Annotated in this window: 54 protein-coding genes, 3 tRNA genes and 1 rRNA gene (1 of these 58 only partly in view); 22 read left to right on the top strand and 36 right to left on the bottom strand. The window is 69.3% G+C overall.

Translation table 11 applies throughout. The features are described 5' to 3' along the window. Positions 1-898, top strand: the final stretch of a protein-coding gene (locus tag ACFWQC_RS00290) for an FG-GAP-like repeat-containing protein (RefSeq protein ID WP_378671604.1). The gene continues 1892 nt to the left of window position 1, outside the view; only the last 898 of its 2790 coding nucleotides appear in the window; its start codon lies off the left edge, out of view; its stop codon occupies positions 896-898. Positions 899-949: 51 nt separating this feature from the next. Here ACFWQC_RS00290 and ACFWQC_RS00285 read toward each other — a convergent pair whose 3' ends face one another. Then, positions 950-2542 carry a cation:proton antiporter gene (locus ACFWQC_RS00285; protein ID WP_378671602.1) on the bottom strand — a complete coding sequence of 531 codons (1593 nt, stop codon included), beginning with the start codon at positions 2540-2542 and terminating at the stop codon, positions 950-952. Between the two features lie 82 nt (positions 2543-2624). Here ACFWQC_RS00285 and ACFWQC_RS00280 point away from each other — a divergent pair, with 82 nt between their 5' ends. Together ACFWQC_RS00280 and ACFWQC_RS00275 are read left to right on the top strand one after the other, a co-directional pair. Continuing rightward, on the top strand, positions 2625-2885 hold the full coding sequence (locus ACFWQC_RS00280) for a hypothetical protein (RefSeq protein WP_378671600.1): 261 nt from the start codon (positions 2625-2627) through the stop codon (positions 2883-2885). Beyond that, a complete protein-coding gene (locus ACFWQC_RS00275) occupies positions 2882-3133 on the top strand; it encodes a type II toxin-antitoxin system RelE/ParE family toxin (RefSeq protein ID WP_378671598.1) in 252 nt (83 codons plus the stop codon). The genes ACFWQC_RS00280 and ACFWQC_RS00275 overlap by 4 nt, the downstream gene beginning before the upstream one ends. Positions 3134-3246: 113 nt before the next feature. Here the strand turns inward: ACFWQC_RS00275 and ACFWQC_RS00270 are convergent, their stop codons facing one another. The 3 genes from ACFWQC_RS00270 to ACFWQC_RS00260 all read right to left on the bottom strand — a co-directional run bounded on the left by ACFWQC_RS00270 (position 3247) and on the right by ACFWQC_RS00260 (position 6207). After that, positions 3247-4461: an acetyl-CoA C-acetyltransferase gene (locus ACFWQC_RS00270; RefSeq protein WP_378671596.1), complete on the bottom strand. Its 1215-nt coding sequence runs from the start codon at positions 4459-4461 to the stop codon at positions 3247-3249. A 9-nt stretch (positions 4462-4470) separates the two neighbouring features. Further along, a complete protein-coding gene (locus ACFWQC_RS00265; RefSeq protein WP_378671594.1) occupies positions 4471-5238 on the bottom strand; it encodes an SDR family oxidoreductase in 768 nt (255 codons plus the stop codon). An 81-nt stretch (positions 5239-5319) separates the two neighbouring features. Next, on the bottom strand, positions 5320-6207 hold the full coding sequence (locus tag ACFWQC_RS00260) for a hypothetical protein (protein WP_378671593.1): 888 nt from the start codon (positions 6205-6207) through the stop codon (positions 5320-5322). A gap of 212 nt (positions 6208-6419) precedes the next feature. On the opposite strand from ACFWQC_RS00260, the gene ACFWQC_RS00255 reads away from it, so the two are divergent. After that, a complete protein-coding gene (locus ACFWQC_RS00255) occupies positions 6420-7112 on the top strand; it encodes a nitroreductase (protein WP_378671591.1) in 693 nt (230 codons plus the stop codon). Between the two features lie 103 nt (positions 7113-7215). Here ACFWQC_RS00255 and ACFWQC_RS00250 read toward each other — a convergent pair whose 3' ends face one another. Continuing rightward, on the bottom strand, positions 7216-9303 hold the full coding sequence (locus ACFWQC_RS00250) for a hypothetical protein (protein ID WP_378671589.1): 2088 nt from the start codon (positions 9301-9303) through the stop codon (positions 7216-7218). After that, the gene (locus tag ACFWQC_RS00245) at positions 9300-11999 is read right to left on the bottom strand and encodes an MMPL family transporter (RefSeq protein ID WP_378671587.1); all 2700 of its coding nucleotides are present in this window, start codon (positions 11997-11999) and stop codon (positions 9300-9302) included. The genes ACFWQC_RS00250 and ACFWQC_RS00245 overlap by 4 nt, the downstream gene beginning before the upstream one ends. 61 nt (positions 12000-12060) lie before the next feature. Here ACFWQC_RS00245 and ACFWQC_RS00240 point away from each other — a divergent pair, with 61 nt between their 5' ends. Both ACFWQC_RS00240 and ACFWQC_RS00235 read left to right on the top strand, forming a co-directional pair. Then, the gene (locus ACFWQC_RS00240) at positions 12061-12681 is read left to right on the top strand and encodes a TetR/AcrR family transcriptional regulator (protein ID WP_378671586.1); all 621 of its coding nucleotides are present in this window, start codon (positions 12061-12063) and stop codon (positions 12679-12681) included. Positions 12682-12730: 49 nt separating this feature from the next. Continuing rightward, complete coding sequence (locus ACFWQC_RS00235) at positions 12731-13957, top strand: TerC family protein (protein WP_378671584.1); 1227 nt, start codon at positions 12731-12733, stop codon at positions 13955-13957. A gap of 15 nt (positions 13958-13972) precedes the next feature. Here ACFWQC_RS00235 and ACFWQC_RS00230 read toward each other — a convergent pair whose 3' ends face one another. The 5 genes from ACFWQC_RS00230 to ACFWQC_RS00210 form a co-directional block, all read right to left on the bottom strand. Then, positions 13973-15304: a serine/threonine-protein kinase gene (locus tag ACFWQC_RS00230; RefSeq protein WP_378671582.1), complete on the bottom strand. Its 1332-nt coding sequence runs from the start codon at positions 15302-15304 to the stop codon at positions 13973-13975. A gap of 7 nt (positions 15305-15311) precedes the next feature. After that, complete coding sequence (locus tag ACFWQC_RS00225; protein WP_378671581.1) at positions 15312-15626, bottom strand: (4Fe-4S)-binding protein; 315 nt, start codon at positions 15624-15626, stop codon at positions 15312-15314. Between the two features lie 2 nt (positions 15627-15628). Then, positions 15629-15946 carry a GNAT family N-acetyltransferase gene (locus ACFWQC_RS00220; protein WP_378671579.1) on the bottom strand — a complete coding sequence of 106 codons (318 nt, stop codon included), beginning with the start codon at positions 15944-15946 and terminating at the stop codon, positions 15629-15631. A gap of 87 nt (positions 15947-16033) precedes the next feature. Next, complete coding sequence (locus ACFWQC_RS00215; protein WP_378671578.1) at positions 16034-16534, bottom strand: MarR family winged helix-turn-helix transcriptional regulator; 501 nt, start codon at positions 16532-16534, stop codon at positions 16034-16036. Between the two features lie 66 nt (positions 16535-16600). Next, positions 16601-17512, bottom strand: coding sequence for an AraC family transcriptional regulator (locus ACFWQC_RS00210; RefSeq protein WP_378671577.1), 912 nt, complete (start codon positions 17510-17512; stop codon positions 16601-16603). A gap of 73 nt (positions 17513-17585) precedes the next feature. Here ACFWQC_RS00210 and ACFWQC_RS00205 point away from each other — a divergent pair, with 73 nt between their 5' ends. Both ACFWQC_RS00205 and ACFWQC_RS00200 read left to right on the top strand, forming a co-directional pair. Continuing rightward, the gene (locus ACFWQC_RS00205) at positions 17586-18374 is read left to right on the top strand and encodes an NAD(P)H-binding protein (RefSeq protein ID WP_378671575.1); all 789 of its coding nucleotides are present in this window, start codon (positions 17586-17588) and stop codon (positions 18372-18374) included. Next, positions 18371-18805: an anthrone oxygenase family protein gene (locus ACFWQC_RS00200; protein ID WP_378671573.1), complete on the top strand. Its 435-nt coding sequence runs from the start codon at positions 18371-18373 to the stop codon at positions 18803-18805. Before ACFWQC_RS00205 ends, ACFWQC_RS00200 begins: the two co-directional genes overlap by 4 nt. Positions 18806-18905: 100 nt before the next feature. Here ACFWQC_RS00200 and ACFWQC_RS00195 read toward each other — a convergent pair. Beyond that, a tRNA-Arg gene (locus ACFWQC_RS00195) sits at positions 18906-18978 on the bottom strand. 108 nt (positions 18979-19086) lie between these two features. Here ACFWQC_RS00195 and ACFWQC_RS00190 point away from each other — a divergent pair. Next, positions 19087-20133, top strand: a complete 1047-nt coding sequence (locus tag ACFWQC_RS00190) for a LuxR family transcriptional regulator (protein WP_378671571.1) — start codon at positions 19087-19089, stop codon at positions 20131-20133. 41 nt (positions 20134-20174) lie between these two features. Here the strand turns inward: ACFWQC_RS00190 and ACFWQC_RS00185 are convergent, their stop codons facing one another. From ACFWQC_RS00185 to ACFWQC_RS00175, 3 genes are all read right to left on the bottom strand, one after another. Beyond that, positions 20175-20390 carry a hypothetical protein gene (locus ACFWQC_RS00185; RefSeq protein ID WP_378671569.1) on the bottom strand — a complete coding sequence of 72 codons (216 nt, stop codon included), beginning with the start codon at positions 20388-20390 and terminating at the stop codon, positions 20175-20177. A gap of 181 nt (positions 20391-20571) precedes the next feature. Next, positions 20572-20662, bottom strand: a tRNA-Ser gene (locus ACFWQC_RS00180). A 43-nt stretch (positions 20663-20705) separates the two neighbouring features. Continuing rightward, positions 20706-21200 (bottom strand): hypothetical protein, encoded by a 495-nt coding sequence (locus tag ACFWQC_RS00175; protein ID WP_378672275.1) that lies wholly within the window; start codon positions 21198-21200, stop codon positions 20706-20708. A gap of 90 nt (positions 21201-21290) precedes the next feature. Here ACFWQC_RS00175 and ACFWQC_RS00170 point away from each other — a divergent pair, with 90 nt between their 5' ends. Continuing rightward, entirely contained in the window at positions 21291-21596 is a 306-nt protein-coding gene (locus ACFWQC_RS00170) for a hypothetical protein (RefSeq protein ID WP_355021829.1), read from the top strand. 3 nt (positions 21597-21599) lie between these two features. Here ACFWQC_RS00170 and ACFWQC_RS00165 read toward each other — a convergent pair. From ACFWQC_RS00165 to ACFWQC_RS00150, 4 genes are all read right to left on the bottom strand, one after another. Then, a tRNA-Ser gene (locus ACFWQC_RS00165) sits at positions 21600-21687 on the bottom strand. 42 nt (positions 21688-21729) lie between these two features. After that, positions 21730-21960 (bottom strand): biotin/lipoyl-binding carrier protein, encoded by a 231-nt coding sequence (locus tag ACFWQC_RS00160; protein ID WP_355021828.1) that lies wholly within the window; start codon positions 21958-21960, stop codon positions 21730-21732. A gap of 53 nt (positions 21961-22013) precedes the next feature. Beyond that, positions 22014-23639 carry a hypothetical protein gene (locus tag ACFWQC_RS00155; RefSeq protein WP_378671567.1) on the bottom strand — a complete coding sequence of 542 codons (1626 nt, stop codon included), beginning with the start codon at positions 23637-23639 and terminating at the stop codon, positions 22014-22016. A 169-nt stretch (positions 23640-23808) separates the two neighbouring features. Further along, a complete protein-coding gene (locus ACFWQC_RS00150; protein WP_378671566.1) occupies positions 23809-24585 on the bottom strand; it encodes a carbon-nitrogen hydrolase family protein in 777 nt (258 codons plus the stop codon). Positions 24586-24772: 187 nt separating this feature from the next. On the opposite strand from ACFWQC_RS00150, the gene ACFWQC_RS00145 reads away from it, so the two are divergent. From ACFWQC_RS00145 to ACFWQC_RS00135, 3 genes are read left to right on the top strand one after another with little or no spacing between them, the layout of a single operon-like run. Beyond that, positions 24773-25342, top strand: coding sequence for a molybdenum cofactor guanylyltransferase (locus ACFWQC_RS00145; protein WP_378671564.1), 570 nt, complete (start codon positions 24773-24775; stop codon positions 25340-25342). 17 nt (positions 25343-25359) lie between these two features. Then, the gene (locus ACFWQC_RS00140) at positions 25360-26334 is read left to right on the top strand and encodes an NAD(P)H-quinone oxidoreductase (RefSeq protein ID WP_378671562.1); all 975 of its coding nucleotides are present in this window, start codon (positions 25360-25362) and stop codon (positions 26332-26334) included. A 14-nt stretch (positions 26335-26348) separates the two neighbouring features. Then, positions 26349-26939, top strand: coding sequence for a bacterial proteasome activator family protein (locus ACFWQC_RS00135; protein WP_378671560.1), 591 nt, complete (start codon positions 26349-26351; stop codon positions 26937-26939). Positions 26940-27096: 157 nt separating this feature from the next. On the opposite strand, the gene chrA is transcribed toward ACFWQC_RS00135, so the two are convergent. After that, positions 27097-28233 carry a chromate efflux transporter gene (chrA, locus tag ACFWQC_RS00130; protein ID WP_378671558.1) on the bottom strand — a complete coding sequence of 379 codons (1137 nt, stop codon included), beginning with the start codon at positions 28231-28233 and terminating at the stop codon, positions 27097-27099. A 164-nt stretch (positions 28234-28397) separates the two neighbouring features. Here chrA and ACFWQC_RS00125 point away from each other — a divergent pair, with 164 nt between their 5' ends. Beyond that, a complete protein-coding gene (locus tag ACFWQC_RS00125; RefSeq protein WP_350713821.1) occupies positions 28398-28613 on the top strand; it encodes a hypothetical protein in 216 nt (71 codons plus the stop codon). Positions 28614-28880: 267 nt separating this feature from the next. Here ACFWQC_RS00125 and ACFWQC_RS00120 read toward each other — a convergent pair whose 3' ends face one another. From ACFWQC_RS00120 to ACFWQC_RS00110, 3 genes are read right to left on the bottom strand one after another with little or no spacing between them, the layout of a single operon-like run. Further along, complete coding sequence (locus tag ACFWQC_RS00120; RefSeq protein ID WP_378671556.1) at positions 28881-29450, bottom strand: NUDIX hydrolase; 570 nt, start codon at positions 29448-29450, stop codon at positions 28881-28883. A 10-nt stretch (positions 29451-29460) separates the two neighbouring features. After that, a complete protein-coding gene (locus tag ACFWQC_RS00115; protein ID WP_357339356.1) occupies positions 29461-29790 on the bottom strand; it encodes a YnfA family protein in 330 nt (109 codons plus the stop codon). Further along, positions 29787-30422: a histidine phosphatase family protein gene (locus ACFWQC_RS00110; protein ID WP_378671554.1), complete on the bottom strand. Its 636-nt coding sequence runs from the start codon at positions 30420-30422 to the stop codon at positions 29787-29789. The genes ACFWQC_RS00115 and ACFWQC_RS00110 overlap by 4 nt, the downstream gene beginning before the upstream one ends. 84 nt (positions 30423-30506) lie before the next feature. Here ACFWQC_RS00110 and ACFWQC_RS00105 point away from each other — a divergent pair, with 84 nt between their 5' ends. Further along, positions 30507-31457, top strand: coding sequence for a helix-turn-helix transcriptional regulator (locus ACFWQC_RS00105; protein ID WP_378671553.1), 951 nt, complete (start codon positions 30507-30509; stop codon positions 31455-31457). A gap of 98 nt (positions 31458-31555) precedes the next feature. Here ACFWQC_RS00105 and ACFWQC_RS00100 read toward each other — a convergent pair whose 3' ends face one another. The 8 genes from ACFWQC_RS00100 to ACFWQC_RS00065 form a co-directional block, all read right to left on the bottom strand. Continuing rightward, complete coding sequence (locus tag ACFWQC_RS00100; RefSeq protein WP_378671551.1) at positions 31556-32947, bottom strand: cytochrome P450; 1392 nt, start codon at positions 32945-32947, stop codon at positions 31556-31558. Between the two features lie 116 nt (positions 32948-33063). After that, on the bottom strand, positions 33064-34332 hold the full coding sequence (locus ACFWQC_RS00095; RefSeq protein WP_378671549.1) for a hypothetical protein: 1269 nt from the start codon (positions 34330-34332) through the stop codon (positions 33064-33066). A gap of 152 nt (positions 34333-34484) precedes the next feature. Then, positions 34485-35171: a TetR/AcrR family transcriptional regulator gene (locus ACFWQC_RS00090; protein ID WP_378671547.1), complete on the bottom strand. Its 687-nt coding sequence runs from the start codon at positions 35169-35171 to the stop codon at positions 34485-34487. Between the two features lie 310 nt (positions 35172-35481). Further along, complete coding sequence (locus tag ACFWQC_RS00085; protein WP_378671545.1) at positions 35482-37179, bottom strand: allophanate hydrolase; 1698 nt, start codon at positions 37177-37179, stop codon at positions 35482-35484. Beyond that, entirely contained in the window at positions 37176-40880 is a 3705-nt protein-coding gene (uca, locus tag ACFWQC_RS00080; RefSeq protein ID WP_378671543.1) for an urea carboxylase, read from the bottom strand. The genes ACFWQC_RS00085 and uca overlap by 4 nt, the downstream gene beginning before the upstream one ends. Continuing rightward, positions 40877-41641 (bottom strand): urea amidolyase associated protein UAAP2, encoded by a 765-nt coding sequence (locus ACFWQC_RS00075; RefSeq protein ID WP_378672272.1) that lies wholly within the window; start codon positions 41639-41641, stop codon positions 40877-40879. Before ACFWQC_RS00075 ends, uca begins: the two co-directional genes overlap by 4 nt. A gap of 23 nt (positions 41642-41664) precedes the next feature. Beyond that, positions 41665-42519 carry an urea amidolyase associated protein UAAP1 gene (locus ACFWQC_RS00070; RefSeq protein WP_378671541.1) on the bottom strand — a complete coding sequence of 285 codons (855 nt, stop codon included), beginning with the start codon at positions 42517-42519 and terminating at the stop codon, positions 41665-41667. A 458-nt stretch (positions 42520-42977) separates the two neighbouring features. After that, positions 42978-43808, bottom strand: a complete 831-nt coding sequence (locus ACFWQC_RS00065; protein ID WP_378671540.1) for an HAD family hydrolase — start codon at positions 43806-43808, stop codon at positions 42978-42980. Positions 43809-44055: 247 nt separating this feature from the next. Between ACFWQC_RS00065 and ACFWQC_RS00060 the strand changes: the two genes are divergently transcribed. Beyond that, positions 44056-44670 carry a TMEM165/GDT1 family protein gene (locus tag ACFWQC_RS00060; RefSeq protein ID WP_378671538.1) on the top strand — a complete coding sequence of 205 codons (615 nt, stop codon included), beginning with the start codon at positions 44056-44058 and terminating at the stop codon, positions 44668-44670. Between the two features lie 4 nt (positions 44671-44674). Here ACFWQC_RS00060 and ACFWQC_RS00055 read toward each other — a convergent pair whose 3' ends face one another. Continuing rightward, positions 44675-45907 (bottom strand): RNA polymerase sigma factor, encoded by a 1233-nt coding sequence (locus tag ACFWQC_RS00055; RefSeq protein WP_378671536.1) that lies wholly within the window; start codon positions 45905-45907, stop codon positions 44675-44677. A gap of 1 nt (position 45908) precedes the next feature. After that, a complete protein-coding gene (locus ACFWQC_RS00050) occupies positions 45909-46286 on the bottom strand; it encodes a YciI family protein (RefSeq protein ID WP_091044421.1) in 378 nt (125 codons plus the stop codon). A 196-nt stretch (positions 46287-46482) separates the two neighbouring features. On the opposite strand from ACFWQC_RS00050, the gene ACFWQC_RS00045 reads away from it, so the two are divergent. Beyond that, positions 46483-47301: a nicotianamine synthase family protein gene (locus tag ACFWQC_RS00045; RefSeq protein ID WP_378671534.1), complete on the top strand. Its 819-nt coding sequence runs from the start codon at positions 46483-46485 to the stop codon at positions 47299-47301. On the opposite strand, the gene ACFWQC_RS00040 is transcribed toward ACFWQC_RS00045, so the two are convergent. Beyond that, positions 47298-48182: an LLM class flavin-dependent oxidoreductase gene (locus ACFWQC_RS00040; RefSeq protein WP_378671532.1), complete on the bottom strand. Its 885-nt coding sequence runs from the start codon at positions 48180-48182 to the stop codon at positions 47298-47300. The two genes, ACFWQC_RS00045 and ACFWQC_RS00040, sit on opposite strands and share 4 nt — an antisense overlap. A 153-nt stretch (positions 48183-48335) precedes the next feature. Here ACFWQC_RS00040 and ACFWQC_RS00035 point away from each other — a divergent pair, with 153 nt between their 5' ends. The 3 genes from ACFWQC_RS00035 to ACFWQC_RS00025 are packed head-to-tail and all read left to right on the top strand — an operon-like array spanning position 48336 to position 51333. Next, positions 48336-48764, top strand: a complete 429-nt coding sequence (locus ACFWQC_RS00035) for a YciI family protein (RefSeq protein ID WP_378671530.1) — start codon at positions 48336-48338, stop codon at positions 48762-48764. 52 nt (positions 48765-48816) lie between these two features. After that, a complete protein-coding gene (locus ACFWQC_RS00030; RefSeq protein WP_378671528.1) occupies positions 48817-50046 on the top strand; it encodes an RNA polymerase sigma factor in 1230 nt (409 codons plus the stop codon). Between the two features lie 21 nt (positions 50047-50067). Next, entirely contained in the window at positions 50068-51333 is a 1266-nt protein-coding gene (locus ACFWQC_RS00025) for an Nramp family divalent metal transporter (protein ID WP_378671526.1), read from the top strand. A 36-nt stretch (positions 51334-51369) separates the two neighbouring features. On the opposite strand, the gene ACFWQC_RS00020 is transcribed toward ACFWQC_RS00025, so the two are convergent. Then, positions 51370-52170: a siderophore-interacting protein gene (locus ACFWQC_RS00020; protein ID WP_378671524.1), complete on the bottom strand. Its 801-nt coding sequence runs from the start codon at positions 52168-52170 to the stop codon at positions 51370-51372. 75 nt (positions 52171-52245) lie between these two features. Between ACFWQC_RS00020 and ACFWQC_RS00015 the strand changes: the two genes are divergently transcribed. After that, positions 52246-53268: a DUF2332 domain-containing protein gene (locus tag ACFWQC_RS00015; protein WP_378671523.1), complete on the top strand. Its 1023-nt coding sequence runs from the start codon at positions 52246-52248 to the stop codon at positions 53266-53268. 56 nt (positions 53269-53324) lie between these two features. After that, positions 53325-54620, top strand: a complete 1296-nt coding sequence (locus ACFWQC_RS00010; protein WP_378671522.1) for an MFS transporter — start codon at positions 53325-53327, stop codon at positions 54618-54620. 344 nt (positions 54621-54964) lie between these two features. Here the strand turns inward: ACFWQC_RS00010 and rrf are convergent. Beyond that, positions 54965-55081, bottom strand: a 5S ribosomal RNA gene (rrf, locus tag ACFWQC_RS00005). Positions 55082-55257 lie beyond the last annotated feature (176 nt).

Raw genomic sequence — 55257 nt, 5'->3', positions numbered from 1 at the left:
GCTGCTGCAGATCACCGGTTACGGCGACTTCACCGGCGACGGCCGTGGCGACCTGATCGGCCGTGACAAGTCCGGCCGCGGCTGGATCTACCCCGCCAGCGGGTCCGGCTTCGGCAAGCCGCTGGGCCCGTATGCCGGGGTGACTCGCACGCTTGTCGGGGCCGCCAACCTCACCGGAAACAGCCTGCCCGACCTGATGATGAAGAGCGGCTCGACGCTCTACGTCAAGCCCAACAACGGCCGCCTGAACCTCGCCAAGCCGATCTACTCCGGCCTGACGCTCACCTCGGCCAAGGTGCTGATGAACGCCGGCGACTGGAACCGGGACGGCAAGGGCGACCTGCTCGCCAAGCTCTCCGACGGCACCCTGCGTCTCTACCGCGGCAACGGCAGCGGCGGCTTCTCCAGCGGCGTCGTGGTCGCCAGCGGGATGGGCTCGGTCGGTGTACTCGACGCCGTCGGTGACATCACCGGCGACGGTTATCCGGACGTGATGGGCCGCACCTCCGACGGGAGGATCAAGCTCTGGCCGGGCAAGGGCACCAGCAAGGTCGGTGCATCGATCGTGATGCGCTCCTCGGCCTCCGGAACCCGCCTGGTCGGGATCGGTCGCTGGAACTCCGGCAACACCCCGGACGCGCTCTTCGTCAACGGCTCCTCGCTGGCCGTCCACGACAGCAACGGCCCCGGCGGCCTGGTTTCCTACCGCAGCCTGTCGGTCGATCTCTCCAGCTACAACGCGGTCCTCGGCGTGCGAGATCTGCGTGGTGGCTCCGGCGGCGACCTGCTCGCCCGCTCCGGCGGATACCTCTACGCCTTCGAGCGCAACAGCACCGGCACCGGCGTGACCCGCACCTACCTCGGCGGGCTGTCGACAGGCTACGACCTGCTGGGCTGATCCGAGTTGTGAAGCTGAGAGTGGCCCATGGGTCACTCTCAGCTTCACAACTCACGCGGAGAGCTGGCGTTCCTGGTTGATCCGGAGCGCCTTCTCGGCGAGGTCGGAGCCGGCGGAGGCGTACAGGTTCAGGACGGCGTGGGCGCCGCGCTTCTTGAGCTCGTCGCGCTCCTCGGGGCGCAGGGCGATGGCGGCCACGGTGCCGGTGAAGCCGAGCTTCTGGAGCAGGTCCATGGCGAGCAGGTTGTCGCCGTGGAAGGGCATGGTGAGGACGACCAGCTCCATGCCGGTGCCCTTCTTGACTCGTTCCCAGAAGTCCTGGTCGGTGGCGTCGGCCTCGACCACGTCGAATCCCTCCTGCTTGAGCGAGTCGGCCCGCAGCGAGTCGTGCTCGACCGCCAGGACGCGGTAGCCCTGGGTGTCGCGCAGCTCCTCGTAGGTCGTACGCCCCACCCGGCCCATCCCGACCACGAGCGCCTTGGCGTCACCGAGGTTGATCGGCCGGTCCGCCTCCTGCAGCCGCTCAGGCCTCCGCTCCGGCAACACCCGGTTGAGCAGGTTGATGAGCTTCGCGGCGTACACGTTGAAGACCGCGGCCACAAGGAACGAGAGCGAGGTCGCGACCGCGAGCACGGTCTGCCACTGGGCCGACGCCAGCCCGGTCGCGGAGGCGATGACGATCACGATCAGCCCGAACTCGGAGTAGTTGGTCAGCGTGAACGAGGCCAGCGTCGCGGTGCGGTAGCGCAGCCCCATGAACGCGAAGATCACGACGTACGCAACGGCCTGGAGCGGCAGCAGGATCTGGAGCACGCTGGCCAGCGCCAGGTCCTCGAGCGAGGGCACCCCGGTCAGCCCGATGCTCAGGAAGAACGCGATGAGCAGGAGCTCCTTGGTGCTGAACAGCAGCTTGGCCAGAGCCGGCGCCTTGGCATGCGACCCGAGGAGTACGCCGACCACCAGCGCCCCGAGGTCGCCCTTGAGGCCCACCGCCTCGAAGAGCCAGTAGCCCGGCACGAGCGCGATCGTCAGGCCGAAGAGCGCGGTCAGCTCGGCGGAGGTGATCCGGTCCCAGATCCGGTGGGCGAGCCAGGCACCCGGGAGAAGCAGCACCAGCGCGAACACCCACGGCGAGGGCCAGTGGCCCTTGGAGATGGTCAGGAACACCACGGCGACGATGTCCTGCATGACCAGCACACCGATCGCGATCCGGCCGTAGAGGGTGTTGTTGTCGTGGCGCTCCTCGAGCACCTTGATCGCGAAGACGGTCGAGGAGAAGGAGAGCACGAAGGCGATCAACGCCATCTCGCCCAGGTCGGCGTCAGCGAGGAGCGCGAACCCGAGCGGCGCGATGCCGGCCAGCAGGCCGACCCCGATGATGACGCTGAAGCCGAGGTGGGCGAAGGTGCTCAGCCAGACGTCGGGCCGGAGCAGCGATCTCACGTCGAGCTTGAGGCCGATGCCGAACAGGAGCAGCGTGACGCCGAGATCGGCCAGCGTGTGCAGCCCCGCCATCTCACCGACGCCGGCGGCGTGCAACCCGAACCCGGCGGCCAGGAAGCCGACCAGCGGCGGGAGCTTGAGGAACATCGCGACCAGCCCCGCTCCGAGTGCGACGAGCAGATAGAGCGCGGTCAGCGTCATATTGGACTTCCCCCAGGGTGAAACTCGACGATCCGACACGCGTACGATACCGCGTGATACCACTTCGGGTTACAGTGGGTCCATGGCTATGACTCTGCGACTCAGCGAGGCCGACGACCGGCTGCTGACCGACCGTGCCAGGACGGAGAACCGGTCGAAGCAGGAGGTCGCCCGCGAGGCCATCCGCGCCTACCTCAACGATCACGAGCGGCGCATCGAGGATCTCGAGGACGATCTCGCCCTCGCGCGCTACTCCCTGCGCCGCGAGCTCGGCGAGGTCAGCTACACCCCGCACGCCGAGGCACGCCGCGCCCTCGGTCTCGACCGCCACACCGGCGAGTGACCTATCAGGTCGTCTGGGCCGACGAGGCGTTGCAGTCGGCCGAGGCGTACGTCGACGACGACCCCATCGGCCTGATCCAGGTCTTCGACACCGTCGACACCCTGACCGAGACCCCGCGCGACGTCGGCGCCTACGCCTGGGGCAAGGACCGCTACCGCCTCCGCGTCGGCCGCTACCGCATCGTCTACGTGGTCGAGGAGCGCCGCATCGCCGTCGCCGTCATCCACCTGGGGCGCCGCAGCGTCTGAGCCCGCTGCCCCGCTGGTCACCCCCGCTGACCGTCCCACCCCCGCTGGTCGAGCCGCCGGAGCCGCTAGGCGGCTCGACCGACGGGAAGGACTCGCGGCTCGACCAGCGTTCCTCAGAGCCGCTCGATGACCAGCGCCATGCCCTGGCCGCCGGCGGCACACATGGTCTCGAGGCCGTAGCGGCCGCCGGTCTCCTGCAGACCGTGAAGAAGCGTGGTGGTGAGGCGGGCGCCGGTGGAGCCGAAGGGGTGGCCGAGGGCGATCGCGCCGCCGTTGACGTTGACCCGCTCGGGGTCGAGGCCGATCTGGGCGATGCTGGGCAGCACCTGGGCGGCGAAGGCCTCGTTCATCTCCACCAGGTCGATGTCGTCGGGAGTGAGCCCGGCGCGAGCGAGCGCCTGGCGGGAGGCATCGACCGGCCCGAGCCCCATGATCTCGGGCGAGAGCCCGGAGACCCCGGTCGACACGATCCGGGCCAGCGGCCTGATCCCGAGCGCCTCGGCGCGTACGTCGCTCATGATCACCAGCGCGGCCGCGCCGTCGTTCAGCGGGCAGCAGTTGCCGGCGGTGATCGTGCCGTTCTCACGGAAGACCGGCTTGAGGCCGGCGACCTTCTCGAGCGTGACCCCGGCTCGCGGGCCGTCGTCGGTGGCGACGACCTCGCCGGACGGCAGCGTCACAGGGGTGATGTCCCGCTCCCAGAAACCCCGGGCGGCGGCGGCCTCGGCGCGGTTCTGGGAACGTACGCCCCACTCGTCCTGTGCCTCGCGCGTGATGCCGTACATCTCGGCGACGTTCTCGGCGGTCTCGCCCATCGCGAGGTGGTAGTCGGGCAGGTCGCCGGCCTCGCGAGGGTCGGTCCAGGGCTCGCCCGCGGCCACCCGCGCGGCACCGCGCTCGCCCGCCTTGAGGAACTCCTCGGCCTTGGTGTCCGGCATCCCGTCGGCCTTGCCGCGCTCGTAGCGGGACACGCACTCCACCCCGGCGGAGACGAACGCGTCGCCCTCTCCCGCGCGGATCGCATGGAAGGCCATCCGGGTAGTCTGCAGCGACGACGCACAGTAGCGGTGGACCGTGGTGCCGGGCACGGCGTCCAGGCCCAGCCGTACGCCGACGACCCGTCCGATGTTGTAGCCCTGCTCCCCCGCGGGCTGGGCACAGCCCATCATCAGGTCCTCGATCTGCGTCGGGTCCAGCTCCGGAACCGACGAGAGGGCGCTGCGTACGATCTGCTCGGCCAGCTCGTCGGGACGCAAATCCTTGAGCGATCCCTTGAAGGCGCGGCCGATGGGTGAGCGGGTGGCGGAGACGATGACGGCTTCAGGCATGGGGGCTCCTCAGGAGTTGGGGGTGTGCTGGAGGAAGGCGGGCCACTCGCCGCCGCCGTCGACGGCGAGGACGGCGCCGGTGATGTGCGCGGCGAGCGGGGAGGCGAGCAGGAGACAGGCGTCGCCGACCTCCTCGGGCGTCGCGAAGACGCCGCGCGGGATGGTCGCGGCCACCGCGGCCCGCTGCTCCGGGCTGCCGTAGTGGTCCTCGGACCCCGGCGTGGCGACGAGCCCGCAGGAGACGGCGTTGACGCGCACGTCCGGGGCCCACTCGACCGCGAGCGACCCGGTCAGGCTCTCGACGGCCGCCTTCGCGGCCCCGTAGACCGCAGTCCCGGGACTGGGCCGCCGTGCCGAGATCGAGCTGATGTTGATGATGGATCCGCGTGAGGCCGTCAACGCCTCGTACGCCGCCTGGCTGACGTAGGCGGTGGCCAGGAAGTTGAGCGCCGAGATCTTCTCGTGGAATCGCGGCGACGCGGTCGCGAAGTCGGCGTAGGGCGCGCCGCCGGCGTTGTTGACGACCACGTCGAGCCGTCCGAGCCGGGCAGTGATCGCGGCGATCCACGCCGAAACCTGGTCCGGATCCCGCACGTCCACCTCGGCGAAGACCGGCTTGCGCCCGTCGACCACGGGAAGCTCGTCCGGCGCGGTCCGGCCGCAGATCTCGACCTCCGCTCCCGCCGCCAGGAACCGCGCGACGATCCCGGCACCCACTCCGCGCGCGCCACCGGTCACCGCGACCACCTTGCCGCTGAAGTCGATCTCGACTGCCATGTGCGGCAGTCTAGAACGCCTACCAAGCAAATGCTAGGTTGATGATCGCGATGACCGGATCAGAGGGTCAGACGCAGCGCCTCAGACGCATTGCACGTCCACCCAGTAGGTGTGGTCTCCACTCATGTGCTTCTTGACCGTGATCGGAACGGTGACCGAGCCGTTGGCGTCGGGCAGGAAGGTCTGCCCGGCGTAGTGCACGTCGTCGATCTCGCAGCCGACCTGGTCGGTCACGGTGATCTTGTGCAGACCCGCCTCAGCTGCCTCGACATGCGCCTCGTGGAACGCGAGGACCGCCGGGTTGTACTCGGAGTACTTCACGTTGTGCGCGCCCAGGGTGTCGGTCCACTCGGCAGCCAGACCGTCGATGAACGGTCCACCGTGGCGTGAGAACCGGGTGTCGATCTCGACGATCGCCCGTGCCTTGACCTTGAAGTTGTCGGTCTTGCTGTCGGCCGGGACGAAACCGTGCCGGTTGCCCGGAGCGGGGGAGTCGAGCGTGTCGTACGGCGTCAGCCAGACCTTGTACTCGCCACCGTTGTTCGGGGTGTCGAGGTAGGGGAACAGCTGCACGGTGATGCCACCGTCCTCCGCGTCGGTTCCGGTCGCGTGAGCGCACGCACCGCTCGGCGCGATGCTGACGAAACGGCCGCTGGCGTCGACCTCGACCCGGCGGCATCCGACGGGATCGGTGGAGAGCAGCGTCTTGCCGGAGGGATCGGTCACCTGGAAGGCGTAGATCCCGGCAGGCAGGCCGGCCGCGTCATCGGGCGCATTGATGCCGGGACCGCCGTTGAGATAGACGTCCTGCTTCGCGGCGTAGTGGTTCAGGTTGACGGGCGCGCCGGTTACGTCGGTGGTGAAGATCGCGCCGGAAAGCTGCAGCAAGGGTGCAGACGAGGCCGGCATCGACCAGAGCGCCGCCGCGGCGACGCCCGCCGCGACCGCACAGACGAGCTTTCGGATCATGGATTCCCCCTCGGATAGATCGGATCTCGAGTCTTTGGCGCGCCGCGGCTAAGGCCGCTGTCCGACTCCCGCGTATCACCCGAACCGGATAGGACCCCGGACTGTGTGATCGGCCACCTTCGAACCGCCCCAGGAATACCGGAGAGTCCCTCCGTCTTGGGTCAGGAGTGGATCGAGGCCACCGGCCTCGGCAGACCTGAGAGGAACTTCTTGTGACCACCACCGCCGTCGACACCTTCACGGACGTGATCCGTTCGCGCCGATCCGCGCGAGCCTTCCTGCCCGACCCGGTGCCCGCCGACGACATCCGCGGTGTGCTCGAGGACGCCCAGCGCGCCCCGTCGCACAGCAACACCCAGCCGTGGGAGGTCCACGTCTTCTCCGGTAAGGCCCGCGAGCGCCTCAGCGAGGCGATGCTCAAGGCGTTCGAGGCCGGCCAGATGAGCCCCGACTTCACCACGACGTACGGTGATGGCGACAGCGTCCACGTCCAGCGGTCGCAGCAGACCGGGGCCGTCCTCTACGGCGCCCTCGGCATCGCCCGCGAGGACGTCGACGGCCGCACCAAGGCCGTCGCCGAGAACCTCCGCTTCTACGGCGCGCCCCACGTGGCCCTGCTCTTCGTGCCGGAGCTCGGCGATGTCGTACGCGCTGCCAACGACGTCGGCATGTACGCCCAGAACTTCCTGCTCTCCCTCACCGCCCGCGGCTACCACGGCGTACCCCAGGGCATGCACGGCCTCTTCGCCGACACCGTCCGCGCCCACCTCGGCCTGCCCGCCGACCTCAAGCTGCTCTACGGCATCTCGTTCGGCACCGCCGACCCCGACGCCGCCGTGAACCGCCTCGACGTCGGCCGCGCCGCGCTCGACGAGCACATCGTGCTGCACGACACCTTGCTCTGAGCCGCCGCGACGAGCTGTAACACGTCGTTCGTAGGACTTCTCGCCCTATTGCAGCGACCGGATAGTCCTACGAACGACGTGTTACATGGGCGGCGCGCCCCCGTCAGGCAGCCGCCGCTCCGCGGATCTCCGCGACAGACGTACGCTGCGCCCGACCCGCCGCGAAGAGGCTGACCGCCACCGCGAGCAGGAGCCAGAGGACCAGCCCACCCAACGGCGCAGCGACCGCAGCACCGCTCTGCGCGACGGCGACCCCGCGGAGCGCCTCGGCGGCGAGTGGGACGGGAAGGATGCCCGCGAGCGCACCGAACGGCGCGGAGGCCGTGGTGACCGGCAACAGCCCGCCGAGGGAGACCAGCTGCAGAGCGACGAACCCGAGCGAGATCAGCCAGCCACGGCGCTGGCCGGCGAGCGCGACGACGGCCTGGTGGACCGCGACGAACGCCGACGCGGCGAGCACCGCGATCCCGACCGCGGCGAACGGTCGGGCGAGATCGGCGCCGAGAAGCGCGGCCGCGACCACGAGGAGAACCGCCTGCGCCAGCCCGACGAGAGCGGCCGGCCACAGACCGGCCAAGGTGAGCCGCCGCGCCGTGAGCGCCTCCCGCAGCCGCCCCGTGGGGAAGGCCGGGCGGAGCAGGTAGATCGCCAGCGCACCGAGCCACAGCGCCAGCGCGATCACTGCCGGCGCCAGCCGGGTCACCCCGGAGGTGGAGGGGCCGGAGGCGACCGAGACCTGCACCGGGTCGGCGACGACCTCGGCCTGCTTCTCACCGGGAACCGCGATCTGCGAAGCCCCGTCGTCGAGCCCCGAGGCCAACGAGGACGCACCCTCGGTCAGCGAGGAGGTCCCGGCGGAGAGGTCGTCGGCCCCGGAGGCCAGCGAAGCCGACCCGCTCTCGATCTGCTTGGTCCCGGAGGCGAGCTGATCGGCCCCGGAGGCCAGCTCGGTGGCGCCGTCGTTGGTCTTCCCGAGGCCGGACTCGAGCTCACGCGCACCCTTGGCGAGGCGGGCGTTGGCGTCGGCGACCTGGGACGCCCCGGACGCGACCTTCCCGGCACCGTCGGCCGCCGACGAGATCCCTCCGGTCAGCTCTGGCGCCGCCTGCGACAGCGCGGAGGCACCCGAGGCGACCTGGTCCGCCCCGGCGGCGAGCTGGTCGGCCTGCCCGCCGCCGGAGCCGACCGCCGAGGCGGTGGCACCGCAGAGCTGCGGCTTGGAGGCCGCGAGCAGCGGGTCGCTCGCGCACGCCTGCGCCCAGCCCTTGGCGAGCTGGGTGTAGCCGGCCACTCCCTCCGACACCTGCGAGGCGCCGGCCGCGAGCGACGAGGTCTGCGACGGGAGCCCCGCGGTCGACCTCTCAAGCTGGTTCAGCCCGCCACTCAGGTTGCCGGCACCGGCGGCCAGCGAGGACGCGCCCTTCGACGCCTTGCCCGCGCCCCCGGCCAGCGATCCCGCGCCTGACTCCAGCCGCGCGGTCCCGCCGGCGAGCGTGTCGAGCCCGCCCGCGACCTGCGAGGCGCCGTCAGCGGCCCCGGACGCACCAGAGCTGAGCGACCGAGCACCCTCGGCGACCTTCCCTGCCCCCGAGTCGGCGGCAGCGGTGCCGTCGGCGAGCTGGTCGGCCCCGTCGGCGGCCGAGTCCAGGCTGGTCTTGAGCTTCCCGGTCTGGTCCCGGACCCCGTCGAGGTAGGTCGTCGTGACCGTACGCCCCAGGGTCGACGCCGACTGCCGCGCCACCTGACGAGCGATCTCGGCGGTCACCTCGCTGGAGGCGTCGGACGCCTCGACGCTGACCCGGCCGGCGCTCGGGTCGCTCCCCTGCACCCCGGACAGCGTCTTGGACAGGTCCTTGGGGATCGTGATCACGGCCGCGTACGTCCCGTCCGCATAGCCTTCCCGGGCATCCGCTGCATCGGTGAGCTCCCAGCCGAGCGTGGGGCTCGCGGACGAGTCCGAGGAGGAGACGAGGTCCGCGGCCAGTGCCCGGCCGGCGTAGATCGTCTGCTTAGTCTTCCCGCTCCCCGTCGTCACCGGCTCATCGAGGTTGACCACCGCGGCGGGCACCTTGTCGAGGTTCTCGGCGCGGTCGCTGAGCGCGACGAGCGCGAGCACCGTCACGACGACCGGCAGCAGGATCGCGGCCGCCACCAGGCGGCGGCCCGACCACCATGATTTCGTACGTTTCATCGGACTGTCTCCAGGTCGGCGACCGAAGCCGCAGGGTCGGTGAGCTCAGGATCGGGTGTGGTGCGTGCGGGCGTCGCATGAGCGATCGCGTCCGCGACCTGCGACACGGCGGGCAACGACGGCATCCCGAGCAGGACCGTCGTGCCACGCGAGGTCAGCGCGGACAGTGCCGCGAGCTGCCCGATATCGAGCGAGGTCGGGCTGTCGATGGCGACCAGCGCCGGCGTACGCCGCGCACCCACGACCCGGAGCGCCTCCGCTACGTCGCCGACGAGAGCTGCCCGGGCACGCACGGCGCCTGCCTCCTCCGGCAGCAGCCGGTCGAGCACGACCAGCTGCCCCGAGAAGCCGAGCCGCCCGGTGAGAACAGCGAGCGCGGCGGTCCGCGCGACAGGGTCGGACCCGTGGACGATCCCGAGCCCTCCCGGCCGCAGGTGGAGATCGAACGGCGCGAGCGCCTCCGACACCTCGACCTGCCGTGCGCGGACCGCGACCTCACCGTTCGAGGCGACGTAGTCGGCGTGCTCGAGGTGGTGGACGAGCGCCTCACCCTCGATGTCGAGGACCGGCATCCGCCGGTCCAGCCAGCTCGGTAGCCACCAGGCACCGCGCCCGAGCAGGGCGAGCACCGCCGGCACCAGCGTCATCCGCACCAGGAACGCGTCCACGAGCACCCCCACGGTGAGGCCCAGCGCCATCGGCTTCACGATCGGATCGCCGTTGGGCACGAAGGCCGCGAAGACGGCGATCATGATGATCGCCGCGGCGGTGACGACGCGGGCGCTGGCGGCGAAGCCGGTGTCCACGGAACGCCGGGCGTCGCCGGTGTGGACGAAGTCCTCCCGCATCCGGGAGACCAGGAACACCTCATAGTCCATCGCGAGCCCGAAGAGCACGCCCATCAGGATGATCGGGAAGAACGCGATCACCGGGCCGACCTTGGCGACGTTGAACAGGTCGGCGCCCCAGCCCCACTCGAAGACCGCGGCGACCACCCCGAACGAGGCCGCCACCGACAGCACGTAGCCCAGCGTGGCCTTCAGCGGGACCGCGATCGAGCGGAACACGATCGTCAGCAGGATCAGCGACAGCCCGACGACGACGGCCCCGAACGGCAGGATCGCACCGGACAGGCGAGCGCTGACGTCGATCGCGACCGCGGTCTGCCCGGTGACCATGACGTCCTCGATCCCGAACCGCTCCGCCAGGTCTGCCGAGTCCGCGCGGATCTCCTTGACCAGCGATGCGGTCGCCGGGTCGCTCTTCTCGGTGGTCGGGTAGATCACCACGAGCCCGAGGTCGGCGGTCCGGTTCGGTGTGGCCAGCGCGACCTTCTGCACCCCGTCGTACGTCCCGAGCGCCTTGCCGAAGTCGTCCATCACACCGACCGGATCGGTGGTGTCGATGATGTCCACGGTCACGAACAGCGGCGCATTGTAGCCCGGCCCGAAGTCGCGGCTGATCAGGTCGTACGTCTCCCGCGGAGCAGTCCCCGGATCGGCGCTGCCGTTGTCGTTGAGCCCCAGCGCGAGATCGCGGGCCGGGATCGCCAGGACGGCGATCACCAGCAGCGAGAGCACGATCGTGACGACCGGCACCTTGGTCACCAGCCGCACCCAACGCGCCCCGAGCGTGATGGCGTGAGGCCGCCCCTCCGCGACAGCCTCACGCCGGTGGGCCCGAGACCCGGGCTTGGGCCGCAGCCGCTCCCCCGCGATCGCGAGGAGCGCCGGCACGGCGGTGAGCGCGATGAGCACCGCGACCAGGACGGCCGAGGCTGCTGCGTACCCCATCACCGCGAGGAACGGGATGCCCGCGACCACGAGGCCGCACAGCGCGATGATGACCGTGACGCCCGCGAAGATGACCGCACTGCCGGCGGTGGCGACCGCCCGCGCGATCGACTCCTCCACCGCGAGACCGGTGGCGAGCTGGCTGCGGTGCCGGGCGATCACGAACAGTGCGTAGTCGATCCCGACCGCGAGCCCGATCATCAGCGCCAGAGTCGGGGTGGTGGCCGAGATCGTGGTGACCGCGGCTACCGAGAAGATCCCCGCCATGGCGATCGCCACCCCGAGCAGCGCGGTCAGGATCGGCAGGCCGGCGGCCAGCAGCGACCCGAACGTGATCGCCAGGACGAGCAGGGCGATGAGGATCCCGATCCCCTCCGTCGCGCTGACGTGCACCCCGGTGACGGAGTACGCATCCCCACCGACGTGGAGCTCGAGCGAAGACCCCGACGGCAGCTCCGCAGCTTCTTCCAGATCCGAGGTCACACCTTCGGGGAGCTCGTCGAGACCGAGGTCGAACTGCACCGTCGCCAGCGCGTCCCGGCCGTTGTCGCTGACGGTTCTGCTCTCCGCGGCCAGCGGGTCGGTGACCGTCGCGACGTGGTCCACCTCCTCGACCGCGTCGAGCACCGCCCGGATCTCCTTGCGGTGGTCGTCGATCTTCTCCCCCTCGGGAGCGACGAAGACCAGCTGGGCGGAGGTCCCGGAGACCTCGGGGAAGCGCTGCGTGAGCGCGTCCAGGCCCTGCTGGGACTCGGTGCCGGGGATCGTGAAGTCGTTCTGCAGCTTGCCGCCGAGCGAGACGGTCAGCGCACCCAGGAGCACGGCGAGCAGGAGCCAGAGCGCCAGCACGGTCTTGGCGTGGCGGGCGACCTGTCGGCCGAGTCGGTAGAGGTAGGAGGACACGTTCAATACACTAACGCATTCAATACAAAAGTGTATCGTCGGCATATGTGAGGATTGCTACATGACCGAGGTGAAGGCCCCCAGGCGACGTACGAACACCCGCGCCCGGCTGCTGTCCGCGGCCGTCGACGTCTTCGTCGAGCGCGGGGCACGCCGGGTCACCGTCGACGACCTGGTCAGCGCGGCCGGCTACACGCGCGGAGCGTTCTACTCCAACTTCGGCAGCGTCGAGGAGGTGCTGCTCGAGACCTTCAAGGAGGAGTCGGAGAGGCTGATCGAGGCCGTACGCACCGCCGTCGGCGAGCACAGCGACGCCGACTCGAGCGGATCACTGATCGGCGCGGCCTTCGACGCGATCCGCCCGCTCCAGGACCGCTGGTTCGTCCTGCAGAGCGAGGTGGTGCTGCAGAGCCTGCGCGACGCTGACGCGCGCGAGATCAGCTCGGCGACGTTCACGGCGCTCAGCGAGCAGCTCGTCGAGGTCGTCGATCTCGCTCTGGACCGCCTCGACCGCACCTCCACGATGCCGACCGACCTCCTCGCCCAGACGATGATGGGCGTGTTCCTCCACAGCGTCACGATGCGTACGATCCGCCCCGACGACCCCCGTGCCGACCGGCTCCTCGAAGACGCGCTGCCCCAGATCATCGATGGGCTGTCGATCCCGAGGACCTCCGCCTAGGCTGAGGCCGATCCCAAGTCTCGGGTCGACTCTCAGGGGGTTTGTCACTATGGGCGCACCAACATGGGTGTGGCTGGTCACCGTCGTCGCGATCGTCGGCCTGCTCGGTTTCGACTACATCTTTCACGTACGCAAGGCCCACACCCCCACCCTGAAGGAGGCGGCCACCTGGTCTGCGGTCTACGTCGCGATCGCGCTGCTGTTCGGCGTCGGTGTGCTGATCTTCGGCGGCGGCGCGATGGGCGGAGAGTACTTCGCCGGATACATCACCGAGAAGGCGCTCTCGGTCGACAACCTGTTCGTCTTCCTGATCATCATGACGAGCTTCCGGGTGCCCCGCGAAGACCAGCAGAAGGTGCTCCTCTTCGGGATCACGTTCTCGCTGATCGCCCGCACCGGGTTCATCTTCGTGGGCGCCGCGCTGATCAACACCTTCGCCTGGGTGTTCTACCTGTTCGGCCTGATCCTGCTGATGACGGCCGGCAACATGCTGAAGCCCGACAACGACTCCCACGGGGAGAACGTCGTCGTACGCCTCGCCCGACGGCTGTTCCACGTCAGTGAGCACTACGACGGCGACAAGCTCTTCACGGTGGAGAACGGCAAGCGCATCCTGACGCCGATGCTGCTGGTGATGGTGGCCATCGGCGGCACCGACATCCTCTTCGCCCTCGACTCGATCCCGGCGATCTTCGGCCTCACCCAGAACGTCTACCTCGTCTTCACCGCGACCGCGTTCTCGCTGCTGGGCCTGCGCCAGCTCTACTTCCTGCTCGACGGCCTGCTCGACCGGCTCATCTTCCTTTCCTACGGACTGGCCGCGATCCTCGCCTTCATCGGCGTGAAACTGATCCTGCACGCGCTCCACGAGAACAACGTCCCGTTCATCAACGACGGTGAGTCCGTGCACGTGGTCGAGATCAGCACCGGCCTCTCCCTGAGCGTCATCCTCGGGGTACTCGTCGTGACCGTCGTCGCCTCACTCTTCAGCAAGCGCGGCCGCGCGAAGAACGCGATCGGCAACGCCCGCCGGCACGCCGCCGCCTACCTCGACTCCGAATACACCGCCGACCCGGCCGAGCGCGAGCGCATCCACAACGCCCTCCTCGCCGAGCGCGACCTCATCGTCTCCCTCGGCCCGAAGTACCTGCAGATCGCCCGCGACGAGACTCCTCTCATGGAGCTCCTCGAACGCGCCCTCGCCAGCCACACCGCCGCCGTCGAGCGCGGCGAAGCCACTCCCGCAGGCCCCCCGAAGATCCTCCGCGAGGAGTGAGCCGCAGGTCGACTTCTAGCAGCAGACGACCTGCTGCACAGTGAACAGAGTGTCTTCCTGACGCTGCATGTTGACGTAGCCCTGGTCCACCCAGACCACCCGGAAGAGCCCGTCCCCGAGGTCCTCGACCCGCCGCTCGCCGCCGGCGTCGAGGTCCTCGAGGATGTGGTAGTAGAAGCCGTCGCCACCGTTGGCGTCATCGGTGCAGTCCCACGCGGCCGGATCGTCGAGGTCGGGGATGTAGAGGCCCGCAGCCTCGCAGTCGCCCGCCTGGAGCGCGTCGACGAATCGTACGGCCGCGGTCTCCGCGCCGCTGACCGGCTGCCCCGCGGCGGTCTCCGTACCGCTGGCCGGCTCCTCGGCCGGACCGCGCGCGACGAACCAGGTCGCGGCGCCGCCCAGCACGACGGCGGCGACGACGACGGCCGCGACGAGGACAGCGTTGCGCCGACTGCGCGCGGGCGGCTGCGGCTGCGGCGATGTTGGCGCCGGCGAACGGAGCACGGTCTGCGCGTCCGAAGCAGGAGGTACGTCGACCGCCCGCCCCGCGGCCGCGGCGGTGAGGGCTGCGGCGAAGCTCCCCGCGTCCGGCCAGCGGTCCTCGGCCCTCGGCTCCAGGGCCCGCATGATCACCGCGGACACGGTTGCAGGCACGGGCGCGACCGTGCCGAGCTCGGGAACTCGGGACACGACCGTCAACGCCGGCGCGGGCGAGCGCCCCGCGAACATCGCCCACGCGACCGCGCCCAGGCTGCGTACGTCGGCGCGATGGTCGATCGGCAGTGACTCGTCGAACTGCTCGGGGGCCATGTAGGCAGGCGTCCCGATCTGCCGGGTCACCTCCGTGTGCTGGTCGAGCGCACGCGCCACGCCCAGGTCGGCGACCATGGCCCGCAGCCTGCCGTCCGACCCACCGGCGAGCAGGATGTTGGCAGGCTTCAGATCGCGGTGGATGACGGAGCGTACGTGCAGTGCGTCGAGGCCGGACGCGGCCTGTGCCACCAGATCGGCGACCAACTGCGGCGGCATCCCGTGAGGGTGCTGGCTGATCAGCTCCGCGACGCTGCCCGCGTCGGCGTACGCCATCACGAAGTAGGGCGCACCCGTCGGAGTCTCGCCGATGTCGTGGACCGAGACGACGTGGGGCGAGTCGACCGAGCGGAGGAAGCGCGCCTCCTGCAGGAACCGCTCCCGGATGTCGGCCGCCTGTGTCCACTGGGCACTGAGCACCTTCACGGCTACGGGTGAGTCGAGGTCCGGGTCGTGGTAGAGCCACACCTCCGCGAAACCGCCGGAACCGAGTGGCTTGACCTGGCGCAGGCGCCCGAGGATCTGGGGAAGGGTCACCGGCACATTATGAGGCCGGGTCAGAGCTGTTCGGGCGGTGCCATGCGGTAGACGAACTCGCCGAGGCCTGACTGCGAGATCGCGAAGATCGTGCCGGCCAAGGGTGATCGACGACGCGAAGGGCGCCGGAAGGACAGCGCCCGATCACCTCTCGCAGGGTCTGGGCGGTCCCCTCCGAACCGGCTTGCGTGGGGTCGATCCACGGCCGCGCGGAAGGATCGAAGACGGTGGGCATGCCTCGTACGCACTCGGCCGCGTGCTGACACACCTCACCGTCGAAGGAGACGTCGACCACGGGCCCGGTGTAGGTCTTGCGCGCCATGGTCAGTCCTTCGCCGTCGACGGAGGCACACGCTTCACGAGTTCGACGTACTCGCGATGGTTCCCGATCCAGCCCTTGATGAACGGGCAGAGCGGCATCACCTTGCGCTCGCTGGTGTCGCGGACGTCGTCGAGCGCGAACCTGGCGATCGCCGAGCCGACGCCCTTCCCCTCGTAGGCGGGGTCGACCTCGGTGTGGGTGAACACGATCAGGTCGGTGGCGAGGATGTACTCCGCGAACCCCACCACGGCTCCGTCCACACGCGCTTCGTAGCGCAGACGCTCTGGGGCATGTGCGACCTCAATGTCGATGTCTGTCATCTCTCGTCCTTGCTTGGTCCGCATATTTGTTTGTGCGCACAAATAACTTACCCGAGCAGGCAAGGCTGTCGAGGGATCTGACGATGGTCAGCGACCTCGGCGGCGAACCGGCGGTCCGACCTCGGCCCGAGCGACCGCCTCGAGAGCATCAGCGAACGCGGCCAGATCGACATTCTGGAGATGATCCATCACGTGGCGCCGGACGCTCTCCAGGTGCACCGGCCAAGCCTTCTTCAGACACTTCAGTCCGGCCGGGGTCAAGCGCGCCAGCTGGCCGCGACCGTCCGCCGTCGAACGGACCCGCTCGACCAAGCCCGTCCGCTCCAACCGCTCCACGACACGGGTCAGCCCGCTGACCGAGATCGATACGTAGTTGGCGAGCTCGCTCATGCGCAACGAGCGCTCGGGAGCCTCGGACAGGTTCATCAGCACGGTGTACTCCGTGAGACTCAGGCCCTCCGACTGCATGAGATCGGAGTCGAGCACCCGCGGAATCACCACGACTGCCCGCCCCAACGCACGCCAGGCAGTCTCCTCCTCGGGCGACAGTGGGGCCACCTCCCCAGCTGCTGCACGCCGACCATCCATACCAACGAGGCTAGCGGGTAGTTGCTTGACGTAATAACGATCCCGCGCGGCCGTCGTCGCACAGGGTCAGGCGACGTGGCGGCTCCGGAAGGATGTCGGTGAGGTGCCGTGGAGACGCTTGAAGGCCGCGCTGAGGGCGAACGGGTTCGCGTAGCCGACGCGGGCGGCGATCGCCGACAGGGTCAGGTCCGTGCCGATCAGCAGGTCCGCGGCCAGAGCGAGCCGCCACCTTGTCAGGTACGCCAGTGGTGGCTCGCCGACCTGCTCGGTGAAGCGCCTGGCCAGAGCGGCACGCGAGAGACCGACCTGCTCACCGAGGCCGGCGACCGTCCAGGGCAGCTGCGGGTGCCGTTCCATGGCGCGCAGCACCGCGGCGACCGCGTCATCGGCGGGAAGTGCCGGGGAGGCCGAGAGCACCTCACGCACGGCCTTGACCACGAGTACGTCCAGCAGCCGGTCGAGCAGGGCCGCCTGGCCGGCCTCCTCGCGCACCAGCTCTGCGGACAGGAGGTCGACGACGGCGGTGTCGAAGCCGCGCAGCACCACACTGGTCGGCAGCCGGGACAACAGCAGCGCGCCGACCGAGGTCTCGCGCTCATAGGTACCGATGAGCATCACGGTCGCCTCCGGCGAGCGACTGTTTCCCCAGGTGCGTACGCCCAGCGCCAGTTCCTCGGCCAGCAGAGCCCCGCTCGGGTCGACACAGACCTGGCCGGGCAGGATCCGGATATCGGCGGGGCGACCGGCCGAGTCGGCGATGACGTAGGTCGCCGGCCCGCGGCACACGATCACGTCACCTGCCGCCACCTCCTGCGGTCCCTCGCAGCCGGTGAAGACCGCCTCGCCGCGGGCGATCGCGATGACCGTGAGCGGCACCTCGTCCTCGGCGGTGATCGACCACTCCCCGGCGAACACGGCCTTCAGCAGGAAGGCGGCCTGGGCCCGTGGACCATCTACGAGTAGATCCAGTGACGACATGGTGAGACGATAACGCATGCTCCATGGAGCCGGACGTATTCCTCCGTCGCTCCCGGCAGGCCAGATTAGAGGCATGACAACTCTCATCACCGGCGCCACCGGCAAGACCGGCCAGCGCGTCACCCGCCGCCTCCAGACCCTCGACCACGACGTACGGGCGGTCACCCGCCACTCAGCACCCCGGTTCGACTGGCACGACCGGACCACCTGGTCCGAGGCCCTCGACGGTTGCGAGTCGGCCTACCTGACCTTCCAGCCCGACCTCGGCCTGCCGGGCGCCGACGAGATCATCGGTGCGTTCGCCGCCCAGGCCGTCGCCGCCGGCTGCAGCCGGCTCGTACTGCTCTCCGGCCGCGGCGAGGAAGGTGCCCAGCGAGCCGAGCAGGCCATGATGGCCTCGGGCGCTGAATGGACGATCCTGCGTTCGGCCTTCTTCATGCAGAACTTCACCGAAGGCGCGTTCGCGGACGAGCTCGCGGCCGGATCGCTCACCATGGTCGAGCACACCGTCGCCGAGCCGTTCGTCGACGCCGACGACATCGCCGCCGTCGCCGTCGCCGCCCTCCTCGACAAGGGCTACGTCGGCCGGGTCCTGGAGCTCACCGGCCCACAGCTGCTCACCTTCGAGGAGGCCACGCACGCCATCGGCGGGCCCACCGTGACGTACCGCTCCATGCCCACCGAGGACTACGTCGCGGTCCTGACCGCGGCCGGGTTGCCGGCGGCCGACGCGGCCGGACTGGCGTACCTGTTCGAGGAGGTTCTCGACGGACGCAACGCGTACGTGACCAGCGATGTCGAGGCGGTCCTGGGCCGCGCAGCTCGAAGCATCGATGATCTCGGCCGGGGTGAGCAGTCATGAGCGAGGTCGTACTCACCGGCGCGAGGCTGCTCAACGGCGTCACCGCCGGCATCTACATCGCGTTCCTGGTCGCCTTCATGCCGGCGCTGCACGGCCAGCCCGACGAGGTCTACGCGCGGGTCATGAACCGGCTCAACGTGGTCATCGTCAACCCGGTGTTCCTGGCCTTCTTCCTCGGCGCCCCGCTCCTGGCGCTGATCCTCCTCGGATGGCACCGGGGCCCGCTCTCCATCACCGCCGCGTGCCTGGCCGTCGCCGCCGTCGTCATCACCTTCGCGGCGAACCTGCCGCTGAACGACGCCCTGGCCAACGACGGCGCCGTGTCCTCGTTCGAGAAGCCGTGGCTGATCTTTCACACCCTACGAACCCTCGCCGCCACCGGGGCCTTCATACTTCTCAGCCTGCCCGGGATGATCCCGGATCGGCCGTAGGCGCCCGAGAGACTGCCGAAGCACAGGATGCGGACATGAAGAAGACCCCCAACCGGGCGTTCTACCTGGTCAGGGGCCTTTCACTACCTTACATATTCTGCGCGCCTGTAGGGATTCGAACCCCAAACCTTCTGATCCGTAGTCAGATGCTCTATCCGTTGAGCTACAGGCGCAGTGTTACCGAAGCAACGTGTAGAAGATTAGCGGAAGATGGTCCGTGACCCGAAATCGCCACGTGTGAGAAGATCTGGCGCTAGTCCACAGCATCGGGGAGGTGGAGCGTGAGCAAGCGTCAACCCACGCCGTCCGGCGAGGAGAAGAACGTGACCGACGATGGACGCACGCCTGGGACGCGTGCACTGCTCGAGGCCAAGGGCATCGAGCTCTTCGAGCTCATCGCGGACCGGGGCGGGATCCCCACATCCGACCCGCGGATCGGCGAAGGCGGAGAGTTCGCTGGCGCACTGACCGCTCTCGAGGAGCTGGGCCTCGTCCGCAAACCCGACGACGCAGCGGACACCTGGGTGACCGTCGACCCAGCCACCGTCCAAGCTCAGATCGTCGCACCCATGACTCAGGAGGGCATCCGGCTTCTTCAGGAATCAGCCGAGTGGGCCAACGACTTCACAGCCCTGCGCAGTGCTTGGCGGCGTTCGGCGCCGGACGACCAACGCGGCCCGTTCACCTATGTCCACAGTCCGGCGATTCAGCCGTTCATCGACTCGCTCGTCGCAGAATGCGAGTTCGAGGCGCTGACCGCCCAGCCCCAGAACCGGCGCGGCGTGGGAAGCATTCTGGAGAACGCGATCATCCGAGACACGGCGTTGATCAAGCGCGGAGTCCACATGCGCACGCTCTACCAGCACGCCGCTAGACGAAGCAGTGAGACCAGGGAGTACGTCTCCGCCGTGTCCGCGGCAGGCGGAGAGGTTCGTACGCTTGACGAGTTCTTCAACCGGATCATGATCTTCGACCGAAGCATCGCGATCATCCCCAGTCCAGACGGCGTCGACACCGCCGTCGCTATCCGCGAGCCGTCGGTGGTCGCGTACCTCATCGATGTGTTTGAGCGCGCGTGGGAACGTGCCAGACCGTTCACGATGAGCGATTCATCGACCCTCAAGGACATCGCCAGCGAGCAGAGGTCGATGACCTTGCGGATGCTCATCGAGGGTCACTCCGATCCGGCGGCGTCGAAACGCCTCGGAGTGAGCCCACGAACCTACGCAGGGTATGTCGCCGATCTCAAGGACGAGTTCGACGCCGAGACCCGCTTTCAACTCGGATACGAGATCGGGCGAAGCGGGACCGGCGAGATCGACGACTGAAACGGTTCGATCGGAGCGCCGTCGTCGCTCCGACCCAACTCTCAGGTGCCCCAGCCGGTGTCAGCCTTCAGCGCCTTGACGGAATTCCCGCTGATACCCCAACCCGTGTCGCCACCCGAGGCCGAAGCGGCCTCCGTCGGTGCCACGATGGTCCCCCACCCGGTGTCAGCCTGGGCCGGAGCAGTGGCGAACATGCTTAGAACAACTGTGGCGGCCGAGGCCAGCGCAAGTGCCGTCGCGGTGCGTACGAACTTCATGTTCTTCCCTTCCTGGTCTCGAGGCCGACAGGTGCCGAGAGGCCTACGGACTGATTATTGTGCACGTCACGGCGTTACGGATAGTTCACGTTCCGTCGTACGGCCTGATGCAATGCATGAAATTGCAGGTCAGAATGCGGTTTGGCCCCCTCGGAAAGGGGGCCAAACTCAGTGAAACCTGCGGAGGCGGAGGGATTTGAACCCTCGATGGGGTTTAAGCCCCAAACTCGATTAGCAGTCGAGCGCCATAGACCGGACTAGGCGACGCCTCCATACCGCTCGAACAGGCTACAAGACCCGCACTCCCGGGGCCAATCAGGGCGCGTCGGACGAACCCGAGGTGGTGTCGAGAGGCTTGATGGTGGCCTTCAGGTAGCCCTGGAGCTCGCGTACGAACTGCTCGCGGTCGATGCTGAGGATGGTCACCGGAATCGTGGTGGCGCCGCCCTTCTTGAGCCGCAGCTCCAGGCACGGCGTGCCGCCAGGCACGGTGGTCACCGCCTCCTGGATGTCGACCCAGCGGGCCTCGCGCACACCGGCACCCCGCACGAACGCGATCCGGTAGCCCTGGGCGCTGGCGCGCAGGACGTACGCCTTGTTGCGAAGCCACCAACCGAACCCGATCACCGCGGCGACGCCGACGGCGAGCGGGATGAAGAGCCACGCGAAGTCGATCCGGGCCGCGATCACGACGGCCGTGCCGGCGAAGACCAGGAGCGCCAGGCCGACCATGGCGGCGCCGACGAGGCGGGCCTGCACGGATGGCGCGAGGCGGTAGTAGGTGAGCTCAGCAGATGACACGCTCTCCATTGTGGCCGACACGGGCGCCGAGAGCCGCATCGGCTTGCTCCTTTACGTGACCTAGGTCACAATCTGCTCATGACAGGTGTGCTTCCCAATATGTCGGATGCTCTTCGGGCCCTGGATACCGCAATCGCCGCTCCCCGTCCGGGGGCCAACGTCGGTCTCTGGCGGTGGTCGGTGCGCCAGCGCCTCGGAGGCGTACGTGATGCGTTGCTGGTCCTCGACACCGGGCAGGAGTGGCATGCCCTCAGCGATGTCAGCGCGCTCCGCGACCGCGGCACGCTGCTGAGCAGGCTCGCCGTCCTCGCGGACGACGTGCTCGACCGCACCGACCTCGAGGATCTGCTCCTCGAGCTGAGGCGGTTGATGATCGATGTGGATCGGCACCTGCAAGAGGTCTGAGTCTGGCAGAGAGGGCGGGATTCGAACCCGCGGTAGGTCTCCCTACGACCGCTTTCAAGGCGGTTCCGATCGGCCACTCCGGCACCTCTCCATGCGCCCGTGGGCGCGTGGCCGAGTCTAGTGCGCCTGAGCCTCAGGCGCTCAACTCGACGAGAACGTCGCCCTCCTGGACGACGTCTCCTGAGGCGACCTTGACCGCTACCACGGTGCCCGGGGCCTCGGCGAGGACGGGGATCTCCATCTTCATCGACTCCAAGAGCATGACGGTGTCCCCGACGGCCACCTTGTCCCCGGGTTGCACTCCAACGCTCATGACGTTCGCGACCATCTCGGCTGCGATCGTGGTGGGGGTTCTGCGGCTCATACCCCAGAACCTATGGGTTACCGCGTGGTAGCCCTAGCTAGCTGGAGAGCGCGTCAGAGCAGGGCGTGCGTACGCCCCGGCTCGGGGCGGACGGCGCTGGCCTCGTCGGCCTCACGCGCCGCCCTGCGACCGCTGCCGGCGGCGGTCGAGCCGGTGAGCGCGAGGTCGATCCGGATGATGACGAACGCGATCACCAGACCGATGAGGATGCTGTAGACGACCGAGAGAGCCGCCTCGGCGAGCCCGACATCGGGGTTGAGGAACGTGCTCGCGACCGGCGCGGTGAGCGTCACGCCGAAGAGGCAGACCCACCAGCCCTGGCGGCGCCGGGAGCGCATGTGGGTGCCCCAGACCAGCGCTGGGACCCCGAAGAGCGCCTGGATCGGGTGCGGGTAGCCACCGATGTGGATGCGGCACCAGCGCTGCATGTCGTCGACCGAGTCCATCAGGCCGGTGCTGCCGTAGCGGCGCAGCATCTCGGCGTAGATCAGGGTGAGCGCCAGCATCAGGCCACCGATGCCGACGATGATCGCGCCGCGCCGGCCGAGGCCGTGCAGGCCGGCACCGAGGCGGTAGACCGCGAAGAAGGCGATGGCGAGCGAGCAGGCCAGCGTCGCGTACTCGAATCGGGAGACCATCACCACCGGCTCGAAGCCGAGCGCGGCGAAGCTGCCCAGCGCGGCGATGCCGACAGCGATGAACGTCTCCCGGATCGTCTTCGGGAAGCGTCGCGACGGGACGGTGGCCATCACCGCGAGGACCGCCGCCACCGATGCAACGAGAACCGCCGCACCCGTACGCAGCGCCTCGTTGTCCATGAGCACCACGACGAGCCCGGCAACCCCTGCCAGGGAGCCGAAGATCAGCGGGCGGCCACCGGTGCGGTGAGCCAGCGCGAAGGTGTAAGCGGTGCCGACCACGACGGCGCCGAGGCCGCCGACGATCTCGGGGCCCAGGTCGAAGGCGCTGACCGCGAGGCCGAGCACGCCGACGGCGAGCGCGACCAGCCAGATCGCCCGGACGGTGCCGGCGGTCAGGCTCTCGATGATGCCGAGGCCCGCGCGGGCGGCGCCGGCTCCGGGGACCCGCGGCTGAGCCAGGAACGAGGTCACCTTGGCGGCGGTGGTGGGCCGACCGGACGTCTCGGTGTCGTAGGGCCCGACGGGATCGTGGACCGGCTCGAGATGGCCGGACTGGTAGGGGTCGGGCTGATACGCGGGCTGCGGGACGTGGGGTGGCGTCTGCGGCGCCTGCGCCAGGCCGGTCGTGCCGAGGTAGGGAGCAGGCGCGGAGTAGGCCGGGGCCTGCCAGGCACTCGGCGGCGGCGCGGTCGGCCCGCTCAGAGCGGGCTCGGGCTCGGTCCGGAACTCCGGCGCCGGGTAGCCGCCGTAGGAGGGCTCCTCCGGTGCCGTCCGCGCAGCACGCTTGCCCGTGTAGCCGTTCGGCTCGTCGAACTGCTCGGGCTCAGCGCGGCCGGCGATCCGGCGACCACCACCGGTTGAGGGAGGCTCCTGAGCCTGCTGCCGCTCGTCGTACCACGTGTCGTCGGCCCAGCCGTTCTCGCTCCAGCCCGGGCCGTTGCTCTGCCCGCCGAAGGTCTGGCCGGTGTCCTGATAGCCGTTCCAGTCGTCCTCCGCCCACTGGTCATAGGCCAGCGCCTCGCTCGAGGTCGGCTCCACGTAGGCGGGTGTGGGTTCGCTGCGACCGGCTGCACGACGGCCACGCTTGCTCTTGTCAGCGCGACGGCGGGGGGCTCGGTCCATAACAGGCGAGGATACCGGGGAAGGGGTGAACCTAACGAGTCATCGATATCCGTTTACCGCTGTGACGGGGAGTTGTTGACGAGGGTCACATTCTGCGGTTGACCAGGGAGGGGTTGGTGCGACGCGCCTCCTCGAGCACGGCTCGATCGATCGTCGCGGAGACGATCTCGTCGCCCTCACCGGCCTCGGCCAGCACGTCCCCGAGAGGGTCGACGACCATCGAGTGACCGCAGTAGCGAGGGGCCGACTGGGCGGCCGCCGCGATGAAGACGGTGTTCTCGATCGCACGTGCTCGCACGAGGGTGCGCCAGTGGTCGACCTTGCGCGGACCGGCCACCCAGGCGGCCGGCAGCACGATCAGCTCGGCTCCCTGGTCGACCAGACGCCGGGCGAGCTCGGGGAAGCGCAGGTCGTAGCAGGTCATCAGCCCCGTCGGCACCCCGTCGATGTCGACCACGACCGGCTCGATCGCGCCCGCGACCAGCGCATCCGACTCCTTGTAGCCGAAGGAGTCGTAGAGATGGATCTTCCGGTACGCCGCCTCCGCACCGCCCCGCACGAGCAAGGTGTTGAACGGCCGGCCGTCGGCATCGCCGCTGGTCTCGAGCATCCCGGCCACCACGGTGGCGCCGCGCTTCTCAGCCACCCGGGACAGCTCGGTCCCGAACGGCCCGTCCTGGGCCTCGGCGTACGGACTCAGGTCGGATCCCGGCTTGCCGAAGTCCCTGGCGAAGACCTCGGGGAAGACGACCAGGTCGCTGTCGCTCGGTGTCAGCTCGGCCAAGAGGGACCGGTTGGCGTCGGGGTCGAGACCCGAGGCCTGCTGCACGAGACTGATCCGGAGGCTGTTCCAGGTGGTCACCTCTCCAGACTAGGGTCTGCCGTGTGAACGAGCGCCAGCGAGTGAGCCGTCGAAACTGCACGCGACCGCGTCCGTACTCTCGCGCTTGCGCTACGGAGGTGGTCGCGAGCGAGCGTCAGCGAGCGACCATCGAGATCTTCACGCCGCCGCGTCCGTACTCTCGCGCTTGCGCTACGGAGGTGGCGGCGTGACTGCTTGGGACGAATGGGAGCCGTACGCAGCCGTGCTGCTCGCCGGAGGACGCAGCTCCCGCCTCGACGGGATCGACAAGTCCGGCATCGAGCTCGGCGGTCGCACCATGCTCGCGTGGGCGCTGGACGCCGTCGTCGATGCGATGGAGGTCGTCGTCGTGGGCGACCCGGTGCACACCGAGCGTCCGGTGACCTTCGTCCGCGAGGACCCCCGCTTCGGCGGCCCGGTCGCCGCCCTGCTGACCGGCGTGGACGCGTTGCTGACCCCGCGGGCGTACGTCGGGGTGGTCGCCGTCGACATGCCCTTCCTGCGGCCGCGGACGCTGTCGCGACTCAGGGAGGCGGCGTTCGGTCGCGACGGTGCCGTGCTCGTCGGGCCCGACGAGCGCAGGCAGCTGGCCCTGGTCCTCTCCGCCGAACGGCTCGCCGAGGTCCGCCCGGACCACGAGGGGCAGCACGGGATGCCGCTGCGCAAGCTGCTGGCCGACCTCGATCTCGTCGAGGTCCCCTCCGAGGGCGACGAGCACCGCGACATCGACACCTGGACGGACCTGAAGTCGCCCTAGGCTCCTAGTGTGGAGGCATGCGAGCCGTCGTAGCCGAGCAGCCCGGAGGACCCGAGGTCCTCACCGTCACCGACCGTCCCGACCCGGAGCCATCAGCCGGGGAGGTCGTGATCGACGTCGCCGCCGCGGGCCTCAACCGGGCCGACCTGCTGCAGCGCCAGGGCTTCTACCCGCCACCGGAGGGCGCCAGCGACATCATCGGCATGGAGTGCAGCGGCGTGATCTCCGCGGTCGGCGAGGGCGTCGAGGGGTGGCAGGAGGGCGATGAGGTGTGCGCGCTCCTGGCCGGCGGCGGCTACGCGACGAAGGTCGCCGTCCCGGCCGGACAGGTGATGCCGGTGCCCGAAGGTGTCGACCTGGTCACCGCAGCAGCGCTTCCCGAGGTCACCACCACCGTGTGGTCCAACGTGTTCATGGTCGGCGGACTGACTCCCGACGAGACGTTTCTGGTCCACGGCGGCGCCGGCGGGATCGGCACGATGGCGATCCAGCTCGCCAGCCAGATCGGCGCCCGGGTGATCACCACGGTCGGGTCGGCCGAGAAGGCCGAGCTCGCCAAGTCGCTCGGCGCCGAGGCAGCCATCAACTACAAGGACCAGGACTTCGTCGAGGTCGCCAAGGTCTACGGCGGCGCCGACGTCATCCTCGACAACATGGGCGCGAAGTACCTCGCCCGCAACATCGACGCCCTCAACCCCGAGGGCCGTCTGGTCATCATCGGCATGCAGGGCGGCACCAAGGCCGAGCTCGACATCAACGCCCTGCTCCGCAAGCGGGCCGCGGTGATCGCCACCAACCTCCGCGGCCGCCCGGTCGAGCAGAAGGCGAGGATCTGCGCCGAGGTCGTCGAGCGCATCTGGCCGATGGTCGAGGCCGGTGAGGTGAAGGCGGTCGTGCAGGACGTACTTCCTCTCGCGGACGCCGCCGAGGCGCACCGGCTCATGGAGTCCGGCACGCACACCGGCAAGATCCTGCTGACCACCGGACGCTAGGTAGGGTTGAGCGCATGACGCAGGAGCAGACCGGGGAAGTCGTGGTCATCGGACCCGACGGGCAGCCGATCGCGGTGCCCGCCGACGTACTCAAGGGCGCCACCGCGCCGGAGGCCGACGGGGACGAAGAGCGCGATGTGACCGACCTCGTGGAGCAGCCCGCGAAGGTGATGCGGATCGGTTCGATGATCCGCCAGCTGCTCGAGGAGGTGAAGGCCGCCCCGCTCGACGAGGCCTCCCGCAACCGGCTCCGTGAGATCCACCAGGCCTCGATAAAGGAGCTCGAGTCCGGGCTCGCGCCCGAGCTGGTCGAGGAGCTGGAGCGGCTCTCGCTGCCGTTCGCCGAGCAGCAGACGCCGTCCGAGGGTGAGCTGCGGATCGCGCAGGCGCAGCTGGTCGGCTGGCTCGAGGGTCTCTTCCACGGCATCCAGACCGCCATCTACGCCCAGCAGGTCGCCGCGCGCGCCCAGTTCGAGCAGATCCGCAAGGGCCTGCCGCCGGGGGTGAGCCTCTCCCCCGAGGGTCAGCCGACCCCCGGCCAGGGCGGGCAGCAGCAGGGCGGCCAGCACGACCACGGCGACTCCTCCGGCGGGCTCTACCTCTAAGCCCGGATCCACCGATGGCCGCCGTCGCGAGCGTCACCAGACGGGTGTGATGGCAAGGCGACGCCGCGAGGGCATACCGGGCGTCTGTTGAGCGGCGTCAACGCCGCCAGCGCGCCCGTATGGTGGCGCGTAGCAGGCGGAGATCGGTGGATCTGGGCTAAGGCAGCGGCCCACCGGCGAGAGCCACGACGACCCCGGCCGCTGCCGCGAGCAGCAGCGTGAGCACCACCCCACGCTTGAGCAGCAGCAGGAGTACGCCGGCGGCAGCCAGCACCACCCACTGCCACCATTCGCTCGTCGCCAGCGCCAGCGGGACCGCGGACCCGAGGATGGCACCGATCGCAGCCGGCCCGGCGCCGTCGAGGAAGGCACGGGCGAGCGGCGAGGAGCGCAGCGCCTCGAAATGCCGTCCGCCCGCGATGATCATCACGAACGACGGCCCGAAGGCGATCACGGCAGCGCCCAGCGCCCCGAGGAGTCCGGCGGCCGCGAAGCCGACGACCGCGACGGTGTGGACGACCGGGCCCGGCGTGATCTGCCCGAGCGCGACCGCGTTGAGGAACTCGGCGTCGCTCATCCAGCCGTAGCGGTCGACCGCATCGGACTGCATCAGCGGGATGATCACGAACCCGCCGCCGTACGACAGCGCGCCGACCTTGAAGGCCGTCCACGCCAGCGGTGCTGCCACCGCTGTGGTGAGCGCTCCTTGAGCCAAGAAGGGCAGGGTGAGGAGGGACTGGAAGGAGTTCGTACGCCACGGCCTCCGGATCGCCACCTCGACGAGCCCGGCGCCCACGAGCACGAGGACCACCCAGGCCCCAGTGGTCGCGGCGGCCACGGTGCCGACGGCGGCGTAGAGGATCCATCGCGGACGCGACGGGGTCCGCTCGTAGGAGGAGGGCACCAGCGCCCAGCCGGCCGCGACCGCGACCGCGGCGACCGCCGCACCGGCACCGGCGCCCGCGCCCAGCACCCACGCGGGTGGGTCGCCCAGGAACAGCGCTGCCAGGGCGACGATCAGCACCAGCCCCGGCAGGATGAACGCGAGCCCGCCGACCAACGCGCCGAGCGCTCCGCGTACCCGCCAGGCGGTGAAGATCGCCAGCTGGGTCGAGGAGGGTCCGGGGAGCAGGTTGCAGGTCGCGATCGCGTCCTCGAACTCCTCCGGCTCCACCCAGCCATGGCGCTCGACGACGGTCTCGCGCAGCAGGCGGATGTGAGCGGGCGGACCGCCGAACCCGATGAAACCGATCCGGCCCCACTCCCGAGTGATCTCCACCAGCGTCGTGGTCATGACGCGCAGCGTACGGGCTCGGCCTGATGTTTCTCAGTTGTGGATCTTATGTAACTCCAAAGTGGAGTAAAGCTGCGTCATGACCTGGTCGCGACCCCGTTTCTCTCACGTGAAGGCCGCCGGACAACGGACGGCCAGCGCCGTCCGCCGAGAAGAGGAACACCATGGCTACCACCACGATCACCGCACGTCACCGCAGTGACCTGACCGCCGTCGAGTCGCTCCGCAACAACGTCCTCGACGCCGTCCGCAGCCTCCGCAAGCCCGACCCGTCCGAGCACAAGCACCGCGGCGGGATGCCGCCGGCCGTCGGCACCACGATGTTCGGCGTCGCTGCCGTGGCAGCCACCGGCATCGTCGCGCTCGGCGCCTTCCGCTGACCATGCGCCTACATCTTCGGTCCGTCGTACACAGCCTGATGCTGTGGGTGGACGCCCTGGGCCTACTGAGGGGGAGGGCCAGGGCACGGTCGGGGAGCCGCACCACGGACTGAGTGTCGTCGCACGAGCGGGATCGGGGGATTCACGCTCGTGCGGACGGCACACGCGAGAGATCTCGTCGCACCGAGGGTCATCGACCAGATCTCGCAAGGCCGCAGCCGACCATCGAGGGGGATGGTCGGCTGCGGCGTTTCCAGAGCGCGGATGTCAGGCCGGGACCGACGACTCCTCCACCCATCCGCCATCGGCGGGGTCAGACGCGGCCGCGTCACGACGTACGTCGGCGTCCTTCCACAGGTCGAGCAGCACCGCCGGCCAGATCTCCTCGTCGGTCGCCGCGAGCTCCGCCCGCGTCCACCAGCGGTGCTCGGCCATGGTGAGCAGCTCCTCCTCGGTGTGGCCGGCGGTGGAGACCTCGAAGGCCGACACCCAGCACGCGTAGAAGACGTCGTCCTGGTCGATGACCACGTCGCTGTAGCCGTGCACCACGGTGCGCCGCATCGTCGGCCCGACCAGGTCGACCTCGGTGACCAGGAGGCCGGTCTCCTCCTCGAGCTCTCGCACCGCGGCGATTCGCTCGCTCTCGCCCGGATCGATGCCGCCGCCGGGGGTGATCCACCAGCGCGCCCCCGGGATGCCCGGGTCGGAGTCGGCGAAGAGCAGGATCCGGTCGCGGTCGTCGATCAGGAGCACCCGGACCGTGCTCCGCGTGCGGCGTGGCCGCTCCTCCGGAGGTACCGGGACGAAAGTGCGCGGGGAGTCTTCCTCGGAGGCCATGGCCCCATCCTCACCCACGCGGTGCGTACATGATCATGCCCATCCCGGCCAGGCACAGCGCCGCACCGGCGATGTCCCAGCGGTCGGGCCGGTAACCGTCCATCGCCATCCCCCAGGCGATCGAGCCGACGACGAAGACACCGCCGTACGCAGCCAGGATCCGCCCGAAGTGGGCGTCGGGCTGCAGCGTGGCGATGACGCCGTAGAGGCCGAGCGCGATGAATCCGGCGCCCACCCAGAGCCAGCCGCGATGCTCTCGGAGCCCCTGCCAGACCAACCAGGCGCCACCGATCTCGGCGATCGCGGCGAGCACGAAGAGCAGGAGCGAGCGGAGGATCAAAAGCCGTCGCCGATCAGGTGCGCACCGCCCAGCGGGTCGTTGTTCCAGGAGATCGTCGTCCAGCCCTCCTCCAGGCTGCCCTCGACGACCGCGAGGCCGGTGTTGCGGATCCGGTTGTCGTCGCCGAAGGCGGGTGACCGTCTGGTGCGCAGCCCGGTCCACATCCGGATCGCCGCACCGTGCGAGACGATCGCGACGGTGTCATCGGGCTCGTGCTGCTTGACCACGGCCTGCACCGCGGCGTCGTAGCGCGCCAAGAACTCGTGGCCCGCCTCACCGCCCGGCACCGGGGTCTCGAGCGTGCCGGCGATCCAGTCGCCGAGCGCCTCGAGATAGGCCGTCACGGACTCCGTATCGGTGGCCATCTCCAGGCGGCCGGCGCTGATCTCCTCGAACCCCTCCTGCACGACGACCGGCAACCCGAGCCGGTTCGCGAGCGGCTCGGCGGTCAGCTGCGTACGCACCAGCCGGGAGGCGTACAGCCCCGCGATCCTCTCCCCGACCAGGGCATCCGGGACCGCCGCGGCCTGGGACAGTCCGAGCTCGGTCAGGCCGGCCCCAGGAAAGGCGGTGTCGAGCGCCCCCGAGACGTTGTTCGGGGTCTGGCCGTGTCTGATCAGCAGAAGTCTCATATGCCGGTAAGGGTACGGGACCCACCGTGCTGGAAGTGACGGACTAATGTGAATCCGGACGACCTACTTCCGGGAGCCGCCACGATGGGACATGACGAGAGCCCGACCGCTCGGGCGCTGCTCACCCTCGAGCTGCTGCAGTCCTCCCCCGGCATCACCGCCGAGCGGCTGGGCGAGCGGCTGCGGGTCACCGAGCGGGCAGCCCGCCGCTATGTCGCGATCCTGCGGGAGGCGGGGATCCCGGTCGAGTCCGAGCGCGGTCCCTACGGCGGCTATCGGCTCGGCCGTGGGATGCGTACGCCGCTGATCTTCACCACCGCGGAGGCGCTCGGTCTGGTGATGGCCCTGCTCGACGGCCATCACGACATCGCCGACGCCACCGGGCCGGTCGGGAGCGCGGTCGGCAAGATCGGCCGGGTGCTGCCCGAGTCGCTGTCCCAGACGGTGGCCGCGGTGCGGCGTACGATCTCGGCCGTCCCCGACCAGAGCGCGGTCTCGCCCGACCCCGACGTCACCACCAGCCTGGTCCAGGCCTGCGACTCCCGGCGGCGCACCACCATCGCCTACACGACCGAGAACGGCAACGAGCGCAAGATGGTCGTCGACCCCTGGGCGGTCGTCGTACGCCACGCCCGCTGGTACCTGCTCTGCTGGTCGCACACCGCCGACGCACGCCGGGTTCTTCGGGTCGACCGGATGGGCGCCGTCGACATCGAGGAGACCACCTTCGTACGTCCCGAGATCGACCCCGTCACCGAGGTCGAGGAACATCTCGGCGAGGGCTGGGCCTATGCGGTCGAGGTCGTCTTCGACGCCCCGTTCGCGCAGGTCGACCGCTACCTTCCGCGCGTCCTGGGCCGCCTCGAACCGATCGACGACGGCCACTGCCTTCTCGTCGGGAGCACCAACAGCCCGGAGTGGTACGCCCAAGAGCTGGCCCGCCGCGCCGTCCCCTTCCGGGTCGTCGAGGGCGACGAGGTACGCCGCTGCGTAGCTCTGCTCGGCCAGCGACTCCTCGACGCCGCCGCGCGCTGAACGCCGAGACGTCACCGGCGTCGGCCGAGGTGGCACAGAGGTGCCGTCTCGGCCGACGGGAGTGACGTCTCGACCGACGTACCTGACCTCTCGGCGGGTCAGCTGAGGCGGGCGGGGAGATGCGAGTAGCCGCGGAGGATGCGGGTGGGGTGGCGCTCGCGGTCGCCGACGAGCTCGAGCCCGGGGAAGCGCTCGAAGAGGAGGCGGAGACCGATCTCGCCCTCCATCCGGGCCAGGGCGGCACCGAGGCAGAAGTGGCGGCCGCTGGAGAACGAGAGGTGGTCGCGGGCGTTCTCGCGGGCGACGTCGAAGGTGTGCGGGTCGGTGAAGACGGCGGGGTCGCGGTTGGCGGCGGCCAGCACGGTGTTGATGATCGTGCCGCGCGGGATCGCCTGGCCGGCGATGGTGGAGTCGCGCCGGGCGACCCGGCCGGTGAGCAGCACCGGCGGGTCGAGCCGCAGGATCTCGTCGGAGGCGTTGGACCACAGGTCGGGCTGCGCCTTGAGCACCTCGAGCTGACCGGGGTTGTCGTGGAGCAGCGCGATGCCGTTGCCGATCAGGTTCACGGTGGTCTCGAAGCCGGCCGCGAAGACCAGCCCGGCGATCGCCCGCAGCTCCCGCTCGCTGAGCCGGTCGCCGTCGTCGCGGAGGGCGACGAGCTGGCTGAGCAGGTCGTCACCGGGGTGCTCCGCGAGATACTCCAGATGGCCACGCAGCCAGGTGTCGAACTCCTCCAGGGATGCCTCCATGTCCCGGAACGTGCGCCAGCCCAGCCCGATGTCGAGGCTCAGCGCCGCGCCCTTGCCGAGCTCGAGCATGCGTTCGCGCAGTTCGACGGGGACGCCGAGCACCTCGGAGATCACCGTGATCGGCAGCAGCCCGCAGTAGCGGGTGACCAGGTCGACGTCGGCTCCCGACGAGGCCTCCTTCTCCAGGTCGTCGAGCAGCTCTCGGGCGATCTCCTCGGTGCGAGCGCGCAGCTTCTCGACCGCACGCACCGTGAAGACACGGGTGACCAGCTTGCGGTATCGGGTGTGCTCCGGCGGCTCGGTCGCCAGCAGCGACGGCGGCTGGAGCGGGGCGAAGACGTCGCTGGCCGACCAGTTCGCCGCCCTCGCCAGCAGGCCGGTGCCCGACTCGTCCGGCGCGAAGAACCCGGTGATGAAGTCGTTGCTGGTCAGCACCTCCTTGATGACCTCGTGGTCGACCGCGAGGTGGCTGAACCCGCCCTGGTAGAGCGGCCCGCGCGCACGGAACTCCTCGAACAGATCAACCAGATCGAAGGTGTGCGAACCCGGGCCGCTGAGGATCAGGTCGCCCTGAAGATCGCCCTTCCGGGCGGACCGGACGATGGCCGTACGCGGCAGCCCGTGCCCCAGCGCCCAGCGCACGCCCTGCTTGGCGGTGCGCTCCACCGTGCCCAGCGTCCAGCCCAGCGTCCGGCTGGCAATCGTGCGGGTGCCGACGGGCGGCGTCATCTTGAGCTGCATGCGAAACCTCCGAGGCGCAGGAACACGTTCTTGTGCAGCGTACGCCGGACGGAAGTCCCACACATCCGACCCTGGTAGCAATTCAGTCCTGTATCGAACCGCATCGGCCACGAAGATCAGCGGCGCACGAACTCGCGATCGCCCTTGGGCCACGAGTGCGTGTAGCCGGTGACCTTCTTGGCACCGTCGACCCGGACGCTCCACTCCGCGTGCCCGGAGGCGACCGGCTTGACCACGACGAGCTGGTTGGGCTCGGTGATCGTGACCGTACGCGTGAACCGCTCCGGCGCACCCCACGGATCCATCGCGATCGTGGCCGTCACCGGCAGCCTGCTGGCGTCGATCCGCAGCCCGATCGCCTCGGTCATCGCGATCGCCTCCACCGACAGCGTCCTGGTCGGCTCGGGCGCGGGCTTCTTGGTCGGCTTGGGCGTCGGCTTGGGCGTCGGGGTGGGGGTCGGCGTCGGCTCGACGCGGACCGAGGACGCCGACGCACTCGGCGAGGGCGTCTCCGAGGGCGCCTCGTCGCTGGCCCCCGCGCTCGGCGCCGACTGCTGGCTCTGCGGCTCCTTGTTGTCGGAGGAGTCCGCGTCGGAACCGGTGACGACGCCGCGTACGACCTCGTAGATCAGGATGAGCAGCAGGATGGCGAGGACGACCAGCACCACCCGGCCGCGACGCGTCATCCGCGACCGCCGGTAGGCGGTCGACTCCAGATGGTGCAGCGGCACCAACGGTCCGGCGACAGCCCTCCTGGCGGGGGTTCCTCGCTCTGGTTCAGGCTCTGGTTCGGGCTCTGGTTCGGGCTCGGTCTCGGGTTCCGCTTCCGGCTCTGGCTCCGGTTCAGGCACCGGCACCGGCGCAGGTGCCGGGGGCGGCACCGGTGCCGGAGGCGGCGCAGGTGCCGGCGCAGGCGCAGGTTCTGGTTCCGGCTCGGGTTCCGGCTCAGGATCGGGTTCCGGCTCCGGGTCGGGCGCAGGTGGTGGCTCGACAGCCGGCGCCGGAACAGCCAGGACAGGCGGCACGTACGGCTCAGGATCGGGCTCGGGGTCCGGCTCGACGACGCCCTGGATGATCAAGGGCCCGGCGCCGGCGGGGAGCCAGGCCGCACCGGGTACGTCGTCGGGCGAACCGTAGCTCCCGAAGACCTCGAGGGTCTCGACGTCGGTGACCTGCCCGTCGGGATGGACGACCATCCGGACGCGGGCCTCGTCGTCGGTGGCGACGACCTGGACGGGCTTGCGGCTCGGGCCGGCCAACTGTTCCCGCACGGCACGTATGCCTGCCTGGTGCGGGTCTTCACCCCACGGACGATCCACCACCAGGCCGTTGAGCGTCGTGACCCCGCGCGTGACGGAGAGGATGGCTGTCTGCTTCCGGGCCATCAGCGGCCTCCGGAAGGGTCAATGCACACGTGTGGGGTCCTCGCGGTGGGGAAGCGGGCAACGGGCTCGGAAAGTGTGTCGTTCAAGCCTCAACAGGGCAACTCACACGCGCAAGCCCTACCCACCAGTTACCGACTTGTCAGCCTGCCTTGTCAGGCGGGCTCGCGAACCCTGTCATCGAGGAAGTCGTCGAGCATCTCGACGGCGACCGCGTTCGCGGCTTGGATCTTGTCCTGGCTGACACCGCAGATCCGCAGGCACGAGGAAGCGATCGCCCACGCCTCCGGGCACGTGATCCTCCGGACCGTGTCCTTGGTGATCATCTCGGCGCGCATGCTGATGACGCCTTCGACCTGCTGGATGAGCATGTTGCCCAGCTGCTTCAGATCGACGCCCTCGAGCACCTTCTCCGAGGCCACCTTGCTCGCCAGATCGGCGTAGGCGGCAGCGAGCTCTTCGTGCTCCTGGCGGAACTCGGTGTAGACCTCGCCGTTGGTCACATCCGGCAGCATGTAGAGCATTCCGACGTTGTGATCCACGTCGGCAAGCGTGCGTACGTCGACGAGAACCAGCAGATAAAGAGCCGTCTCATAATCGAGCGGTGGCACCTGGTTGCGGATCTTGTCGACCTTGTCCGTGGTCGGACGAACCGACTTACGGAGCAGTTCGACGAGGATCTCGTCCTTGCCTGCGAAGTGGTAGTAGAGAGAGGCCTGACGGATGCCGACCTGGTCGGCGATCTCGCGGGTGGACGTGGCCGCGAAGCCCTGGGACACGAAGAGTCGCGCAGCGGCATCGAGGATCTGGTCGCGGGGTGAGGCGGTACCCGAATCGGGCACATGCCTGGGGCGGCCGGGCCGAGAACGCCTAGTTGTCATGTACGCCATCTAAGCGGCCTCCCGAGTTTCGGGGAAGACTTGAAAGAGTCTTCTTCCCCTAAAGAACAGAGTCGAAAGTCCCACAGGAGGGTTGAATTCCCTGTCAACAAAGTGTATGGCAGAAAGAACCGATAAGCGCGGCACAGCATCCTCCCGGGGCGATAATGCTGGCGGATTCTGCCCAGTGTGACGAGGGATCAGGCCCCTGAACAGAGTCGTGTGCCACCTGGAGGAATGACCCCAGTCCCGTAACCGATATCCACGCAGAACGTTAAAGGCCCTGCTCAGACCGGTAACGACGCCAACCTCCGTGCGCCGAGATATCGGCGGCCCTTTCGACCGCAAAAGGCTCGACGAGAAATCCAGAAACCGAGGAGCCGTCTGCCAGCGTGACCTTCCCGATGACCATCGGAGCAGGTACGCCGCCCACGAATGTCCCGAGGCCCGCGGCCGGGGCGCGCCACAGCTCGCCCTCGATCGGTACCCCGTTCCCGGCGGCACCCACCCGGACCAGTCCGGGCTTGGGCGGCACGGTCTCCAGCGCGAACAGCCGGTAGTCGGCAGAGGTCGACACCGGGCCCAGCAGCGTCGCGCCGGCCTCGACCAGCTGGTGGTTGAGGGGCTGTCCCGACAGGTGCGCGCCGACCACGAAGAGATCGACACAGGGACTGAGCAACGTGTGGCCGAGTGCGGCCAGGGTGCGGTCGCTACCGGCCGCCCCGGTCAGCATCACACCGAAGGGCAGCCCGCCGACCTGGCCGGCCGGGATCGCGAGCGAGGCCATGTCGAGCAGGTTCGCGAAGTTCGTGTAGCGGCCCAGGCGCGCGTTCGCGCCCACCGGATCCGCGGCGACCTCGGCCAGCGTCGAATGCCACGTCGTCGTCGGCGTCAGCAACGCAGAGCAGCCCGCGAGGGCCTCCCTCCCCGCCGCCCCGAGGCGCGCCAGGTGGGCCACGTCGCGCGCCCAGTCGGCTGCGCTGGCCGACGCCCCGGCGAGCACGATCGCGGCGACGGTCGGGTCGAGGTCGGTCCCGATGAGGTCTCGGTTGGCTTCGAGGTGAGAGCCCACCGCGGCGTACCTCTCGGCGACGAAGGCGCCCTCGTAGAGCAGCCTGGCGGCCTCGAGCAGCGGCGAGATGTCGGTCTCGACGATCTCGACCCCGGCGTCGGCCAGCCGCGCGGCCACCGCCCGGAAGGCGGCGGCCCACCCCGGAGCGAGCCCGTCGAGATGCCCGCCTGTCGGCACAGCCACCCTCGGCACCGGCGGCAGACCGGCATCCGCCGGCAACGTACGCGACAACGGGTCAGAAGGGTCGGGACCGGCCATCAGCTCCGCAGCCGCCCGGGCAGATCCGAGATCCCGGGCGAAGACGGTGACGCAGTCGAGCGTGTAGCAGGCGGGTACGACGCCGGTGACCGGAACCAGCCCGCGCGACGGCTTCACCCCGACGATGCCGTTGAGCGCCGCCGGCACCCGGCCGGAGCCCGCGGTGTCGGTCCCCAGCGCGAGGTCGACCAGGCCGAGGGCGACCGCGACCGCCGAGCCCGACGAGGATCCGCCCGAGATCCGGGTCGGATCCCAGGCGTTGCGGACCGCTCCGTACGGGCTGCGGGTGCCGACCAGGCCGGTCGCGAACTGGTCCAGGTTGGTCTTTCCCACGACCAACGCCCCGGCGGCTCGCAACCGGGCGACCGCGGTGGCATCGGCGGTGGGCGGGTAGGCGAACGAGGGCGCTCCGGCGGTGGTCGGCAGGCCGCGGACGTCGATGTTGTCCTTGACCGCCAGCAGGCGTCCGGCCAGCGGCAGGACCTCTCCGCCGGCCACCTTCGCGTCGATCGCGGCGGCCTCCTCGAGCAGGTCCTCACGCGAACGCAGCGAGATCCAGATCTCCGGACGATCGGAGGCCTCGATGCGGTCGAGGGTCTCGGTGGCGCGGGCGACCGCACCGCCTGGAAGTGAATGGATCAAGAGCCGAGCCCGTCGAGCGGCCGGACCGCAGCGATGACCTGCCCCGGGACGATCTGCTCGCCCGGCTTCACGTAGACCTCGACCACCTCGCCGGCGACCGGAACCGGGACACTCGCCTCCATCTTCATCGCCTCGACGACCATCAGCGGGGCGTCCTGGGTCAACCGCGCACCGCGACTCGCGACGACCTTCCAGACGGTCGAGGTGAACGGCGCGGTCACCTGCACGCACCCCTCCGGCACCTCGACGTCCGACGGTTCGCCCCGCGCGTCGATGCGGTCGCAGATGTCGAACTCCCCGGCGGCCTTCCAGCGCTCGCGCTCCTCCTCGAAGGCGGCGGACTGCTGATCACGGAAGGTTGCGATCGAGTCCGCGTTGGCGGTCAGGAAGCGGTCGTACTCCTTGATCGAGAAGGTGCCCTCCTCGGTCTCGGCTGCGCTTATCGCGGGGCCACGCCCGGCGTCGACCTCCGCGCGAAGCTCCAGAAGCTCCTCGGCGGAGACTGGATACCACTCGATCCGGTCGAAGAACCGCAGCGCCCACGGGTCGTCGCGGAACAGTCCGCCCGCGGTCGTCGACCGCCGGAATCGGTTGAAGACCTGCGTCGTCCGTCCGACGAGCTGATATCCGCCCGGCCCCTCCATCCCGTAGATGCACATGTACGCACCGCCGATGCCGACCGAGTTCTCCGCCGTCCAGGTGCGGGCCGGGTTGTACTTCGTCGTCACCAGCCGGTGCCGCGGGTCCAACGGCGTCGCGACCGGCGCACCCAGATAGACGTCGCCCAGCCCGAGCACCAGGTACGTCGCGTCGAAGACGGTCCGGTGGACCTCCTCGACCGAGCCGAGCCCGTTGATCCGGCGGATGAACTCGATGTTCCACGGTGCCCACGGCGCGTCGTCGCGTACGCCGGCGGTGTAGCGCTCGATCGCCTCCCGGGTCGCCGGGTCGTCCCAGGAGAGCGGCAGCCGCACCCGCCGCGAGGGTACGGTCAGCTCCGAGGTGGCCGGAAGGTCCTCCTCCAGCTCACGCAGGAGCCCCGCGACCTGACCGGCCCGCAGGACCGAGGAGTCGGTGTGCACCTGCAGCGACCGGATCCCCGGCGTGACGTCGATGATGCCGGCGGGTGCGTGCTCGGCCAGGGCCGACTGCAGCGCGTGCACCCGCATCCGGAGCCCCAGGTCGAGCGTCATCGGCCCGTACTCCACCAGCAGGGAGTTGTCCCCGCTGCGCCGATAGGTGACCTCCGGTCGCGCCGACGTCTCGGGCAACCGGCCAAGCACGCCGTCGTCGCCGTCGCCACCCGCACCGCCGGTCACCGTCAGAGAGGCCCGGTGGTTGACCAGGCCGGCGGCCTTGCCCTCCCGCACCGGCACGAACCGGACCGTGTCGCCCGGGCGCAGCTGCCCGATCTTCCAGAGCTCGCCGCTGGCGACGACCGCCGGGCAGACGAAGCCGCCCAGCGACGGGCCGTCGGGGCCGAGGATGATCGGGGTGTCGCCGGTGAAGTCGAGCGACCCCACCGTGTAGGGGGTGTCGTGGATGTTCGAGGGGTGCAGTCCGGCCTCGCCACCGTCGGCACGCGCCCAGGTCGGCTTTGGCCCGATCAGGCGTACGCCGGTGCGAGCCGAGTTGTGGTGCACCCGGTAGCTCGCCGAGTAGAGCTGGTCCAGGTCTTCGCGCGTGAAGAACTCCGGGGCGCCGTGCGGGCCCTCGGTGACGCCGATCTCCCAGGTGTTGGTCAGCGCCGGCCGCCGTGACACCGGGGTCGCCGCAGGTTGCGCCTCCGGGTCGACCGCGGTTCCGGGGCGGAGCACGTCACCGCGCTGGAGCGTACGCCCGGCGTGACCGCCGAACCCGCCGAGCGTGAACGTCGAGGCGCTGCCCAGGTAGTCGGGTACGTCCAGGCCACCTCGGACCGCGATGTACGTCCGCAGGCCAGGCCCGTCGGTACGACCCAGCGTCAACGTCGCCCCCGCGGGGAGCTCGATCGGCTCCCACTGCGGGACGGGGGCGCCGTCGACGCTGACCGGCATGGGGGCACCGGTCACGCAGACGACGGCGGGATCGGAGAAGACCAGCGTGGGCCCCACGGCCGTCGCCCGGCCGGTTGCCAGGGGCACCGTGACCTCGAGGCCCGGGGCACCCCGGTGGTTGCCGACGGCCAGGTTGGCCTCGGCGAAGGAGACCGGGTCGAACGGACCCGACGGAGGTACGCCGACCTGCCAGTAGCCCACCCGGCCGGGAAGGTCCTGCACGGTCGTGAGCACGCCCGGGTCGAGCACGTCGATGCGCGGATCAGGGTCCCCGCCGCGGCCCTCCTTGGCACGGTCAGTCAAGGTCGAGGTCGAGTGCGTGGCCGAGCGGAGCTCGGCGTACGTCGTCATCGCGCGCAGGGCGGAGACGTTGGTGACGATCCCGTCGATCCGGGTGCTGGCGAGCGCCTCGCCCAGCCTGTCCAGCGCCTCGTCGCGGGTCGCGCCGGTGGTGATCACCTTGGCGAGCAGCGGGTCGTAGTGGGGCGAGACCTCGAGCCCGGTCTCGATCCAGGAGTCGACCCGGACGCCGGGAGCCTCGATCGGCAACACCGCGCGCGTGACCAGGCCCGACGAGGGCATCGAGTCCTTGGCAGGGTCCTCGGCGTAGACGCGTGCTTCGACTGCGTACGCCTTGGGGGCGGGGCACTTGCGGAACAGCTCGTCGGGCAGGGCGGTGACGCCGTCGCGAGCGAGGCGCAGCATGAGCTCGACGATGTCGATGCCCATCACCTGCTCGGTGACCGCGTGCTCGACCTGGAGGCGCGTGTTCATCTCCAGGAAGGAGATCAGCTCGCGGCCCGGGTCGTAGACGAACTCCACGGTCCCGGCCGAGCGGTAGGAGACCGACTTGGCGAGCTGGCGCGCGGAGTCGTGCAAAACGGTCCGTACGTGCTCGGGCAGCGCCGGCGCTGGCGCCTCCTCGATCACCTTCTGGTTGCGCCGCTGCAGCGAGCAGTCGCGGTCGCCGAGCACGGCGACCTGACCCTCGCCGTCGCCGAAGATCTGCACCTCGATGTGGCGGGCGGGCCGCACCAGATGCTCGAGGAAGACCCCGGCGGTGCCGAAGCTGGTCTGGGCGAGGCGGGCGACCCGCTCGAACGCGACCCGGACGTCCTCCGCCGAGCTGCACGCGGTCATCCCGATGCCGCCACCGCCGCCGGTCGCCTTGACCATCACCGGAAGCCCGATCCGGGCAGCCTCCTCGGCCGCCTGGTCCGGCCCGGAGAGCAACCCCGTGCCGGCCAGCATCGGCACCCCGGCGTTCTCGGCGAGCCGGCGGGCCGAGTGCTTCTCGCCGAAGGCGCTGATCTGCTCGGGCGTCGGCCCGACGAACCGGAGACCCGCGGCCTCCACCTCACGAGCGAAGGCGGCGCTCTCGGACAGGAAGCCGTAGCCGGGATGGAGCAGCCCCGCACCGGTGCGCAGGGCTGCCGCGATGATCAGGTCGCCACGGAGGTAGGAGTCCCGTGCGGGCGCGGAGCCCAGACAGACCGCCTCGTCGGCCTCCCGCACGTGTGGTGCCGCTCGGTCGGCCTCGGAGAAGACCGCGACCGTACGCATCCCGAGCTCGCGCGCGGAACGCATCACCCGGCGGGCGATCTCCCCTCGGTTGGCGACCAGAACAGTGTCGAAGGACAGTCCGGCTTCAGAACCCAACGTCATGCGCCAGCCTCGTAGTCCATGTCCGGCTCGGAGACGATCATCCGCAGGGGCGTCGGGTTGAAGTCGTTACAGGGGTTGTTCATCTGCGGGCAGTTGGAGATCAGCACGAGCGTGTCGATCTCCGCACGCAGCGCGACCCGCTTCCCGGGCGCCGACATGCCGTCGACGATGCCGAGGGCACCGTCCTCCTCGACGGGCACGTTCATGAACCAGTTGATGTTGGAGACGATGTCGCGCATGCCGAGCCCGTGCTTGGCACCCTCTGTCAGGAAGTTCTCCCGGCAGCCGTGGTGATACATCACGTGGTGGCCGTAGCGCAGCGTGTTGGACTCACGCGAGCACGCGCCGCCGATGGTGTCCTGGCGGTCGATCTCGTTCTCGACGACGGTCATCAGGGCACGACCGAGGTTGCTTCGCAGCACGGTCCCGGTGCGGATGTAGGCGTTGTCCTGCCACGCGAGCGTGTCCGGAACGCTGTAGCGCTCGTCGGTGTGGTGCGCGTTGTAGAGCAGGCAGTCACCCGACTGGTTGCCGCCGACATCGACGATCGTCAACACCTGCCCGGCACGTACGACACCCGACCACGAGGCCCGCGGAGCCACCTGCTCGTCCAGCACGACGGCACCCGGCACCAGCGGGTCACCCCACTCCAGGTGAGTGTTGTCGGCGTACGACGCCCCGACCGGGACGCTGGAGACCAGCTGCCCGTCGGGCGTCAGATGGGTGGTCACAGGGACGGGAATGGTCGTCACAGGCCTCATCACCGGGTTGTCGATCGTGGTTGTCACAGGCCCCGAGCCTCCGCATAGTCGAGTGTGTTCAGATACGCCCGCCGAACCTCGGGGGAGGCGTCGAAACGCTCGTCCGCCGGGGTCGTGGGATTGGTCTCCGGCGTACGCCAGGCGTGCACGCGCAGCGGCCCGACGACGTACTCCGGACGTGGGTCGCGCGGGTGCGGGACGTTGGCGATCAGCACGAGAAGGGGCAGCTCGGCCACGAGCTCGACCGACGTCCCCGCTCCTGAGGAGCCGAACCAGTCGAAGCTCCCGTCCGAGGCGACCCGGACTCCTTGGAAGAACGAGACCGACGGAGGTACGTCGGCCGGCCCGAGCCCGTGCTTGGCGGCCGCCTTCACGAAGAGATCACGGCCGGCGGGTGCGGGCCCCTCGGGCAGCGCGGTGCCGTAGCGCAGCGCGTTCCAGGCGGCGGTGCTCGTCCCGCAGAACGCGTCGTGCCGGCCCGAGGAGTCGGCGATGATCGTGGCGAGCACACGGCCGTCACCGGAGAGCAGCGGGTGGCCGGCACCGAGATAGGCCTGCCACGGGATCTTCTGGGTGTCGGCGACGTTGAGCCGCTCGGTCGGCTCGAGCGCGTTGTAGACGAGGGTGTGGGCGCAGGCCTCACCGGTCGGGTCCTCGAGCCGGAACCGCGTACCGCGGGCGAGGACCTTGTGGGTGTAGCTCCCTGGAGCGACCGTCTCGGCCCATGTCAGGGTGTCCGGGTCGACGTCGCCCGGACAGAACGGGCTCGACGAAGCCGGTAGGTACGGCATCCAGTCGCTGACCTGCCCCCCTTGCGCGCGAGCATCTGCCCGTGCGTTCAGCACCGTGTCCGTGCTGTGGTCTGCAGCTAGCGCCACCCGGGTCCTCCTTGAAGCATGATTAACCTGTCGACTGACAGGTAAGCATGTAGGTCAAGGGCGTCGGGGGCAAACCAAGACTGTTGGAAACCTGAGTCCGAAATGTGGGGTCGGAGTCGGAGAATTTCTTCCCTGTCGGTCGATCGATTCTTACCGTTTTCGGTCGGAACTCGCTAGGGGGGAAGGACCATTTCCCGCGTGCGGTGCCGCCTGATGGAGCGATCCCCTCGACGACGGGGCCCGCCCGGCGAGCGCTCGACCTGTCAAAAGACAGGTAACACGCTCGGTGTGATATCGGACACCGTTTCGATGGCACTCCGGCACCGTGCCGAGGAGCGGACCGAAAGCCCGGCGGATCGCTGGTTCGGCTGACATCGGCCCGTAGGAGTGGGACCCTGACCCGACACCGGACGTCGTCGCGAGACCACGACCGGACGAGTGCAGACCTCAGCCGGAGATCAGCGGGACGGTCTCTTGGAACCCCACGGCACCACATTGCCGGAGACGAACGTCCGCGATTCGGACCCTTCGCGTGGAATCGGAATCCCGATCATCCCGACGAGGTCGACGAGGTCGCTGATCGTCGGCCCCCGCCAGTCGGGGTCCAGGTCGGAGGCGACGTCATCTCGACAAGCTCGATACACCGCATCTCGAGCTCGATACACCGCCTCGTCGAGCTCCTTGAGCGCCCTGGACCGGAACCGCACCGCCCGCATCCCGACCGCCTCGGCCCCACTGAGCTCATGGTCGGCCCCGTCACCGACGTAGACACACTCGCCCGTGCGCACCTCCAGCGCCGCCGCGGCGACGAGGTAGGCGCCCGAGTCCGGCTTGCGTACGCCGGTCTGGCAGGAGAACGAGACGGCGTCCAGATGGTCCGCGAGCGGGCTCTGCGGCCAGATCGCGACCGTCGCCGCCCCGCAGTCGGCGACGAGGCCGAGCTTGAACCCTCGTTTGCGCAGCGCCTTGAGTGCGGGCAGCGCCCAGGTCGCCGCATGCAGGGAGAGCGAGTAGTTCAGCCTCCGCGTGATCGCGCTCTCCACCTGGGACTCGGTCGGCGACCCGCCGACCCGCCGGGCGAGGTAGCGCACGGTGTGGTGCACATCGGCCATCAGACCGCGTACGCGATCGTCGAAGGTGTCCGCGACCGCGGCCGCGAACGCATCGGGGTCGACTCCGAGATCCGCGCCCATCCCCCTGGCCACCGCGGCGTGCTCGGCGGGATGGCCGCTCGGGACGAGCGTGTCGTGCAGGTCGAAGAGGACCGCGCGCACTCCGGCCTCGTCCATGAAGTCAGCCTAACCAGGATCGGATCCGTGCTGAGGGAATTCGGCGAACAGGTCACCGACCTCCCGAGTGCGACCGAGCGAGGCCTCTGGCCTACACTTGAGCCCGCGAAGGGGAGTAGTCCTCAACAGTCGTGTCGACACACTGGCCTCAGGGCCCGGCGCGATCGGCCACCAAGTGGCGGACGAGACCTTCGACCAAGCATCCGTATCAACATGACGGTGCTGGTCGAAGGACGATCAAACCCTCATGGGACTCCTCCGGCCGGTGCCGGAGAGGAACCCTGTGTACGCCTTCCTGCTTTCGACCGCGGTCATCTTCGTCGCCGAGCTCGGCGACAAGAGCCAGCTCATGGCGATGACCTTCGCCACCCGTTACCGGGCTCGGGACGTGATCATCGGGATCACCGCCGCCACCGCGATCGTCCATCTGGCCTCGGTCGCCATCGGCGCCCTCATCGGAGACGCCTTCGCCGAGCAGCAGCACTACATCACCATCGTCGCGGGACTCGCCTTCCTGTTCTTCGCCGGCTGGACCCTGCGCGGCGACGAGCTCACCGAGGACGAGGCGAAGAAGGCCCGCAACAGCCGCGGCATGGCGATCATCGCGGTCGGCATCGCGTTCTTCCTGGCCGAGCTCGGCGACAAGACGATGCTCGCGACGATCACCCTGGCCACCCAGGAGGGCTGGCTCGGCACCTGGATCGGCTCCACCGTCGGGATGGTCGCCGCCGACGCGCTCGCCATCGGTGTCGGCGCGCTCCTGGGCCGCAAGCTCCCCGAGAACGTGATCAAGTACGGTGCCGCCGCGCTGTTCGCGATCTTCGGGATCATCCTCGTGATCGACGGCGTCGTGCAGCTGTGAGGTGTCAGGGGTGGTCGAGCGACTCGACCCGGCGGTTCAGGTAGCGCTGCTCCGGCACGCTCTGGGTCAGCCGGGCCGCCAGCACATAGTGCTCCCGAGCCCTCGCGATGTCACCGGACTGCTCGAGCAGGTGCGCCAGCACGGCATGGGCGCGGTGGTGACGCTGCATCGCCGGGTGCTCCAGCAGGTCGCGTACGATCTCGATCCCGTACTCGGGGCCGAGACTCATCGCCACGGCGACGGCCCGGTTGAGCGTGACCGCCGGCGAGGGCGCAACCTGCGCGAGCATCCCGTAGAGCAGGTTGATCTGGAGCCAGTCGGTGGCCTCGTACGACTCCGCCTCGGCGTGGACCGCGGCGATCGCGGCCTGCAGCTGATAGCGGCCCACCGGCCCCTCGGAGAGTACGTCCTCCAGCAGTGCGACACCTTCGCGGATCAGCTCCCGATCCCACTGCGAGCGGTCCTGGTCCTTGAGCGGGATCAGGTCGCCGAGGTGGTCTACGCGACCGCGTGAGCGGGCCTGCGTCAGCAGCATGAGCGCAAGCAGGCCGGTGGCCTCGTCGTGCTCCGGGAGCACCCCGCGCACGATCCGGGTCAGCCGGATCGCTTCGTCGGTGAGCTCGATCCCCTGCAGCTCCGGGCCGCTGGTGCGGGTGTGGCCCTCGTTGAAGATCAGGTGGCAGACGTCGAGCACGCAGGCGATCCGCTCGGGCAGCTCGTCAGGCGCCGGCGAGCAGAACTCCTCGTCCTTCAGCGTCGCCCGCGCCCGGCTGAGCCGCTGCCCCATGGTCGCCTCCGGAACCAGGTACGCAGCCGCGATCTCCGACGTCGTCAGACCGCCAACGCAGCGCAGCGTGATCGCCACCTGGGAGGGGCGGCGCAACGCGGGATGGGCGCACATCATCATCAGCCGCAGCGAGTCGTCGTAGGCCGAGCCGATCTCAACGGCGGTCGGGTCCGGCTCGTCGAGCCGCCGGGCGATCCCGTCGGCGACCTCGCGCCGGGTCCTGGCCGTGTCCGCGCGCATCTGGTCGATCAGCCGCCGATGAGCCACCCGGATCAGCCAGGCCCGCGGGTCGGCCGGCAGGCCGTCGCACGGCCACTTCTGGCTGGCGGCGATCAGCGCCTCCTGGGCGGCGTCCTCGCAGTCGGGGAGGTCCGGATGGACTCGCAGCAGGGCGCCGAGCACGTGGGCGGACTCCTGCCGCCACACGTCCTCGACTCCCGTGACCGTCATGTCAGTAGGTTGCCACCGGCCGTAGCTCGACCGTCTCACCAGGGCCGCTGAAGCTGCGTACGACCTCTTCGGCTCGCTCCTGAGACTCGACGTCGATCAGGAAGAAGCCGGCCAGATGCTCCTTCGCCTCGGAGTAGGGGCCGTCGGTGGAGATGGGCTCCCCGGCCTCCCACCGGTAGAGCTTGGCCGAGGCCGGATCCGCGAGCGCCTGCCCGCCGATGAGCTCACCGTTGGCCGAGAGCTCCTCCATGATCCCCTCGAAGGCCGCGTTGAGCTTCTCCCTGGATGCCTGCGGCAGCGACTGGAACTCGGGAATGAAGTCACCCGTCGGGTGACCCCACGGCTGCGGGTTGGAGTGGATCAGGATGACGTACTTCATGGCTCTTCCCTTTCGTCGGCGCCTTCCGTAGGCGTGCTTACGGGGATACGTCGGAGCCGAGTGGCGTAGTTCTACATCGTCCCAGAAGCGAGCCGCCGACGCGTGCGATACGAGTGAGGCGACTTCCGTGCCGCGGAACGGGCTCCTGATGGAACACCGTGCAGCGGCCGTCACCGATGTGGAAGGGTGACCGGTTGTGAATCCGGGAACGTTCGAAGCCATCGACGAACGTCTTGTCTCCACCCTCGACGACCTGCTCGACCAGCCGTCGCTGGAGCCCGGGATGGTCGTCGACGCGCTCTTCAACCGGTTGGTGACCGCGGTGCTGAGCGTGCCCGAGTCGGAGGCCGAGACCGTGCTGGCCGCGCTGCCGCCGTCGCGGTCACCGGCCCTCTTCCGATCGGTCGCGTCCGCCGGCGAGCACGCGCTCGAGCGGGTCTGGGCCCGTCAGATTTCGCGCGCCCCCGACCCCGCGGCGGCGTTCGCCCGCTTCCCCTACCGCGAGAACTACCGGCTTCTCGTGGAGATGGAGCTGGAAGCCGTACGTCGCCAGGGCACCGTCCCCCAGCACGTGCTGCTCCTCGGCTCGGGGCCGCTCCCCCTGACCGCGCTCTGTCTGGCCGTCCAGGGCATCGCGGTGCACTGCGTCGACCACGACGCCGAGGCGATCCGGCTCTCCTCCGCCGCGTTCGGACGCCTGGGTGCCGTCGGCGTGACGTTCGAGCACGCCGAGGCCTCCGCCGCCACGCCACCGCACCCCGTCGACGTCGTGCTTCTCGCCGGCCTGGTCGGGTCCGACGATGCCGCCAAAGCCGATGTGCTCAGCAAGGCAGTCACCGCTCTCGCCCCGGGTGGCCTCGTCCTGGCGCGGAGCGCCCGGGGGCTGCGTACGCTGCTCTACCCGCGGGTCGGTCCGAAGGCTCTCGCCGGCCTGAACGTGGTCGCCGACGCCAACCCCGAGGTCGACGCTCCGGGAACCGACGTGATCAACAGCGCCATCCTCGCTCGGGCCTAGATTGCCGGGTCGAGGACCTCGGCCTTGAGCTGTGCCGCCCGCTCGATCCGCTCGGCACCGGTCTCACCCAGATTCCAGGTCGGCAGGATGAACTCGTCGAACCCTGCCTCGACATAGCGGCCGATCAGGTCCTGCAGCTCACCCGCCGAGCCCGTCTGCGTCCTGGCGAAGCCCGGGTTCGCACCGTCGAGGTCGAGCATGAAGTTGGTGGTCGTCTTCATCGTCGCGGGGTCGCGGCCCACCTGCTCGCACGCCTCCAGGAGCTTGGCCCGCACCGCGCCGGCGCTCTCGGGCGTGCCCCAGGTGTTCCACTCGTCGGCGTGCCGGGCGACGACGCGCAGCATCCGCGGTCCCTTGGCACCGACCAGGATCGGCAGCGGCGAGGCCACCGGCTTCGGCTCGCACGGGGCGTCGGTGAGCTGGAAGTGGGTCCCCTCGAAGGTCGTACGCGGCTTGTCGAGCAGCGACCGGGTGACCTCGATCGCCTCCTCGAACCGGTCGACGAGCACCTTCGCGCTCGGCAGGTCGATGCCGTACGCCTTGTGCTCGTTGATCTGCCAGCCGGCCCCCATGCCGAGCACGAACCGCCCGCCGGCGATGTGGTCGATCGTCACGGACCGGTTCGCGAGCAGCGCCGGGTGATGGATCGTCGTCGGGGAGACGAGGGGCCCGATGCGTACGTTCTCGGTGGTCGCGGCCAGCGCCGGGAGGACCCCCCAGACCTCGTGCATCGGCCCGTCGTCGATCTCCTCGGAGCCGGTGTTGGGCATGTAGTGGTCGGCGAACCAGACGCCGTACCAACCGGCCTGGTCAGCCGCCTGCGCCTCGGCAAGGATGTCGGCAGTGGGAACGGCAGGACTGGGCCACAGCGAGATCTTCACGTCCCCAACCTACCCAGGGGGCTGGTGGTCGAGCCTGTCGAGACCACGGTCCCGAAAAAATTCTTGGCAGCGTTGTCGATCCCGCGTAGACCTCGTTCGACCAAGGGGTGAACGGGCCGGCAAGACGGCCCGACCGACACAGGAGAAACCGAGATGCCGAAGTACATGCTGATCTGGCGCACCATCGACGAGGACAAGCAGAACGCCGCGATGGCCGCCATCCCCTTCGAGCAGATGCTCGAGAAGATGGGGAAGCTCAACGACGAGCTCATCAAGTCGGGCGTGCTGCTCGCGATGGAGGGGCTGGACCCGGAGGAGCACACCGTCGTCACCTACACCGACGCCGAGGAGGCACCGGTGGTCACCGACGGTCCCTACGGCGAGACCAAGGAGCTCTTCGGGGGCTTCTACCTGATCTCGGTCGGCTCGAAGGAGGAGGCGGTCGAGTGGGCCAAGCGGGTCGGCGGCTTCCCCGGTTCCGCCGTCGAGATCCGTCGGGTGCCGACGATCGACGAGTTCCCGCAGGACAACCCGTGGATCCAGAAGGAGCTCGACTGGCGCACCAAGACCGGGCAGCTCTGAGGGTCGAAACGCTGTATCGAGCTTGTCGAGATGACCGTCTGGGGAGACAACGATGAGTGACGCGACGCGCGCCGTCGAGGCGATCTGGCGTATCGAGTCCGCCCGCATCGTCGGCGCGCTCGCGCGCTACTCCGGCGACTTCGCCCTCGCCGAGGACGCGGCCCAGGAGGCCCTCGCGGAGGCGCTGGTCTCCTGGCCGCGCGACGGCCAGCCGGCCAACCCGGTCGGCTGGCTGATGACCACCGCCAAGCGGCGGGCGATCGACACGATCCGCCGCGCCGGCGTCCAGCGCGAGAAGTACGAGGCGATCGCCCATGACCAGGACGAGGCGTACGACGACGAGCTGGACATCGAGCGGATCGACGACGACGTCCTCGCGCTGATGTTCGTCTCCTGCCACCCGGTGCTGTCCAAGGAGGCCCGGGTGGCGCTCACGCTCAGGGTCGTCGGCGGTCTGAGCAGCGAGGAGATCGCCCGGGCGTTCCTGGTGCCGGTGCCCACGATCCAGGCCCGGATCACCCGGGCCAAGAAGACGATCGCGGCCGCGAAGGTCCCTTTCGAGGTGCCCTCGCCCGACGAGCGCCGGCAGCGTCTGGCCGGCGTGCTCAACGTCCTCTACCTGATCTTCACCGAGGGTTCGACCGCCACGTCCGGCGAGGATCTGATCCGCACCGACCTCGCGCGCGAGGCGCGGAGACTGACCCGGGTGCTGATCGGCGTGCTGCCCGACGAGCCGGAGGCGTACGGACTGCTCGCGCTCATGGAGCTGACCGCCTCCCGCTTCCCGGCACGCACCGATGCCGCCGGCGACCCGGTCCTGCTCGAGGACCAGGACCGCACCAGATGGGACCAAGGTGCCGTACGCCGCGGCCTGGCCGCCCTCGAGCAGGCGACCCCACGGGGCCTCGGGCCCTATGGGCTCCAGGCCGCGATCGCCGCCACCCACGCGGTCGCCGACTCGGTCGAGACCACCGACTGGGAGCGGATCATCGTCCTCTACGAGGCCCTGGGCCGCATCGCACCCAACCCGATCGTCGACCTCAACCGTGCCGTGGCGGTGGCGATGGCCCACGGACCGCTCCGTGCCCTGGAGATCGTCGACCGGATCGCGGAGGACAAGCGGCTCGACCACACCCATCTCCTCCCGACCGTACGCGGAGAGCTCCTGCGCAGGCTGGGCCGAACCGTCGAGGCACGCAAGGAGCTGGAGCGGGCGGCAGGGATGTGCACGAACGACCGGGAACGTGCCGTCCTTCAGCAAAAGATCGCGCAGCTTACCTAAAACGGGGTATACCTGTCCCCCATGTCACACGCAGCGAGGACAGAGACAGCCGAAGCCCCTCGATGGCGGATCCTGGGGCCCGGCCTCGTGGTGGCCGCGACCGGTGTCGGGGCCGCCGACCTGGTCGCCACCCTGATCGCCGGCAGCAAGTACGGCTATGCCCTGCTGTGGGCCGTCGTCGTCGGATGCGTCCTGAAGGTGGTCCTGGTCGAGGGCGCCGGGCGCTACACCCTGGCGACCGGCGAGACGATCTTCCAGGGATGGCGGCGACTGGGCATCTGGACGACGATCTACTTCGGTCCTTACATCGTGATCTGGGGCTTCATCTACGGTGCCGCCGCGATGGCCGGCACCGGCCTGGCACTGACCGCGCTGTTCTCGTTCGCGTCGGTGAAGGTCTGGGGCATCCTGTCCGGCCTGATCGGTCTCGCCATCGTGTGGGCCGGCCGCTACGGCCTCTTCGAGAAGTTCCTCGCGGTCCTGGTCGGCATCATGTTCGTGACGATGGTCGGCGCGGCGCTCGTCACCCTGCCCAACCTCCCCGACCTCCTCGTCGGCCTGGTCCCGACGATCCCCGAAGGCTCCCTGGTCAACATCCTCTCGGTCGCCGGCGGCGTCGGCGGCACGATCACCCTGGCCGCCTACGGCTACTGGCTGCGGGAGAAGGGCTGGCACACGCCGCAGTTCATGCGCGTGATGCGGATCGACAACACCACGGCCTACGTCGTGACCGGCATCTTCGTGGTCGCCACCCTCATCGTCGGCGCCGAACTGCTCTACTCGGCCAACATCGCCATCGGCACCGGCGACCAGGGCATGCTCGACCTGTCCAGGGTGCTCGCCGACCGCTACGGCAACTGGTTCGGCAAGCTCTTCCTGATCGGCTTCTGGGCCGCGGCGATGTCGTCCCTCGTCGGCGTCTGGAACGGCGTCAGCCTGATGTTCGCAGACTTCATGGGGACCATCCGAGGAAAGGCCGACGAGCCCGAGGCCAAGAGCGGCGGCATCTGGTACCGCTCCTACATCCTCTGGCTCACCTTCCCGCCGATGATCTGGCTCCTGCTCGCCGACGAGCCCACCTGGCTGATCCTCATCTACGGAGTCCTGGGCGCCTTCTTCATGCCGTTCCTGGCCGTCACCCTGCTCTGGCTCCTCAACACCAGCCACACTCCCGCGGAGTGGCGCAACAAGTGGGTCTCCAACATCGGCCTCATCATCTGCGCGCTGATCTTCGCCTGGCTCGCCTTCGACCAGATCCGCACCTCCATCCAGGACCTGCTCAACTGAGGTCCAGGCATCCGGCGGATCGGCGAGCGCCAGGCTCTACGCCTGCGCCCTGCCGATCCGCCAGTAGCCGACGAAGGTGATCCGCGACTTGGGCACCCCGAGCGAGACCAGATGGCGCCGTCCCTCGACCGGGATCGTCCGCTCACCGACGAGGTAGGCCGAGAGCGTGGTCGGCACCTCGGGCGTGAACGCCTTCACCTCGGCGATCGCCAGCGCCCCGGGCTGTCCGGCGGAGTCACCTCGAGCCAGCCACCGGACCTCGACCCCCTCGGGCCCGGAGACGTCCTGGACGTCGGCCATGTCCGGGATCTCGATGATCGCCAGGCCGCGCGCGTCGCGGGGCATGTCCCGGAGGATCCCGACGATCGCCGGAAGAGCAGACTCGTCCCCGACGAGCAGGTGGAACGAGGCGTCCGGAGCGAAGTCGAAGCCTGTGCCCTGATCCATGAGCACGACCCGCTCCCCGGGCTGTGCGGTACGCGCCCACGGGCCCGCGATCCCGAGATCCCCGTGCACGACGAAGTCGACGTCGATCTCACCGAGGTCGGGCCGGTACTCGCGCACGGTGTAGTTGCGCAGCGGCGGCCGGTCGCCATGCCTCAGATACCTCAGGTAGTCGATCGTCCCGAGCTTCTCGGGCACCGCGTCGAAGTTGGTGGCCTCTCCGTTCGGTCGCGGCAGGAAGAGCCGGAACCACTGGTCGAAGCCGCGCTGCGGGAAGCGTCGCAGATCATCGCCTCCCAAGGTGAGCCGCACCATGTGCGGCGTGACCTGCTTGTTGTGCAGCACCTCGGCCGCGTACACGCCCTTCAGCTTCCGGCCGTCGTCGAATCCCATGCCAGCTCCATTTCCCTTTAAGTAAGGCTTACCTTACCTACACTCACAAGCGCGCATCAGTGCTTGGATGTGCCCATGGCGACACTCTCCGGTCTCTTCCGCGATCACTTCGGCCACGAGGAGCACCTCTACGGCTGGCTGCTCAACCGGTTCGCGGACGACCTCGACGCGGGTGGTCCCGTCACCGAGATCTGCCGGGATCACCTCGACGCCTCCCGTGCCGATGCCGTGCAGCTGCGCCTCTTGGCGGCCCTTCACCGCATCGTCCTCCGCGGCGACGCTCCCGAGCTCGAGCGCTTCTATCCCAACCTCGGAGGCGACGACGCGTACGGCACCGCCTGGCCATCGTTCGAGGAGGTGCTCGCAGCCCACGTCGACGAGCTCCGCGCAGGTCTGGAGGTGGCGCCCCAGACCAACGAGGTCGGCCGCTCCGCGTGTCTCCTCATCGGCATCCTCGAGGCCGTACGCCGCACCGGCCTGCACCGCGTCCGGCTGCTCGAGCCGGGCGCTTCGGCGGGGCTCAACCTGCTCGTCGACCGCTACCACTTCTACGGCGAGGACTGGGCGTACGGCCCCACCGACAGCCCGCTGAAGATCAACACCCAGAGCTCCGGGGTACGTCCGGTTCCGTTCGAGGTCGTCGCGCGCCGTGGCTGCGACCTCGCGCCTGTCGATGTCTCCACCGCGGCGGGACGCGAGTACCTGACCTCGTTCGTATGGCCCCATCAGGTCGAACGTCACGCCCGGCTCGCCGGTGCCCTGCAGGTCGCGGCCGGCGACCCGCCCGTCGTCGACGTCGGTTCGGCCGACACCTGGCTGAAGGAACAGCTCACCGAAGCGATCCACGCCGATGTGCTCACGGTCGTCTGGCAGTCGATCACCGAGCAGTACTGGCCGATCGAGGTACGCACCGGCGTACGCGCTGCCGTCGCCGAGGCGCGTGGGCGCCTGCCCATCGCCCACGTCAGCATGGAAGGCGTACCGCCGGCCCAGACGGCCTCGGGATGGGACGTCCGCGCCGACGGTCCCGCGCTCAGCCTTGACGGCGACGAGCTCGCCCGCTCTACCCACCACGGCCCGCCGCTGATCCTGGCGTAGCCGCGCGAGACCAAAGTCGGTTGACGCGTTGCGCGTCCGGGTAAAGGCTGTTCGGCATGCCCGCCGACGAGCTTTCCGGCTGGAGGCGCAACGCAGCGATCTTCCTCGCCGGCCAAACGGTCTCTTTGCTCGGCTCGATGCTGGTGATGTACGCCGTGATGTGGCACCTCACCATCGAGACCCGGTCCGGGTCAGTGCTGATGCTGAGCCTCGTCTTCGGGATGCTCCCGCAGGCGTTCATGTCGATCTTCGGCGGCGTCTGGGCCGACCGACATCACCGCAAGTTCCTCATCATGGGATCCGACGCCACCATTGCGGTCGCCACCCTGATCCTGGCCGGCCTGATGGTCAGTGGGATCGACGACCTCTGGATCATCTATCTCGCCCTGGCCATCCGCTCGGTCTTCGCCGGCATCCAGATGCCTGCGGTCACGGCGATGATCCCGCAGATCGTGCCGGAGTCCCAGCTGCTCCGGATCAACGGAGCCTTCCAGACCATCCAGTCAGCGATGACGCTCCTCGCCCCGGCACTCGCCGCGGTGATCTACGCCAGCATGGACATCGTCGCCGTCTTCTTCGTCGACGCGATCACGGCCCTCATCGGTGTCGGCCTGCTCGCTCTCGTCCCGGTCGCCCGTCTCGTACGCCCCGACCAGGGGAAGGTCTCCTACTTCGGCGACCTCCGCGCCGGCCTCAAGTACGTCTCCACCCATGCGCACGTGCGTTGGATCCTCGTCCTGTTCACGCTGGTCATGGTGATGGTCGGAGCCCCCTCCTACCTCACCCCGCTCATGGTCACCCGCACCTTCGGCGACGAAGTCTGGAAGCTCACCGCGAACGAGCTGTTCTGGGGCTTCGGCATGCTGGCCGGCGGCGCCGCCATGGCCGTGCTCGGGCCCAAGATCGTCCACCGCATGCGCCTGATGGTCGGCTCCGTCGTCCTCATCGGGCTGTTCGTCGTCGGACTCGGAGTCTCCACCAACATGTGGGTCTTCTTCGTCTTCGGCCTGCTGATCGGGGTCGCGTTCTCGGCCCTGACCGCACCCGCATTCACCATCCTTCAAGAGCGAGTCGAACCAGAGATGCAGGGGCGAGTCTTCGGCATCGTCGGGATCGTCATGTCCGTTGCCATGCCGCTCTCCATGGTGGTCTTCGGCCCGCTCGCAGATCAGTTCTCGGTCGAGTCACTGCTCGTCCTCGCCGGCATCCTGCTCTTCCTCATGGTCGGCGGCATCCTCGCCATCCCCGGCGCTCGCCGGTCGTTGGCTGAGGTCGACGTCCCGAAGGAAGAGGTCGTCGCTTCTGCTGCCTCGGTCACGCCGGACGAGGAAGCCTCACAGGGCACCAAATGACAGCTGCCCGGCACCTCGAAAGGCGCCGGGCAGCTGGAGAAGCTCTGGATCAGCGGCTGGTGACCAGCTTGATGGCCACGCCGAGACCCACGGCAACGACGGCGGCGATGAGCAGCTTCTTGACCATGGGAACTCCTTGTTCGAGGTGTTGTTGGTACGGACTGCAACTATGACATTGGACCTCGCATGGCAGCCCACGTCAACCGGGCGTGGCGCGAAGAGGGCCCGATAATCGTCTCGACGGTCCCGATACGGCGCACCTCGACGGCTCGACACAGCGCATCGGAAATGACTACAAATGGCAGCAGGGCCACCTCCGAAGAGGTGGCCCTGCGCAAAGATATGTCCGGCGGCGTCCTACTCTCCCACAACCTCTCGGTTGCAGTACCATCGGCGCTGAAGGGCTTGACTTCCGGGTTCGGGATGGGACCGGGTATTTCCCCTTCGCTATGGCCGCCGTAACTCTAGAGATCACCACTATCGGGGTGACCAAACCTGTGTTACAACAGTTGGTTGTGGACGCGAGACTTGACGGTCTTCGTTTGTTGTTTTTGTTGAGGGTTTATGAAAGATAAGCCCTCGGCCTATTAGTACCGGTCGGCTGGGCATCACTGCTGTACACCTCCGGCCTATCAAC

It is taken from the genome of Nocardioides sp. NPDC058538 (assembly GCF_042719275.1).
Classification (GTDB): Bacteria; Actinomycetota; Actinomycetes; order Propionibacteriales; family Nocardioidaceae; genus Nocardioides.
Note: the sequence above shows the minus strand (reverse complement) of the source record. Positions and strands in the feature narration are given on the sequence as shown.

Excerpts from the sequence above, each read along its gene's own strand:
- ACFWQC_RS00285 (WP_378671602.1), bottom strand. The coding sequence starts at position 2,542 with ATGACGCTGACCGCGCTCTATCTGCTCGTCGCACTCGGAGCGGGGCTG.
- ACFWQC_RS00280 (WP_378671600.1), top strand. The coding sequence starts at position 2,625 with ATGGCTATGACTCTGCGACTCAGCGAGGCCGACGACCGGCTGCTGACC.
- ACFWQC_RS00270 (WP_378671596.1), bottom strand. The coding sequence starts at position 4,461 with ATGCCTGAAGCCGTCATCGTCTCCGCCACCCGCTCACCCATCGGCCGC.
- ACFWQC_RS00265 (WP_378671594.1), bottom strand. The coding sequence starts at position 5,238 with ATGGCAGTCGAGATCGACTTCAGCGGCAAGGTGGTCGCGGTGACCGGT.
- ACFWQC_RS00260 (WP_378671593.1), bottom strand. The coding sequence starts at position 6,207 with ATGATCCGAAAGCTCGTCTGTGCGGTCGCGGCGGGCGTCGCCGCGGCG.
- ACFWQC_RS00250 (WP_378671589.1), bottom strand. The coding sequence starts at position 9,303 with ATGAAACGTACGAAATCATGGTGGTCGGGCCGCCGCCTGGTGGCGGCC.
- ACFWQC_RS00240 (WP_378671586.1), top strand. The coding sequence starts at position 12,061 with ATGACCGAGGTGAAGGCCCCCAGGCGACGTACGAACACCCGCGCCCGG.
- ACFWQC_RS00235 (WP_378671584.1), top strand. The coding sequence starts at position 12,731 with ATGGGCGCACCAACATGGGTGTGGCTGGTCACCGTCGTCGCGATCGTC.
- ACFWQC_RS00225 (WP_378671581.1), bottom strand. The coding sequence starts at position 15,626 with ATGGCGCGCAAGACCTACACCGGGCCCGTGGTCGACGTCTCCTTCGAC.
- ACFWQC_RS00220 (WP_378671579.1), bottom strand. The coding sequence starts at position 15,946 with ATGACAGACATCGACATTGAGGTCGCACATGCCCCAGAGCGTCTGCGC.
- ACFWQC_RS00215 (WP_378671578.1), bottom strand. The coding sequence starts at position 16,534 with ATGGATGGTCGGCGTGCAGCAGCTGGGGAGGTGGCCCCACTGTCGCCC.
- ACFWQC_RS00210 (WP_378671577.1), bottom strand. The coding sequence starts at position 17,512 with ATGTCGTCACTGGATCTACTCGTAGATGGTCCACGGGCCCAGGCCGCC.
- ACFWQC_RS00205 (WP_378671575.1), top strand. The coding sequence starts at position 17,586 with ATGACAACTCTCATCACCGGCGCCACCGGCAAGACCGGCCAGCGCGTC.
- ACFWQC_RS00200 (WP_378671573.1), top strand. The coding sequence starts at position 18,371 with ATGAGCGAGGTCGTACTCACCGGCGCGAGGCTGCTCAACGGCGTCACC.
- ACFWQC_RS00185 (WP_378671569.1), bottom strand. The coding sequence starts at position 20,390 with ATGAAGTTCGTACGCACCGCGACGGCACTTGCGCTGGCCTCGGCCGCC.
- ACFWQC_RS00175 (WP_378672275.1), bottom strand. The coding sequence starts at position 21,200 with ATGGAGAGCGTGTCATCTGCTGAGCTCACCTACTACCGCCTCGCGCCA.
- ACFWQC_RS00170 (WP_355021829.1), top strand. The coding sequence starts at position 21,291 with ATGTCGGATGCTCTTCGGGCCCTGGATACCGCAATCGCCGCTCCCCGT.
- ACFWQC_RS00160 (WP_355021828.1), bottom strand. The coding sequence starts at position 21,960 with ATGAGCCGCAGAACCCCCACCACGATCGCAGCCGAGATGGTCGCGAAC.
- ACFWQC_RS00140 (WP_378671562.1), top strand. The coding sequence starts at position 25,360 with ATGCGAGCCGTCGTAGCCGAGCAGCCCGGAGGACCCGAGGTCCTCACC.
- ACFWQC_RS00135 (WP_378671560.1), top strand. The coding sequence starts at position 26,349 with ATGACGCAGGAGCAGACCGGGGAAGTCGTGGTCATCGGACCCGACGGG.
- chrA (WP_378671558.1), bottom strand. The coding sequence starts at position 28,233 with ATGACCACGACGCTGGTGGAGATCACTCGGGAGTGGGGCCGGATCGGT.
- ACFWQC_RS00125 (WP_350713821.1), top strand. The coding sequence starts at position 28,398 with ATGGCTACCACCACGATCACCGCACGTCACCGCAGTGACCTGACCGCC.
- ACFWQC_RS00120 (WP_378671556.1), bottom strand. The coding sequence starts at position 29,450 with ATGGCCTCCGAGGAAGACTCCCCGCGCACTTTCGTCCCGGTACCTCCG.
- ACFWQC_RS00110 (WP_378671554.1), bottom strand. The coding sequence starts at position 30,422 with ATGAGACTTCTGCTGATCAGACACGGCCAGACCCCGAACAACGTCTCG.
- ACFWQC_RS00105 (WP_378671553.1), top strand. The coding sequence starts at position 30,507 with ATGGGACATGACGAGAGCCCGACCGCTCGGGCGCTGCTCACCCTCGAG.
- ACFWQC_RS00100 (WP_378671551.1), bottom strand. The coding sequence starts at position 32,947 with ATGCAGCTCAAGATGACGCCGCCCGTCGGCACCCGCACGATTGCCAGC.
- ACFWQC_RS00095 (WP_378671549.1), bottom strand. The coding sequence starts at position 34,332 with ATGGCCCGGAAGCAGACAGCCATCCTCTCCGTCACGCGCGGGGTCACG.
- uca (WP_378671543.1), bottom strand. The coding sequence starts at position 40,880 with ATGACGTTGGGTTCTGAAGCCGGACTGTCCTTCGACACTGTTCTGGTC.
- ACFWQC_RS00075 (WP_378672272.1), bottom strand. The coding sequence starts at position 41,641 with ATGAGGCCTGTGACGACCATTCCCGTCCCTGTGACCACCCATCTGACG.
- ACFWQC_RS00065 (WP_378671540.1), bottom strand. The coding sequence starts at position 43,808 with ATGGACGAGGCCGGAGTGCGCGCGGTCCTCTTCGACCTGCACGACACG.
- ACFWQC_RS00060 (WP_378671538.1), top strand. The coding sequence starts at position 44,056 with ATGGGACTCCTCCGGCCGGTGCCGGAGAGGAACCCTGTGTACGCCTTC.
- ACFWQC_RS00055 (WP_378671536.1), bottom strand. The coding sequence starts at position 45,907 with ATGACGGTCACGGGAGTCGAGGACGTGTGGCGGCAGGAGTCCGCCCAC.
- ACFWQC_RS00050 (WP_091044421.1), bottom strand. The coding sequence starts at position 46,286 with ATGAAGTACGTCATCCTGATCCACTCCAACCCGCAGCCGTGGGGTCAC.
- ACFWQC_RS00035 (WP_378671530.1), top strand. The coding sequence starts at position 48,336 with ATGCCGAAGTACATGCTGATCTGGCGCACCATCGACGAGGACAAGCAG.
- ACFWQC_RS00030 (WP_378671528.1), top strand. The coding sequence starts at position 48,817 with ATGAGTGACGCGACGCGCGCCGTCGAGGCGATCTGGCGTATCGAGTCC.
- ACFWQC_RS00025 (WP_378671526.1), top strand. The coding sequence starts at position 50,068 with ATGTCACACGCAGCGAGGACAGAGACAGCCGAAGCCCCTCGATGGCGG.
- ACFWQC_RS00020 (WP_378671524.1), bottom strand. The coding sequence starts at position 52,170 with ATGGGATTCGACGACGGCCGGAAGCTGAAGGGCGTGTACGCGGCCGAG.
- ACFWQC_RS00015 (WP_378671523.1), top strand. The coding sequence starts at position 52,246 with ATGGCGACACTCTCCGGTCTCTTCCGCGATCACTTCGGCCACGAGGAG.
- ACFWQC_RS00010 (WP_378671522.1), top strand. The coding sequence starts at position 53,325 with ATGCCCGCCGACGAGCTTTCCGGCTGGAGGCGCAACGCAGCGATCTTC.